The 56,331-nt window shown below is 65.1% G+C and carries 52 protein-coding genes, 1 other RNA gene and 2 pseudogenes (1 of these 55 running past the window's edge); 21 read left to right on the forward strand and 34 right to left on the reverse strand.

All coding sequences use genetic code 11. From position 1 onward, the window contains the following. From ACVWYQ_RS13300 to ACVWYQ_RS13315, 4 genes are all read right to left on the reverse strand, one after another. Positions 1–117 carry the beginning of an NUDIX hydrolase gene (locus tag ACVWYQ_RS13300; RefSeq protein WP_271543706.1) on the reverse strand. Its footprint begins 588 nt before the window's first position, so only the first 117 of its 705 coding nucleotides appear in the window; the start codon lies at positions 115–117; its stop codon lies beyond the left edge, outside the window. Positions 118–145: 28 nt separating this feature from the next. After that, positions 146–1,171: an ABC transporter substrate-binding protein gene (locus tag ACVWYQ_RS13305; protein WP_271543704.1), complete on the reverse strand. Its 1,026-nt coding sequence runs from the start codon at positions 1,169–1,171 to the stop codon at positions 146–148. Between the two features lie 138 nt (positions 1,172–1,309). Next, complete coding sequence (locus tag ACVWYQ_RS13310) at positions 1,310–2,098, reverse strand: ABC transporter permease (RefSeq protein ID WP_157284704.1); 789 nt, start codon at positions 2,096–2,098, stop codon at positions 1,310–1,312. Continuing rightward, a complete protein-coding gene (locus ACVWYQ_RS13315) occupies positions 2,098–2,916 on the reverse strand; it encodes an ABC transporter ATP-binding protein (RefSeq protein ID WP_157284705.1) in 819 nt (272 codons plus the stop codon). Before ACVWYQ_RS13315 ends, ACVWYQ_RS13310 begins: the two co-directional genes overlap by 1 nt. A gap of 279 nt (positions 2,917–3,195) precedes the next feature. Between ACVWYQ_RS13315 and ACVWYQ_RS13320 the strand changes: the two genes are divergently transcribed. Next, complete coding sequence (locus tag ACVWYQ_RS13320; RefSeq protein ID WP_271540695.1) at positions 3,196–3,978, forward strand: ATP-binding cassette domain-containing protein; 783 nt, start codon at positions 3,196–3,198, stop codon at positions 3,976–3,978. Next, complete coding sequence (locus ACVWYQ_RS13325; RefSeq protein ID WP_271540696.1) at positions 3,975–5,534, forward strand: ABC transporter permease/substrate-binding protein; 1,560 nt, start codon at positions 3,975–3,977, stop codon at positions 5,532–5,534. Before ACVWYQ_RS13320 ends, ACVWYQ_RS13325 begins: the two co-directional genes overlap by 4 nt. Before the next feature lie 154 nt (positions 5,535–5,688). On the opposite strand, the gene ACVWYQ_RS13330 is transcribed toward ACVWYQ_RS13325, so the two are convergent. After that, entirely contained in the window at positions 5,689–7,401 is a 1,713-nt protein-coding gene (locus tag ACVWYQ_RS13330) for a sulfatase-like hydrolase/transferase (RefSeq protein WP_157284708.1), read from the reverse strand. Positions 7,402–7,611: 210 nt separating this feature from the next. After that, positions 7,612–8,265: a TetR/AcrR family transcriptional regulator gene (locus ACVWYQ_RS13335; protein ID WP_271540697.1), complete on the reverse strand. Its 654-nt coding sequence runs from the start codon at positions 8,263–8,265 to the stop codon at positions 7,612–7,614. 106 nt (positions 8,266–8,371) lie between these two features. Here ACVWYQ_RS13335 and ACVWYQ_RS13340 point away from each other — a divergent pair, with 106 nt between their 5' ends. After that, complete coding sequence (locus tag ACVWYQ_RS13340; RefSeq protein ID WP_456725697.1) at positions 8,372–8,992, forward strand: hypothetical protein; 621 nt, start codon at positions 8,372–8,374, stop codon at positions 8,990–8,992. Positions 8,993–9,207: 215 nt separating this feature from the next. Here ACVWYQ_RS13340 and ilvC read toward each other — a convergent pair whose 3' ends face one another. The 8 genes from ilvC to miaA form a co-directional block, all read right to left on the reverse strand. Next, entirely contained in the window at positions 9,208–10,227 is a 1,020-nt protein-coding gene (ilvC, locus tag ACVWYQ_RS13345) for a ketol-acid reductoisomerase (protein ID WP_027577255.1), read from the reverse strand. Between the two features lie 133 nt (positions 10,228–10,360). After that, complete coding sequence (locus ACVWYQ_RS13350) at positions 10,361–10,963, reverse strand: LysE family translocator (RefSeq protein ID WP_036006650.1); 603 nt, start codon at positions 10,961–10,963, stop codon at positions 10,361–10,363. Positions 10,964–10,971: 8 nt separating this feature from the next. Further along, positions 10,972–11,847 (reverse strand): EamA family transporter, encoded by an 876-nt coding sequence (locus ACVWYQ_RS13355; protein ID WP_404543321.1) that lies wholly within the window; start codon positions 11,845–11,847, stop codon positions 10,972–10,974. A 49-nt stretch (positions 11,848–11,896) separates the two neighbouring features. Next, entirely contained in the window at positions 11,897–12,592 is a 696-nt protein-coding gene (locus tag ACVWYQ_RS13360) for a class I SAM-dependent methyltransferase (protein ID WP_036006616.1), read from the reverse strand. A 3-nt stretch (positions 12,593–12,595) separates the two neighbouring features. Continuing rightward, positions 12,596–13,138 carry an acetolactate synthase small subunit gene (ilvN, locus tag ACVWYQ_RS13365; protein WP_018640841.1) on the reverse strand — a complete coding sequence of 181 codons (543 nt, stop codon included), beginning with the start codon at positions 13,136–13,138 and terminating at the stop codon, positions 12,596–12,598. A 23-nt stretch (positions 13,139–13,161) separates the two neighbouring features. Beyond that, a complete protein-coding gene (locus tag ACVWYQ_RS13370) occupies positions 13,162–14,133 on the reverse strand; it encodes a threonine dehydratase (RefSeq protein WP_404543322.1) in 972 nt (323 codons plus the stop codon). Positions 14,134–14,137: 4 nt separating this feature from the next. After that, positions 14,138–15,913 (reverse strand): acetolactate synthase 3 large subunit, encoded by a 1,776-nt coding sequence (locus ACVWYQ_RS13375; RefSeq protein ID WP_404543323.1) that lies wholly within the window; start codon positions 15,911–15,913, stop codon positions 14,138–14,140. Between the two features lie 329 nt (positions 15,914–16,242). Further along, complete coding sequence (gene miaA, locus ACVWYQ_RS13380; RefSeq protein WP_404543325.1) at positions 16,243–17,184, reverse strand: tRNA (adenosine(37)-N6)-dimethylallyltransferase MiaA; 942 nt, start codon at positions 17,182–17,184, stop codon at positions 16,243–16,245. An 11-nt stretch (positions 17,185–17,195) separates the two neighbouring features. On the opposite strand from miaA, the gene serB reads away from it, so the two are divergent. Further along, positions 17,196–18,101, forward strand: coding sequence for a phosphoserine phosphatase SerB (serB, locus tag ACVWYQ_RS13385; protein WP_157284713.1), 906 nt, complete (start codon positions 17,196–17,198; stop codon positions 18,099–18,101). Between the two features lie 140 nt (positions 18,102–18,241). Here serB and ACVWYQ_RS13390 read toward each other — a convergent pair whose 3' ends face one another. The 10 genes from ACVWYQ_RS13390 to ACVWYQ_RS13435 all read right to left on the reverse strand — a co-directional run bounded on the left by ACVWYQ_RS13390 (position 18,242) and on the right by ACVWYQ_RS13435 (position 27,739). Beyond that, positions 18,242–19,759 carry a Do family serine endopeptidase gene (locus ACVWYQ_RS13390; RefSeq protein WP_157284714.1) on the reverse strand — a complete coding sequence of 506 codons (1,518 nt, stop codon included), beginning with the start codon at positions 19,757–19,759 and terminating at the stop codon, positions 18,242–18,244. 144 nt (positions 19,760–19,903) lie between these two features. Beyond that, positions 19,904–20,110 (reverse strand): DUF2065 domain-containing protein, encoded by a 207-nt coding sequence (locus ACVWYQ_RS13395; protein ID WP_456725698.1) that lies wholly within the window; start codon positions 20,108–20,110, stop codon positions 19,904–19,906. A 72-nt stretch (positions 20,111–20,182) separates the two neighbouring features. Then, positions 20,183–21,079: a protease modulator HflC gene (gene hflC / locus ACVWYQ_RS13400; protein ID WP_036037453.1), complete on the reverse strand. Its 897-nt coding sequence runs from the start codon at positions 21,077–21,079 to the stop codon at positions 20,183–20,185. Continuing rightward, positions 21,076–22,212, reverse strand: coding sequence for an FtsH protease activity modulator HflK (hflK, locus tag ACVWYQ_RS13405; RefSeq protein ID WP_128263123.1), 1,137 nt, complete (start codon positions 22,210–22,212; stop codon positions 21,076–21,078). Before hflK ends, hflC begins: the two co-directional genes overlap by 4 nt. Before the next feature lie 153 nt (positions 22,213–22,365). Beyond that, positions 22,366–22,875 carry a dihydrofolate reductase gene (locus ACVWYQ_RS13410; RefSeq protein WP_404543328.1) on the reverse strand — a complete coding sequence of 170 codons (510 nt, stop codon included), beginning with the start codon at positions 22,873–22,875 and terminating at the stop codon, positions 22,366–22,368. Further along, positions 22,875–23,360: a GNAT family N-acetyltransferase gene (locus tag ACVWYQ_RS13415; protein ID WP_404543330.1), complete on the reverse strand. Its 486-nt coding sequence runs from the start codon at positions 23,358–23,360 to the stop codon at positions 22,875–22,877. The genes ACVWYQ_RS13410 and ACVWYQ_RS13415 overlap by 1 nt, the downstream gene beginning before the upstream one ends. A 6-nt stretch (positions 23,361–23,366) precedes the next feature. Then, positions 23,367–24,161 carry a thymidylate synthase gene (locus ACVWYQ_RS13420; RefSeq protein ID WP_275508445.1) on the reverse strand — a complete coding sequence of 265 codons (795 nt, stop codon included), beginning with the start codon at positions 24,159–24,161 and terminating at the stop codon, positions 23,367–23,369. A 173-nt stretch (positions 24,162–24,334) separates the two neighbouring features. Beyond that, positions 24,335–25,315, reverse strand: coding sequence for a tripartite tricarboxylate transporter substrate binding protein BugD (locus ACVWYQ_RS13425; protein WP_404543332.1), 981 nt, complete (start codon positions 25,313–25,315; stop codon positions 24,335–24,337). Between the two features lie 140 nt (positions 25,316–25,455). Further along, on the reverse strand, positions 25,456–26,970 hold the full coding sequence (locus ACVWYQ_RS13430; protein ID WP_404543333.1) for a tripartite tricarboxylate transporter permease: 1,515 nt from the start codon (positions 26,968–26,970) through the stop codon (positions 25,456–25,458). Between the two features lie 7 nt (positions 26,971–26,977). Then, positions 26,978–27,739, reverse strand: a complete 762-nt coding sequence (locus ACVWYQ_RS13435; RefSeq protein ID WP_157284718.1) for a tripartite tricarboxylate transporter TctB family protein — start codon at positions 27,737–27,739, stop codon at positions 26,978–26,980. A gap of 585 nt (positions 27,740–28,324) precedes the next feature. Between ACVWYQ_RS13435 and ssrA the strand changes: the two genes are divergently transcribed. The 10 genes from ssrA (at position 28,325) to ACVWYQ_RS13485 (ending at position 37,997) form a co-directional block, all read left to right on the forward strand. Next, positions 28,325–28,691: a transfer-messenger RNA gene (ssrA, locus tag ACVWYQ_RS13440) on the forward strand. A gap of 115 nt (positions 28,692–28,806) precedes the next feature. After that, positions 28,807–29,325 carry an SspB family protein gene (locus ACVWYQ_RS13445; protein WP_157284719.1) on the forward strand — a complete coding sequence of 173 codons (519 nt, stop codon included), beginning with the start codon at positions 28,807–28,809 and terminating at the stop codon, positions 29,323–29,325. An 89-nt stretch (positions 29,326–29,414) separates the two neighbouring features. After that, entirely contained in the window at positions 29,415–30,848 is a 1,434-nt protein-coding gene (gene fumC / locus ACVWYQ_RS13450; RefSeq protein WP_404546320.1) for a class II fumarate hydratase, read from the forward strand. Between the two features lie 276 nt (positions 30,849–31,124). Then, positions 31,125–31,313 (forward strand): DUF4169 family protein, encoded by a 189-nt coding sequence (locus tag ACVWYQ_RS13455; protein WP_109144934.1) that lies wholly within the window; start codon positions 31,125–31,127, stop codon positions 31,311–31,313. Next, complete coding sequence (locus tag ACVWYQ_RS13460; RefSeq protein WP_025038043.1) at positions 31,310–31,561, forward strand: ribbon-helix-helix domain-containing protein; 252 nt, start codon at positions 31,310–31,312, stop codon at positions 31,559–31,561. Before ACVWYQ_RS13455 ends, ACVWYQ_RS13460 begins: the two co-directional genes overlap by 4 nt. A gap of 115 nt (positions 31,562–31,676) precedes the next feature. Next, positions 31,677–31,952 carry a FeoA family protein gene (locus tag ACVWYQ_RS13465; RefSeq protein WP_036006563.1) on the forward strand — a complete coding sequence of 92 codons (276 nt, stop codon included), beginning with the start codon at positions 31,677–31,679 and terminating at the stop codon, positions 31,950–31,952. Between the two features lie 37 nt (positions 31,953–31,989). Then, positions 31,990–33,861, forward strand: coding sequence for a ferrous iron transporter B (feoB, locus tag ACVWYQ_RS13470; RefSeq protein WP_404543335.1), 1,872 nt, complete (start codon positions 31,990–31,992; stop codon positions 33,859–33,861). 187 nt (positions 33,862–34,048) lie between these two features. Continuing rightward, complete coding sequence (locus ACVWYQ_RS13475; RefSeq protein ID WP_404546322.1) at positions 34,049–34,546, forward strand: GNAT family N-acetyltransferase; 498 nt, start codon at positions 34,049–34,051, stop codon at positions 34,544–34,546. Between the two features lie 233 nt (positions 34,547–34,779). Then, positions 34,780–36,294, forward strand: a complete 1,515-nt coding sequence (locus ACVWYQ_RS13480) for an ATPase domain-containing protein (protein WP_271540712.1) — start codon at positions 34,780–34,782, stop codon at positions 36,292–36,294. After that, entirely contained in the window at positions 36,291–37,997 is a 1,707-nt protein-coding gene (locus ACVWYQ_RS13485; protein WP_271540713.1) for an ATP-binding protein, read from the forward strand. Before ACVWYQ_RS13480 ends, ACVWYQ_RS13485 begins: the two co-directional genes overlap by 4 nt. 41 nt (positions 37,998–38,038) lie before the next feature. Here the strand turns inward: ACVWYQ_RS13485 and ACVWYQ_RS13490 are convergent, their stop codons facing one another. From ACVWYQ_RS13490 to ACVWYQ_RS13505, 4 genes are all read right to left on the reverse strand, one after another. Continuing rightward, positions 38,039–38,281, reverse strand: a complete 243-nt coding sequence (locus tag ACVWYQ_RS13490; RefSeq protein ID WP_036024966.1) for a hypothetical protein — start codon at positions 38,279–38,281, stop codon at positions 38,039–38,041. Positions 38,282–38,312: 31 nt separating this feature from the next. Next, complete coding sequence (locus tag ACVWYQ_RS13495; protein ID WP_275508440.1) at positions 38,313–39,431, reverse strand: DUF2336 domain-containing protein; 1,119 nt, start codon at positions 39,429–39,431, stop codon at positions 38,313–38,315. 334 nt (positions 39,432–39,765) lie between these two features. Beyond that, a complete protein-coding gene (locus ACVWYQ_RS13500) occupies positions 39,766–43,425 on the reverse strand; it encodes an AsmA family protein (protein ID WP_456725699.1) in 3,660 nt (1,219 codons plus the stop codon). A 134-nt stretch (positions 43,426–43,559) separates the two neighbouring features. Then, positions 43,560–44,789: a cytochrome P450 gene (locus ACVWYQ_RS13505; protein WP_404543337.1), complete on the reverse strand. Its 1,230-nt coding sequence runs from the start codon at positions 44,787–44,789 to the stop codon at positions 43,560–43,562. Between the two features lie 131 nt (positions 44,790–44,920). On the opposite strand from ACVWYQ_RS13505, the pseudogene ACVWYQ_RS13510 reads away from it, so the two are divergent. After that, positions 44,921–45,533, forward strand: a pseudogene (locus tag ACVWYQ_RS13510) (TetR/AcrR family transcriptional regulator). Between the two features lie 26 nt (positions 45,534–45,559). On the opposite strand, the gene ACVWYQ_RS13515 reads toward ACVWYQ_RS13510, so the two are convergent. Continuing rightward, the gene (locus ACVWYQ_RS13515; protein WP_271540718.1) at positions 45,560–45,886 is read right to left on the reverse strand and encodes a hypothetical protein; all 327 of its coding nucleotides are present in this window, start codon (positions 45,884–45,886) and stop codon (positions 45,560–45,562) included. A gap of 371 nt (positions 45,887–46,257) precedes the next feature. On the opposite strand from ACVWYQ_RS13515, the gene ACVWYQ_RS13520 reads away from it, so the two are divergent. From ACVWYQ_RS13520 to ACVWYQ_RS13530, 3 genes are all read left to right on the forward strand, one after another. Next, positions 46,258–46,524: a hypothetical protein gene (locus ACVWYQ_RS13520; protein WP_271540719.1), complete on the forward strand. Its 267-nt coding sequence runs from the start codon at positions 46,258–46,260 to the stop codon at positions 46,522–46,524. Continuing rightward, the gene (locus ACVWYQ_RS13525; protein WP_157284730.1) at positions 46,517–46,813 is read left to right on the forward strand and encodes a hypothetical protein; all 297 of its coding nucleotides are present in this window, start codon (positions 46,517–46,519) and stop codon (positions 46,811–46,813) included. Before ACVWYQ_RS13520 ends, ACVWYQ_RS13525 begins: the two co-directional genes overlap by 8 nt. Before the next feature lie 124 nt (positions 46,814–46,937). Then, a complete protein-coding gene (locus ACVWYQ_RS13530; protein WP_036037411.1) occupies positions 46,938–47,216 on the forward strand; it encodes a DUF1488 family protein in 279 nt (92 codons plus the stop codon). A 99-nt stretch (positions 47,217–47,315) separates the two neighbouring features. On the opposite strand, the gene rpsU is transcribed toward ACVWYQ_RS13530, so the two are convergent. Beyond that, positions 47,316–47,591: a 30S ribosomal protein S21 gene (gene rpsU / locus ACVWYQ_RS13535; RefSeq protein ID WP_128263103.1), complete on the reverse strand. Its 276-nt coding sequence runs from the start codon at positions 47,589–47,591 to the stop codon at positions 47,316–47,318. Positions 47,592–48,029: 438 nt separating this feature from the next. Between rpsU and ACVWYQ_RS13540 the strand changes: the two genes are divergently transcribed. The 3 genes from ACVWYQ_RS13540 to ACVWYQ_RS13550 all read left to right on the forward strand — a co-directional run bounded on the left by ACVWYQ_RS13540 (position 48,030) and on the right by ACVWYQ_RS13550 (position 48,843). Beyond that, positions 48,030–48,239, forward strand: a complete 210-nt coding sequence (locus ACVWYQ_RS13540; RefSeq protein WP_197961561.1) for a cold-shock protein — start codon at positions 48,030–48,032, stop codon at positions 48,237–48,239. A 90-nt stretch (positions 48,240–48,329) separates the two neighbouring features. Continuing rightward, positions 48,330–48,572: a transcriptional regulator gene (locus ACVWYQ_RS13545; protein WP_157284815.1), complete on the forward strand. Its 243-nt coding sequence runs from the start codon at positions 48,330–48,332 to the stop codon at positions 48,570–48,572. Between the two features lie 49 nt (positions 48,573–48,621). Then, a complete protein-coding gene (locus ACVWYQ_RS13550) occupies positions 48,622–48,843 on the forward strand; it encodes a hypothetical protein (RefSeq protein ID WP_027572524.1) in 222 nt (73 codons plus the stop codon). Between the two features lie 348 nt (positions 48,844–49,191). Here ACVWYQ_RS13550 and ACVWYQ_RS13555 read toward each other — a convergent pair whose 3' ends face one another. The 4 genes and pseudogenes from ACVWYQ_RS13555 to ACVWYQ_RS13570 all read right to left on the reverse strand — a co-directional run bounded on the left by ACVWYQ_RS13555 (position 49,192) and on the right by ACVWYQ_RS13570 (position 56,241). Next, positions 49,192–49,383 carry a hypothetical protein gene (locus ACVWYQ_RS13555; protein WP_271540721.1) on the reverse strand — a complete coding sequence of 64 codons (192 nt, stop codon included), beginning with the start codon at positions 49,381–49,383 and terminating at the stop codon, positions 49,192–49,194. Between the two features lie 129 nt (positions 49,384–49,512). Beyond that, a pseudogene (locus ACVWYQ_RS13560) lies at positions 49,513–52,097 on the reverse strand (EAL domain-containing protein). A 156-nt stretch (positions 52,098–52,253) separates the two neighbouring features. After that, positions 52,254–53,549: an MFS transporter gene (locus ACVWYQ_RS13565; RefSeq protein ID WP_271540743.1), complete on the reverse strand. Its 1,296-nt coding sequence runs from the start codon at positions 53,547–53,549 to the stop codon at positions 52,254–52,256. 262 nt (positions 53,550–53,811) lie between these two features. Then, positions 53,812–56,241 (reverse strand): bifunctional diguanylate cyclase/phosphodiesterase, encoded by a 2,430-nt coding sequence (locus ACVWYQ_RS13570; protein ID WP_456725700.1) that lies wholly within the window; start codon positions 56,239–56,241, stop codon positions 53,812–53,814. Positions 56,242–56,331: the final 90 nt, after the last annotated feature.

Genomic DNA, 56,331 nt, shown 5'->3' on the forward strand with positions numbered 1-56,331 from the left:
CTGCTTCTCGGCGAAATGCGCCGCGATCTCGGCGCGCCGTTCCTCGGCGAACGGCCACACGATCGGCCGCACCGCAAGATCGAGCGTCGCGACGCGATGTATGACCGGTGACGTCATGACGCCTGATACCACGCCATGGCGTCGGCTATTTGGCGCTCCCCGTTGTCTTCTTGGCCTGCTCGACGAATTTGTTGGTGAAGGTCTTGCTGACGTCGATCTTGGCGTTCGCCACCTCGGGCGAGCCGACGCTGAACACTGCAAGCACGGCGTCGGCGCCCTTCGGGTCCATCTTGCCGGTCTCGGAATACATCGGGATCGTATTCCTCAGCGCGGCGAGATAGAGTTCCTTGTTCTTGCCGACGGTCTGCTCGGGCATCTTCGCCATGATCTCCTCAGGGCTGTGCGAATGGATCCAGGCGAGCGTGGCGAGGATCGCATTGGTGAGCGCCTGCGCCTCCTTCTCATGGCCGTTGATCCAGGCCACGGTCGAATACAGCGCGCCGCCCGGATATTCGCCGCCGAACGTCTCCAGCGTATCCTTCTGGGTACGGGTGTCCGAGAGGATACGCAGATCCTTGTGGCTGCCCTGCAGCACGGTCACGGACGGATCGAGCATCACCGCAGCGTCGATCTGGCCCTGCTCCATTGCGGCCACCGCAGTGGCGCCGAGGCCCACCCCGATCACGGCGACGCTGGTGGGATCGAGCCCGTTCTTCTTGAGCATGTATTTCAGGAAGAAGTCGGTGGAGGAGCCGGGCGCACTGACGCCGACCTTCTTGCCGGCGAGATCCTTGACCGACTTGATGTCGTTGGTCCGCGATGGCGCGACCACCAGGACGAGGCCGGGATAGCGGTCATAGACCACGAAGGATTGCAGCTCCTGCTTCTTGGCGGCGAGATTGACGCAATGGTCGAAATAGCCGGAGACCACGTCGGCGCTGCCGCCGAGCACGGCTTTGAGCGCATCCGAGCCGCCCTTGAGGTCGACGAGCTCGACACTGACGCCGGCCTTCTCGTATTCGCCGAGCTGCTTGGCCAGTACGGTCGGCAGATAGCACAGGCAGGAGCCGCCGCCGACCGCGATGGTGACCTTGCTTTGCGCCGCGGCAAGCGAGGTGGTGAGCGTCAGCGCGAGCAGCGCGCCGGCGAGCCTGGCAATCGTTTTCTTCATTGGTTTCCTCCGTTCGGCCGGCGGCACCATAGAGCAGCGGGACTGGCTTGAGAAGCACTGCCTGATCGGCCCTTCGGCGCAGCTAGTACACCCAACACACGACCGGATCGCATCCACGCGATCAAATGGACCTGCTTCCTATCCCCGCCCGTCCGACGCGGCCGGCCGCCACACCAGGAGGCGCCGCTCCACCAAGGTGACGCCGAAATCGATCAGGATGACGAAGGCCGACAGCACGAACATGCCGGCGAACACGCCGGCGACATCGAAGATGCCCTCGGCCTGCTGGATCAGATAGCCGAGCCCGGCCGCCGATCCCAGATATTCGCCGACCACCGCGCCGACCACGGCAAAGCCGACGGAGGTATGAAGCGACGAGAACATCCACGACAGCGCCGACGGCCAATAGACATGCTGCATCAGCTGCCGCTCGCTCATGCCGAGCATGCGGCCGTTGTCGAGCACGGTCCGGCTGACCTCCTTGACGCCCTGATAGACGTTGAAGAAGACGATGAAGAACACCAGGGTGACGCCGAGCGCGACCTTGGACCAGATGCCGAGCCCGAGCCACAGCGCGAAGATCGGCGCCAGCACGACACGCGGCAGGGCGTTGACCATCTTCACATAGGGGTCGAACACCGCGGCGACCAGCGGCTGGCGCGCGAACCAGAAGCCGACCAGGACGCCGCCGAGCGATCCGATCACGAAGGCGAGGATCGATTCCGCGAGCGTGATGCCGAGGTGCTTCCAGATCACGCCGGAGGCGAACCATTTCACGATCTGGCTGAACACGTCGAGCGGGTTGGAAAAGAAGAACGGCGGCAGCAGGATCTTGCCGAACACGGGAATGGTCGACAGCACCTGCCACAGCACCAGGCCGACGACAGCGACCAGGACCTGCAGCGCAAACAGCGTCGTGCGCGACATCAGACCACCTCCGCCGCCTGGGTGGACTGTGCGTACCCCTTCATCACCTCGTCCTTGAGCACGCTCCAGATCTCGCGATGGAGCGCATGGAATTCCTTGTCGAGGCGCACCTCGAAGATGTCGCGCGGGCGGGCCAGGCCGACGCGCCAGTCACCGATGATGCGCGAGGACGGTCCCGCCGACATGATCACGACGCGGTCGGCGAGCGCGATGGCCTCTTCGAGATCGTGGGTGACGAACAGCACGGCCTTGCGGTCGGCACTCCACAAGTCGAGCAGCAGATTGCCCATGACCTGGCGCGTCTGCGCATCGAGCGGCCCGAACGGCTCGTCCATCAACAGGATCTTCGGATCGCGGATCAGCACCTGCGCCAGCGCCACGCGCTTGCGCTGGCCGCCGGAAAGCATGTGCGGATAGCGGTTCGCGAAGGCGCCGAGGCCGACGGCGGTCAGCCATTTCTGCGCCTGCGACAAGGCCTCCGCGCGCGGCGTGCCCTTGACCTCGAGTCCGATCGCGACATTGTCGAGCGCGGTCTTCCAGGGGAACAACGCGTCGGCCTGGAACAAATAGCCGGCATCCCGATTCAGCCCCGCCAATGGCTGGTCGAAAATCCTGACGCTGCCCGCGGCGGGCTTGAGCAGGCCCGCCGCGACGTTGAGCAGCGTCGATTTCCCGCAGCCGGTCGGGCCGACGATGGCCACGAACTCGCCCTGCGCGACCGCAAGATGCGCGTTCTCCACCGCCGTATAGACCCGGCCGTCCCCCAGCCGGAATGCCACCCTGGTATCTTCCAGCGCCACTGCCGTGGGCGTCGTCATGTGCTTCCTCCGAACTCAGGCCGATGCCTTAGCCGCTTGTGCGGCCAAGTTCAATCGAGGCGCCCGGCGTGCTACGCATGGCGTGCTGCCGCGCTCTTACCCTCCCCTGGAGGGGGAGGGTCGGCTCACATGAGCGCAGCGAAATGTGAGACGGGGTGGGGTGACAGTCTCTCCACGGAGGCAGTGCCCGCGTGGACAGAGCACCCCACCCCGCTCGCGCTGCGCGCGATCGACCCTCCCCCTCCAGGGGAGGGTAAGAGAAGAGAGAGCTCACCTGCGATGTCTTCCAAGCTGGCGATCAGCTACCAGCACGTCACCAAGCGCTTCGGCTCCCTTGCAGCCGTCGATAACGTGTCGTTCGACATCGCCGCGGGTGAGTTTGTGGCCGTCGTCGGCGGCTCGGGCTCGGGCAAGACCACGCTGCTGCGGCTCGCCAACCGACTGATCGAGGCCGATAGCGGCACCATCACCGTTGAAGGCGAGGACGTGCGGAATGTCGATCCGGTCGCGCTTCGGCGCCGGGTCGGCTACGTCTTCCAGAGCGGCGGGCTGTTTCCGCATCTGAGCGTCGCCGACAATATCGGCATCACGCCGAAGCTGCTCGGCGAGCCGGAAGCGGCCGTTGCAGGCCGCGTCGACGAGCTGCTGGAGCTGGTGCAGCTCGACCGCGCATCGCATCGCGACCGGCTGCCCGAGGCGCTCTCCGGCGGCGAGCGTCAGCGCGTCGGTGTGGCGCGGGCGCTCGCGGCAAGGCCCCGCATCGTGCTGATGGACGAACCGTTCGGCGCGCTCGATCCCCTCACCCGCGATGCGCTCGGTGACGATTATCGCGCGCTGCACCGCAAGCTCGGCCTGACCACCGTGATGATCACCCATGACATGACCGAGGCGATCCTGCTCGCCGATCGCATCGCAGTGATGCGCGGGGGACGATTGCTCGCACAGGGTACGGCTGCGGAGCTCTCGAGCAGCAGCGACGATTACGTGCTCGAGCTGTTGCGTACCCCGCGCCGCCAGGTCGAGCGGCTGAACGCGTTACTGCCGATGGGCGGTGCGGCATGAGCCTCTTCACCGATCCGCGCTGGGGCGAGGCGCTGTCGCATCTGCCTGATTACCTCGGCAACCATGTGCGGGTGAGCCTCGCCGCCCTCGCGCTTGGCCTCGCCGTGAGCTTGCCGCTGGCGATCCTGACGCGCAATCGTCCGGCGCCACGCGGCATCCTGCTCGCGTTGGCCAGCATCGTGCAGACTGTACCCGGGCTGGCGCTGCTCGCGCTGTTCTATCCGCTGCTGCTGCTGGCTGCTTCCGTCACGCTGGCCTGGTTCGGAATATCCTTTTCGGCGTTCGGCTTCCTGCCGGCGATGCTGGCACTGGCGCTCTATTCGATGCTGCCGGTGCTGCGCAACGGCATCACCGGCCTCAACGGCATCGATCCCGCGCTGATCGAGGCTGCCGAGGGCGTCGGCATGACCGCGCGGCAATCGCTGCTGATCGTCGAGCTGCCGCTCGCGCTGCCGGTGATGATGGCCGGCATCCGCACCGCGGCGGTGTGGGTGATCGGCACCGCGACGCTGTCGACGCCGATCGGGCAGACCAGTCTCGGCAATTACATCTTCGCCGGCCTCCAGACCCAGAACTGGGTATTCGTGCTGTTCGGCTGCGTGGCTTCCGCCCTGCTCGCGCTCGCAGTCGACCAGTTGCTCGGCCTGATCGAGAGCGGCCTGCGCCGCCGCAGCCGCGCACGCAGCGGCCTCGGGGCGCTCGGAATCGCGGCGCTGGTTGCAGCAACGCTAGTGCCGACCATGGGGCGCTCGTCGTCAGGCTACGTGGTCGGCGCCAAAACCTTCGCGGAGCAATATGTGCTGTCGGCGTTGATGAGGGATCGCCTCCAGGCCGCCGGTCTGTCCGCGACGGCGCGCTCCGGCCTCGGCTCCAGCGTGATCTTCGGGGCGCTGAAGGCCGGCGACATCGATCTCTATGTCGATTATTCCGGTACGCTCTGGGCCAACCAGCTGCATCGCACCGACATCAAGCCCCGCGCAGAACTGGTCGCGGAATTGAAGACGGCGCTCGCCAAGGACAACATCACCCTGCTCGGCGAGCTCGGCTTCGAGAACGCCTATGCGCTGGTGATGCCAAGACGACGCGCCGATGCGCTCGGCATCCGAACCGTCGCCGATCTCGCCGCACATGCGGCTACGCTGTCGATTGCCGGCGACTACGAGTTCTTCTCGCGCCCCGAATGGGCTGCGCTGCAAAAGGCCTATGGGCTACAGTTCCGCGCCCAGCGCCAGATGCAGCCGGACTTCATGTATGCGGCCGTGGCCAGCGGCGAGGTCGACGTCATCGCTGGCTACACCAGCGACGGCTTGATCGCCAAATACGAGCTCACGGCGCTCGACGATCCCAAACGCGCGATCCCGCCCTACGACGCCATCCTGCTGCTTGCGCCCAAGCGCGCCGGTGACGCGCGACTGCAGGCGGCGCTCAAGCCATTGCTCGGCAAGATCGACATCGCCACCATGCGCGAGGCGAACCTGCGCGCCAGCGGCAATGATGCGAATTCATCACCGGATGCGGTGGCGAAGTGGCTGTGGGAGAAGGTGGGCGGGCGATAAGGTGAGATTTCGTAGGGTGGGCAAAGGCGCGTAAGCGCCGTGCCGACGGTCTTTGCGTGTGAGAGGTGGTGGGCACGCTTCAGCCTTCGCTCTCCGAGCTACGGCGGACAAGTCGCTTTGCCCACCCTACGGGTTCTCAGGTTGACGGTAAGGGCTACAGCCCCCGGATCATCCCCGCGTCGATCAGCAGCCGATTCAGCCGCCGCGCCTCGGCGCCATCCTTGCACCCGTAGAAGATGCCTTTGCAGCGGAGCATGATCTCCTTCTGCTCGGCAAAGGACGGATCGAGCGGGATGCCGGCGGCTTCCTGAACCACCAGCGGCAGATAGGGACCGTCAATCGTGTCCATCACGGCCTGGCTTCCGACCGGTTCGAAATTGATGGCGTCGATGGCGTAATAGGTCGCGTAGAGGCGCGGATCGTAGGCGTCGAGCTTCTTGCCGATGGCGCCCTCGTCGAGCCCGGGCTCGAGGATAGCAGCCGCAAACTCCGGCTGATGATCGCCGTAGCGAACGATCAGGAATGGCTCGCCGGGAAAGGTCTTCTTCAAACCGGCAACGAACGCCTTGTACTGCTCTGCGCTCATGGTCTGGCGGCGCAGATATTCATCGATGGACGGCATATTGCCCGGCGCGCGCCAATTCGGCAGCAGATCGGGACGGAAGCGGGTCTCCCAGGGGAAGTGGTTGGCACCGAGATAGATGAAGGCGAACAGCGGCTTGTTCGGCGGCTGCTGGCCGATCAGCTGAAGCGCCTTGTCGTAGAAGAAGCTGTCGGGCTCGACATCCTTGGCGCCGAGATCCTTGGAATCGAGGAAGCGCTCGATTCCCGTCGTCATCTGGAAGCTGCGCGCGCCCATGAAGCCGCCATGGGCGGGATAAAGTGACAGCGTGTCATAGCCGCAGCGGCGCAGCGCCAGCGGCAGGCCGCGCTCGACCCGGTTCGAGGCGATGCGCGTGACGAAATAGGCGAAGCGGCCGAATGAACGCGAGGAAAGCCCTGCGAGCACGTTATACTCGGTGAACCAGCTCGGCCCGCCATTGCTCTCGGCGAGGAACGTGCGCTGCTTGCCGTCCCACGATTTGAAATAGTCGCCATAGCGCGGCGGCACCTTGATGCCCTGGGCGGCGCGGATGTCGAAGCTCGATTCATCATGGATCATGATAATGTTGGGGCGGCGGCCCGCCGGATGGCAGGCATCGACCAGCGGCATGTTGAGCCGCTCGCCGGTCGAAGCAGACGCCTCCATGAAGCCGTATTGCGCAAAGTCGGAGACGGCCGTGACGCCCGAGCGGAAGAATTTCGAGAGATAGCCGTCGTCGTAATAGCCGCGCCAGGCCTCGTCCGGGTGATAGAGCGAATAGCTGACCAGGGCGGCAAGGCAGGCGAGCTTGCAGGCGAGCGCCGGCAGGCGGCGGATGCGGAACGGATCGAGCCACCACAGCGCATACATCAGCGGCAGCGTGACGAGACCGGCCAGGATCACCGACCAGCGCAAATTCGGGAAGATCGTGAAAAGGAACGCGACGGTGTCGCGGTCGATCATCATCAGGTCGATGAAATTGACCGTCATCTGCACGACGTCGTGCTTGAGCCGCGACAGCAGCACCAGCACGACGACCATCGTCAGCGACAGCGCGCCCGACAGCGCGGGGCGACGCAGCAGCGTGATCCAGAAGAAATTAAGGATTCCCCAGGCCAGTGCGAAGGTCAGACGCGAGCCGAAATCGGTCTCGGTCTCGTACATCAGCGCGAGAGCCGCCAGATGCGGCGCTGCAACCGCGAGCAGCCGCCAGATGCCGAGCGCGGCGACGCTCGCCAGCACGGCCGTCGTGGCAGAAGGACCTGGATTGGGCGCGGACGCCATCGACGACACGCAACTTCTGGTCCGGCGCGGTGATGCCAAGCCTGGCTGGCCGACTTAAAAACAGCCAGGGCGTCCGGAGCAGCCGGAAGCCTGCACCGTGTCATAAAACTGTAACGGAATGGTCAAGGAGAGGCAACGCGCGGCGCGGTCCGACCTTCGCTTAATGTTAGCGGGCTGCGCCGTACGGCATCGACCAGAGCCGTTGGCCCGCTAGGGCTTTGCGATACCTGCGATGAACAGGTCGATCACCCCCTCCGCCATCCGCTCGATCTCGCCCTCCCCGACGCCCCAGCGCGGGAAATGGCCGTCGAGATTCATCCGGGCGAAACCGTAGACGAGGGCGCGCCCGGCGATCTGGATACGCTTGAGGTCGGCCGACCGCAGCAGGCCTTGCTCTGCCGCGTCGACCAGCATCTGCTCCGTTAGCGCGATCAGCTCGGCGTTGTCTCGTGTCAGGTCCGGCGAGCTGCCATGGGCAAAGTAGCGCCCGGTCGAGATGATCTCGAAATGCGCGGGATTGCGCATGGCCCAACGCAAATAGGCGAGACCGAAGGCGCGGAAGCGGGCGAGCGGGTCGGCGGCCGGAGCCTCGCGCAGCGCCGCATCGATCTCGGCGCGAAAGCGCCGCTGCGCCTCCTCGGCCGCGGCTGCCATGAGCGCATCGCGGTTGGGAAAGTGTCGGAACGGCGCCCCCGGCGACACCGCGGCCCGGCGCGCAGCCTCCCGCACCGAGACTTCGGCGCCTTCCGCTGCGAGTTGCAGTGCAGCATCGATCAACACGCGGCGGAGGTCGCCGTGATGGTACGGCCGGGCTTCGGTGGCAGGGCGGCGCGCGCGCGGCTTGGACGGCTGACGGACAGGCATGGATCCTTCTAGCCTCACCCGAACGTGAATGTAAGCGATGATTACACCATTGACGGTCCCGCAACGTCCAAATGTAATCAGTGATTACATAGAGAGGGAGATCGCCATGTCCGAACGTCGAAGCTGGCTCGAAGGGTGGCGCCTGCTGGCCGTCCTTTGCTGGAGCCTCGTCACCCTCAGCCTATGGATCGCCTCGATGCGGCAGTTCGAGGTCGAGGGCGTTCGCATGGTGATCCGCTTCACGGCGCGAAGCTCGCTCCTGTTGTTCTGCCTCGCCTTCAGCGCCGCGGCGCTGGCGCGGCTGTGGCCTAATGCCTGGACGCGCTGGCAGAAGCGCAACCGCCGCTATCTGGGCCTCAGCTTCGCGGCCTCCCACGCCATCCACGCGGCGGCGATCATGACGTTTGCCGGGATGGATCCGGCCGGATTTGCCGAGGCCACCTCGGCGGCCTCCTACATCTTCGGCGGCATCGGCTACGGCTTCATCATCGCCATGAGCGCGACGTCGTTCGACCGCACCGCTGCACTGATCGGCCCGCGCGCCTGGCGGGCCCTGCACCTTGTGGGCGGCTATTACCTCTGGCTCCAGTTCATGGTCTCGTTCGGCAAGCGCGTGCCGACGATGCCGCTCTATGCCGCCTTCCTACTTCCGCTGCTCATCGTGCTGGCGCTGCGCATGATTGCGATGGCCCACCATCCGCGTGGGCAGACCGTCCCGGCCGGCTGATGCGACGGCGTGCTTGGCAGGAGCCGAGCCGCTTCAGGCCGCGGAAAGAATGAGAGAGCAATGTCTCGCCGAGACGAAAGAGCGAGACCGCTGTTTGCGATCTCGCTCTACCATAGCCGCCAAGGTCCAAGATTTGGCTTGGCGAGCGAAGCTTGAATTTCGCTCGTCATTCCGCGGCGCGCGCTGAGCGCGAGCCCGGAATGACGGCGCAGACGTCAGTTCTTGCTCTTGTCGACCAGCGCGCCCTTCTTGATCCAAGGCATCATGTCGCGCAGCTTGGCGCCGACTTCCTCGATCGGGTGTGCGGCGAGCTTGGCGCGGGTCGCCTTGAACGAGGTCTGGTTGACCTTGTTCTCGAGCATCCAGTCGCGGGCGAACTTGCCGCCCTGGATGTCGGCCAGAACCTTGCGCATCTCCTTCTTGGTTTCGTCGGTGATGATGCGCGGGCCGGTGACGTACTCGCCGTACTCGGCGGTGTTGGAGATCGAGTAGTTCATGTTGGCGATGCCGCCTTCATAGATCAGGTCGACGATCAGCTTCACTTCGTGCAGGCACTCGAAATAGGCCATCTCCGGCGCGTAGCCGGCTTCGACCAGGGTCTCGTAGCCGCCCTTGATCAGCTCGACCAGGCCGCCGCACAGCACCACCTGCTCGCCGAACAGGTCGGTCTCGCACTCTTCCTTGAACGTGGTCTCGATGATGCCGGCGCGGCCGCCGCCGATGGCGGAGGCGTAGGACAGGCCGAGGTCATGGGCATTGCCCGAGACGTCCTTCGCAATTGCGATCAGGCAGGGCACGCCGCCGCCGCGCTGATATTCCGAGCGCACGGTGTGGCCGGGGCCCTTCGGCGCGATCATCAGCACATCGAGGTCGGCACGCGGATCGAGCAGGTTGAAGTGAACGTTGAGGCCGTGCGCGAACACCAGGGCAGCGCCCTTCTTCATGTTGTCGTGCAGGTGCTCGCGGTAGATGTCGCCCTGGAGCTCGTCCGGGGTCAGCATCATGACGAGGTCGGCCCATTTGGCAGCTTCCGCAACTTCCAGCACCTTGAAGCCGGCGGCTTCCGCCTTCTTCGCCGAAGCCGAACCCTTGCGCAGCGCAATGGCGACTTCCTTGACGCCGGAATCCTTCAGGTTGAGCGCATGGGCGTGACCCTGGCTGCCGTAGCCGACGATGGCGACCTTCTTGCCCTTGATCAGGTTCAGGTCGGCGTCGCGATCGTAATAAACACGCATAGGTCGTTTCCTCGTTCAGGGCCGAAATCGGCCAATGGTCAGTGTCCGAAGGGTGAAATTTGCGGATTTCGGGGGCTGTCTAGAGCATTTTCAGCCCTGAGGGAAACCCGTTTCTGCATGGAAATCCGCGACATCATGCATCCATGAAAACGGGGTAGAGGGAGGCCAGCAGCAGGATCGCCATCAGGATGTTGAAGGCGCGGACCAGCCGCTCGGAAGTCAGAACCGGCCGCAATGCGGTGCCGAACAGCGCCCAGACCACGGTCGAGACCGTGCCGACGACGAGGCTGATCACGGTCTGAATGGCGATGTTGAGCGGGAATTGGGCGATCGCCGCATAGGCAGTGATGGTGCCGATCACGATCACCCAACCCTTGGCATTGATCCATTGGAACATGGCCGCGCCCCAGAAGGTCATGGGGCCGCGGCCATTCTCCTCGCCCGGCTTGGCCGGACCGGCCATGGCGATCACAGCGGCGAGGTAAATCAGATAGGCAGCACCGGCATATTTCAGGATGGTCTGGAGGATCGGATAGGCCAGGAACACGGAGCCGAGCCCGAGGCCGACCGCGGCGACCATGAAGGCGAAACCGAGCACGATGCCGACGATGTGCGGGATGGTGCGCCGGAAGCCGTAGGTCAGGCCGGAGGACAGCAGCATGATGTTGTTCGGCCCGGGCGTGAAATACATCACGACCATGAAGACGAGGAAGGCGTAGAGCAGCGAGTAGGTCATCATCACCCTCACGCAGTCTTCGGTAGAACTTGCGGGCGCTTCGCCAGCACCATCACGGCGATCCCAAAGATCACGGTCAGCATGCCGGCGAGGCGCAGCGGCCCGAACCGTTCGCCGAACACGATGCTGGAGGCCGCCGAGCCCACGAACGGCACCAGCAGTGCGAACGGCACCACTTGTGCAGCCGGATAGTCGCGCAAGAGGCGGCCCCATAGCCAATAGGCGATGCTGGTGGAAATGCCGCCGAGCATCAGCATGCAGAGCGCCGATGCCAGCGACATGTGCGTCAGCGACGTCCAGGTCGGCGCCGGACCGTTGGCGATCAGCGCCAGCACGAACAGCGGCACGGCCGAGGCGAGGCAGAGCCAGGCGAACAGATCGAACATCGGCACGCCGCGGGCGCCGCGCAGCAACAGATTGCCGATGGCGAAGCTGAGCGGCGAGACCATCAGAACCGCGAAGGCGCCGACGCTGAAATCATAGCCGACGGTGCCGCAGATCATCAAAAGGCCGGCCGCGGCAATGACGATCCCCAGAGTCTGCATCGGCGTCGGCCGCTCGCCGAACGCGAGCGCGGCAAAGCCGATCGTGAAGAGTGCCTGGCTCTGCACGACGACGCTTGTCAGGCCCACGGGCACCCCATGAGCGATGCCGTAGGCCTGCGACAGGAACTGACCGAGGAACAGCGTGAAGCTGATCGCGATCAGCAGTGACCAAGCGACCTTCGGCCTGGGAATGAACAGGCACGGCACCGCGGCGATGGTGAAGCGCAACGCCGTCATCAGCTCCGGCGACAGCTCGTCGAGCGCGATCCGGCTCGCCACGAAGGCAAGCCCCCAGATGATCGCCACCATGACGGCGATGAGGATGTCGGCCGGCTTCATTGTTGTTTCCGGTTCTGCTTTGTCTCGCAGCCCTGCTTGTTGTTTTGGTCTAGCCTTGCTCGCCGGCTTTCGGTTTCCGCAGCAGATACGTGCCGTGCATCGGCGCGTGGTAGTCGGCCGCGACCAGGGTGAAGCCGACGTCGGTCAGCATCCGCTCCATCACCCAGCCGAAGGTGGAATATTCGTCGCGCATGTGGGTCACCACGCCCTCGCGGGAGAAATCGTGGTTCTTGATCTGGAAGTCGGCCCATTGCTCGACGTCACGCTCGATCGCGTCGGGCATCGATGAGTAAACAATGTCGCGGAGATAAAATGTCGCTCCGGGCTTGAGCGCGCGAAAAATCCGCGACATCGCCACCGCTTTCCAGAAATCCGGCAGGTGGTGCAGCGTGAACTCGCTGACGATGAGATCGTAGGACTCGGGCCGGTAGGCGAAGCTGAGCAGACCGGCGGATTGGGTGCGCACGGGCGCCTTGCGGTCGCGGGCGTAGATCTCGGCGAGCGCCAGCATGGCCGGGGAAATGTCGATGGCGTCGACGTCGGCCCCCATCAACGCCGCTTCGGTGGCGAGCACGCCGTTGCCGCAGCCGATATCGGCGATGCGCCAGCCGCGCTGGACCCCGAGCATCTTCAGAGCGGCGCGCGCCCGTAGATCGGCATCGTCATGGTTGTCGTAGATCGAGGCCACAGCGGGCTCGATCCCCATCCGGTTCCGCTCGTTGTAGTACCAGTCGCGCGCCAACATGGCTCACATCCCTTCAGGCCCGCGACCGATCGCGGCAACACCCGTGCGCGACACCTCGACGAGGCCGAGCGGGCGCATCAGATCGATATATTGATTGATCTTGTCCGTATTGCCTGTGATCTCGAACACAAAGCTCTCGGTGGTGGCGTCGATCACACGGGCGCGGAACGCGTCCGCCAACCTGAGCGCCTCGACCCGATGCTCGCCCTGCCCGCGCACCTTGACCATCGCCAACTCGCGCTCGATCGAGCGCTTGGTCTGGGTCATGTCGACGACCTGGTACACCGGGATCATGCGGTCGAGCTGGTTCTTGATCTGCGCGATCACCATCGGCGTGCCCGTGGTGACGATGGTGATCCGCGACAGATGCTTCTGGGCCTCGGTCTCCGAGACCGTGAGGCTCTCGATGTTGTAGCCGCGCCCCGAGAACAGGCCGATGACGCGCGCGAGCACGCCCGGCTCGTTCTGCACGAGCACCGCAAGCGTATGCGTCTCGTTCGGATCGTGACGGTCCTCGATGAAATAGGCGGATGCGGGCTGGTTCATTGTCGTCCCCTCTTGTCTCTCCTTCACGCCATCGCTGGCGCGTCCGTTCCGACCCAACGGCGGAACAGATCGAAATCGATATTGCCGCCGGACAGCACGAGACCGACGCGCTTGCCCTTTAGCTTGCTCTTTTCCTGCAGCGCCGCGGCCAGCGCGGCTGCGCCGGCGCCTTCGGTGAGATTATGCGTATCGGTCCAGTAGGCGCGGATCGCGGCGGCGACCTCGTCGTCGGTGACCTCTACGATGCGCGAGGCACCCTTGCGGATCAGCGCGAATGCATCCTCGTCGGGGATGCGCGTCGCCATGCCGTCGGCTCGCGTGTTGCTGGTTTCGGTCGTCACGATTTTTCCGGCCGCGAACGACAGCGCATAGGACGGCGCTTCCGTCGACTGCACGCCGACGATCTCGGTCTTCAAGCCGAGCAAGTCGCGCGCCATGATGCAGCCGCAGATGCCGGAGCCCTGCCCGATCGGCACATAGAGGATATCGAGGTCGGGCACTGCACGGAACAGTTCGAGAGCGTAGGTCGCAACGCCAAGAACGAGATCCGGGTGGAACGAGGGCACCATGTGGAGCCCGGCGAACTGCGCGCGGCGCTCGGCTTCCTCGCGTGCCGCCTGAAAGTCCTCGCCGTGTTCGACGAGCTCGGCACCAAAGGCCTTCATCGCGCGGTTCTTCTCGACCGAGTTGCCGCGCGGCACATAGATCACCGCGGGCACGCCGTGGCGGCTCGCGGCAAAGGCGAGGCTCTGACCGTGATTGCCGCGGGTTGCCGAGATGATGCCCGGTGTCTTCGGCCGCTCGCGCTTCAGCCGTTCGAGATAGACGAGGCCGCCGCGCACCTTGAAGGCGCCGATCGGCGTGTGGTTCTCGTGCTTGACCACAACCTCGGTGCCGAGCCGACCTGCGAGCAACGGCCAGGCATGCGCCGGCGTTGCCGGCACCGCCTGCCCCACGATCGCATGTGCGCGCTCGAGCTCTTTCAGGTCGAACATGGCATCACACCAGCGCCTTGCCGCCGGCGAATGCCTTCGCGGTCGCCTCGTCGTTGGCCTGCTCCGGCAGCAGCATCTCGTTGTGGGCCTTGCCGGAGGGGATCATCGGGAAGCAGTTTTCGAGCGCCGCGACGCGGCAGTCGAACAGCACGGGGCGCTTGACCGAGATCATCTCCTTGATGGCGCCATCGAGATCGGCCGGCTTGTGCACCTGAAGCCCGACGGCGCCGTAGGCCTCCGCGAGCTTGACGAAATCGGGCAGCGCCTCCGAATAGGAATGCGACAACCGGTTGCCGTGCAACAGCTGCTGCCACTGGCGCACCATGCCCATGTACTGGTTGTTCAGGATGAAGATCTTGATTGGCAGCTCGTACTGAACTGCCGTCGACATCTCCTGCATTGTCATCTGCACCGAGGCATCGCCCGCAATGTCGATGACGAGGCTGTCGGGATGGGCCACCTGAACGCCGACCGCGGCCGGGAGGCCGTAGCCCATGGTGCCGAGTCCACCCGAGGTCATCCAGCGATGCGGCTCCTCGAAGCCGTAGAACTGCGCCGCCCACATCTGATGCTGGCCGACCTCGGTCGTGATGTAGGTATCCTTGCCGCGCGTCTGCTCGAACAAGGCCTGGATCGCGTGCTGCGGCAGGATGACGTCGTTGCTCTTCTTGTAATAGAGCGAGTTGCGGGCGCGCCATTGCGCGATCTGCTGCCACCACGACTTGATGTCGGGCTTCTTCGCCTCCGCCTTGAACACCTGGAGGATGTCGCCGAGGACGTTGCCGCAATCGCCGATGATCGGCACGTCGACGCGGATGTTCTTGTTGATCGAGGACGGATCGATGTCGATGTGGATCTTCATCGAGCCGGGCGAAAACGCATCGACGCGGCCGGTGATGCGGTCGTCGAAGCGCGCGCCGACGCACAGCATGACGTCGCAATCATGCATGGTCATGTTGGCTTCGTAGGTGCCGTGCATGCCGAGCATGCCGAGCCAGTTCTTGCCCGACGCCGGATAGGCGCCGAGGCCCATCAGCGTCGAGGTGATCGGGAAGCCGGTGACCTCAACCAGCTCGCGCAACAGCTTGGTCGCCTCGCGGCCGGAATTGATGACGCCGCCGCCGCTGTAGATCACGGGACGCTTGGCGTTCGCGAGCAGCGAGACCGCCTTGCGGATCTGCGTCGCATCGCCCTTCACGCGCGGCGCGTAGGAGCGGTGCACGTCGGACTTGCGCGGGGGATGGTAGGTGCCGGTGGCGAACTGCACGTCCTTGGGAACGTCGACCAGCACCGGGCCCGGACGGCCCGAGGTGGCGACGTAGAAGGCCTCATGCAGCACCTTGGCGAGATCGTTGACGTCGCGCACCAGCCAATTGTGCTTGGTGCAGGGACGCGTGATGCCGACGGTGTCGCATTCCTGGAACGCGTCGTTGCCGATCAGATGCGTCGGCACCTGGCCGGAGATGCAGACCAGCGGGATCGAGTCCATCAGGGCATCCGTCAGCGGCGTCACCATGTTGGTGGCGCCGGGGCCGGAGGTCACCAGCGCAACGCCCGGCTTGCCGGTGGAACGCGCATAGCCCTCTGCGGCATGGCCGGCGCCCTGTTCGTGGCGGACCAGGATGTGCTGGACCTCGCTCTGCTGGAAGATCTCGTCATAGATCGGAAGCACCGCGCCGCCGGGATAGCCGAAAATGTCGGTCACGCCGTGATCGATGAGTGCGCGGACGATCATCGCGGCGCCGGTCATCTGGTTCGGATCGTGGCTCTTGTCGCTCATTGGCTTGCTCCGGATGCGCTGTCGTCAGCGGCTTCATTCGTGTCGGGTTCGGGAAATAAAAAAGGCCCCGAAGAGGGCCCCATGCACACCGCCTGTCATGTGGATGGCAGCTAGCCACCCCCGGCGGTGTGCCTGGGTACGACGGCGATAAGGAGTTTGGTAATAATGTTACGCATGGCAGGCGCTCGGCTTCCCAAAGGTTGCGCGAAACATAGCGGCCAAACCTTGGATGTCAAGGCAATGCGGCCGTTCTCGCGCGATTTTGGCAGTGTAGCGGTGTTCCCCGGGTTCGGCGAGAGGTAAATTCGGGAACTCGGCACAAAAGCGCGTCAGTCGGTGTGCCGTTCCGCCGGCACGGCCGCGGCGAGCCATCCCCTCGCCTCCTCCGGCCTCACCCATTCGAAGTCCGGCAGCTGGTGCCGGAACCAGGTGAATTGCCGCTTGGCGTAATGGCGGGTATCGGCGCGGCCAATGCTGGCGGCCTCCTCCAGGCTGAGCTCGCCGCGCAGGTGCCGGATCAAGGATGGCACGCCATGAGCCTTCATGGCCGGCAGCAGCGGATCGAGATGCCTGGCGGCCAGCCGCTCGACCTCCTCGAGCGCGCCGGCGCCCAGCATGGCATCGAAACGGGCATCGATGCGGGCATACAGCTCGTCACGTTCGGGCGCGAGGAAGACCGCGCGAAATCTGTCCTTGGGCAGCAGCGGTGGCTGTCCCTCCCGCTGCCAATCGAGCAGCGAACGGCCGGTTGCCTCGATCACCTCGAGCGCGCGGGCGATGCGGGTGCGGTCGCGCAGGTTCAATCGCTCGGCCGCGCGCGGATCGCAGGCTGCGAGTTCCGCGTGCAGCGCTTCGACGCCGTTCCGTTCCAGCCGCGCGCGCACATCCTCGCGCAGCTCGGCAGGGATTGGCGGCACCACGGAGAGACCTGTGGTCAGCGCCTTGAAATAGAGCCCGGTGCCGCCGATGAAGATCGGCAGCCGTCGCTGGGCCCTCGCCTCATCGAGCGCCTTCGCCGCATCGCTTACCCAGGCACCGGCCGAGAAATTCACGGCGGCATCGACGTGGCCATAAAGACGATGCGGCACGAGCGCCTCGTCCGCCGCGGTCGGGCGCGCCGTGATGATGCGGAGGTCACGATAGACCTGCATGGAATCGGCATTGATGACGACGCCGCCGGCGGCGCGCGCAAGATCGAGCGCAAGCGCCGACTTGCCGCTGGCGGTCGGGCCTGCGATAAGCACGGCCTTGCTCGAATACCCCTCGCTCACGAAAACCTCAAATGTCCCTCGTCGCCACGCTGATCTGCAACCCTGACAATCCCGCGCTCGACTCGACCATCGTCGATGGCGCCCGCGCCGTGCTGCCGCAGGCGGCGCCCGCGCACTGGCTGTTCGACGGGGTTGCGGTCGACATCCCCTTCGGCGCGGACAGTAACCTCGAAGGCGACCGCAACGCCATCGAGCAGCGGCTCCGCGAGCTCCGCGGCGATTTGCCGATCGACATCGTCGTGCAGCCTGTTGGCTTCCGGCGCAAGAAGCTTTTTCTCGCCGACATGGATTCCACCATGATCGGCCAGGAATGCATCGACGAGCTCGCCGATTTCGTCGGGGTCAAGGCGCATGTCGCAGACATCACCGAGCGTGCGATGCGCGGCGAGATCGAGTTCGAGCCAGCGCTGCGCGAGCGCGTCGCGCTGCTCAAGGACCTGCCCGCCAGCGCGGTCGACGAGGTGCTGGCCAAGCGCATCACGCTGACGCCGGGCGGCCGCGAGCTGGTCGCCACCATGCGCGCGAACGGCGCCTATACCTGCCTCGTCTCCGGCGGCTTTACATTGTTCACGCGCGCGGTCGCCGCCAAGATCGGTTTCCAGGAGAACCGTGCCAACGAGCTCGTCGTGCGCGACGGCAAGTTCACCGGCGAAGTGAAGGAGCCGATCCTGGGCCGCGCGGCGAAGCTCGCGACCTTGGTGGACCTGATGGAATCGTTCGATCTCGACGACATCGACTCGGTCGTGGTCGGCGACGGCGCCAACGATCTCGCGATGATCCAGGCGGCGGGTCTGGGTGTCGCCTATCACGCCAAGCCGGCGGTGGCTGCGGCCGCGGCGGCGCGGATCGATCACGGCGATCTCACCGCGCTGCTGTATGCGCAGGGGTATCGGCGGGACGAGTTCGTGGAGGGGTAACCGCTCTCGCAGCTCGCTCAGCAGCCGTAGGATGGTCAAAGGCGCACTTGCGCCGTGCCCACCACTTCACGCCGTGATGGCGGACAGAATGATGGTGGGCACGCTTCGCTTTGCCCACCCTACGGCTCTACGCGTTATCCCTACTGCACGCTCAGCGCGACGAATCGCAGCTCGCCCTCGCCGTTCGAGACCAGCAGCAGCACCGATTTCTTGCCGTCCTTCTTGAGCTGATCGACCCGCTTCTGGATGTCGGCGCCGCTCGACACCGCCTCCTGCGCCACCTCGACGATGACGTCGCCGGCGGACAGGCGCTTCTCGGCGGCATCCGAACTGGCGTCGACATTGGTGACGACCACGCCCTTGACGCTGTCCTTGATCTTGTAGCGCGTGCGCAGATCCTTGCTCAGCGTTGCGAGATCGAGGCCGAGCGCCTTCTGCGTCACCGGCTTCTCCGGCGCCGGCTCGTCGGTCTTCACCGCCGCCTGCACCTTGTCGGGATCCTGGAGGCGGCCGAGCGTGACCTTCTTGATCTCCTCCTGGCCCTTGCGGATGACGACGACGTCGACCTCCTTGCCGACCGCGGTGTCGGCGACGACGCGGGACAGGTCCTTCGGGTCCTTGACGTCCTTGCCATCGAACTTGACGACAACGTCTCCGGGCTCGATGCCCGCAGGCTTGGCCGGGCCCTTGTCATCAACGCCGGCAACCAGCGCACCGCGCGCAGGCTTGATGTTGAGGCTCTCGGCGATCTCGTCGGTGACGCTCTGGATGCGTACACCGAGCCAGCCGCGGCGCAGCTCGCCGAACTGACGGAGCTGGTCGACGACGCCCACCACCGTCTTCGACGGCACGGCGAAGCCGATGCCGATGGAGCCGCCGGACGGCGAGATGATCAGCGTGTTGACGCCGATGACGTCGCCGTCGAGATTGAACAGCGGGCCGCCGGAATTGCCGCGGTTGATGGATGCGTCGGTCTGGATGTAGCTGTCGTACGGCCCGGAGGAGATGTCACGGTTCTTGGCCGAGACGATGCCGGCAGTCACCGTGCCTCCCAGGCTGAAGGGATTGCCGATTGCGACCACCCAGTCGCCGAGGCGCAGCTTGTCGCTATCGCCGAACTTGACCGCGACCAACGGCTTCGTCGGCTTGATCCTGAGCACGGCGAGATCGGTCTTCTTGTCGACGCCGACCAGCTCGGCCTTGATCTTGGTGCCGTCGTTGAGGATGACGTGGATCTCGTCGGCGTCCGCAATGACGTGGTTGTTGGTGACGACGACGCCCGCGGTGTCGATGATGAAACCGCTTCCGAGCGAATTGGTCTTGCGCGGCGCGCTGTTCTCGCCGCCCTTGCTGCCGCCGCCGGGCCCTCGGCGGTTCTTGAAGAAATCGTCGAAGAACTCCTCGAACGGCGAGCCGGGCGGCAGTTGCGGCATGGTGTTGCCGCCGCCCCCCTTGGCTTCGACCGTCTGCGAGGTCGAGATGTTGACCACCGCGTCGATCACCTTCTCGGCGACGTCGGCGATGCCATCCGGTCCACGCGCATGTGCCGGCGCGCCGAACGCGCTGCAAGCACCGATGGCGAGCGCAACCAGCCCAAGTCGAACACCAAATCGCGCGCGGCGGCGCGAGCGGGACGGGGCAATGGTGGCAGCGGTCATTGTGATCTCCAGGCAAAAGGGATTCGGCGCCAGACTGCGCTCGAACGGGGGCGCGGCGCAAGCGCGGAGCTTAACGGGCCTCAAGAGCCCGATAATACGGCGAAAACCAGTCTGGCGCCTTCACTTTGGCGTTGGGCCGAAGGCTTAAATCGGGTGCCGCATAACCCAGATCAGGACCAAGCCGGCCACGGCCGAGCCGATCCCGACCGCCCGCAGGATGTTGTCCGGCGTGGCGATGGCGCTTTTCATGGCTTTGCGCATCCAGTTTGGACTGGCCGCGAACATCAAGCCTTCGAGGACGAACAGGATGCCTAGGCCGATGAGGAAGTCGGCGAACGCAATGGACCTCATCGGAATGGAACCTCCCGCTATGCTGTTCTTGTCTGGACGAAGGGCGGCGAAATCCGCCGCCCTTTGTCTGGCTTACGGCTTCGCCTGCGTCTCGGTTGGCGTCCTGCCGGACGGGCTACCGAAGTACCGGAAGAAATCCGACTCCGGCCGGAGCAGGAAGCGAGTATCGTTCGCACGCAACCCGTTCTCATAGGCCGTCATCGACCGGTAGAAGGCGAAGAAGTCGGCGTCCTTGCCGTAGGCTTCTGCAAACAGGCGGTTGCGTTCGGCATCGCCCGCACCACGGGTCTGCTCAGCCTGTGAATTGGCCTCAGCGATGATGACGGTCGCCTCGCGGTCGGCCCTGGACCTGATCTCCTGGGCCTTCTGTCCACCCTGTGCCCGGAACTCGGCGGCCTCGCGCTCACGCTCGGTCTTCATGCGCAGGTAGACCGCCTGGCTGTTCTGCTCCGGCAGGTCGGCGCGGCGGATCCGGACGTCGACGACCTGAATGCCGTAGCCATCGGCCTCACGGTCGAGCTGGTCGCGAATGCGCAGCATCAGCTTCTCGCGGTCGTCGCGCACCACGTTGATGAAGGTGACCTCGCCGAGCACGCGGCGCAGCGCCGCGTTCAGGAGTGTGGTGAGCTGGATGTTGGCGGCCTGGATCGAGCCGACGCTCTGATAGAAGCGCAGTGCGTCCTTGATGCGGTAGCGCGCGAAGGCGTCGACCACGAGCCGCTTCTGGTCGGAGGCGATCGCCTCCTGCGACGGGTTCTCCAGGTCGAGAATCCGCTTGTCGATGTTGATCACCGAGTTCCAGGGCGCCTTGAAGTGCAGGCCGGGCGCGGTGACGACGTCGACCGGCCTGCCGAACTGGAGCACGATCGTCTGCTCGGTCTGCTGCACCGTGAACAACGACATATAGCCGACGATCACGACGAACAGGAGGGCAAGCAGCGTGACAAAACCTGTGACCGGAGACTTCATCGGGTGCCTCCGCTGGACTGCGGACCGGTCGTAGGTGTCCGCTTTGGCGCCAGTTCGGGAAGCGGCAGATAGGGTACGACGCCCTGGCCCGAGGGGCCACCGTCATAGACGAGCTTGTCGGCCCCGCCGAGCACGCGCTCCATCGTTTCCAGGTAGATCCGTTCACGCGTCACGTCGGGCGCCTTCTTGTATTCCTCGTAAACCTTCAGGAAGCGTGCACTCTGGCCCTTGGCCTCGGCGACAGCCTGTTCCCTGTAACCTTCGGCATCCTGCTGGATCTTGGCCGCGCGTCCACGCGCCTGGGGGACAACCTGGTTGGCATAGGTCTGCGCTTCGTTCTGCAGCTGCTCCTGATTGGCGCGGGCCGCCTGGACGTCGCGGAAGGCGTCGATCACCTGCGCGGGCGGATCGACCTTCTGCATCTGCACCTGGGTGATCTGAATGCCGGCACCATAGCTGTCCAAAGTCCTCTGGATCAGCTCGTGCACGTTCTGCTCTGTGACGTTGCGCGCTCCGGTCAGGATCGGCTGGATCTGAGACCGGCCGATCACCTCGCGCATCGCACTCTCGGCGACCGCCTTCACGGTACCCTCGGGGTTCTGGATGTTGAAGAGGAAATCACCGACACCGTCGGGCTTGATGCGCCAGAGCAAGGTGAAGTCGACATCGACGATGTTCTCGTCGCCGGTCAGCATCAGGCTCTCTTCCGGAACGTCCCGAATGGAGCGGCCGCGCCGCGCCGGATCCTCGATCACCGTCATGCCAATGGAGGTGGTGTTGACGCGCAGCGCCTTGGGCAGCAGCACGGTCTCGATCGGATAAGGCAGATGATAGTTCAGACCCGGCTGCACGGTGCGGACGTGCTTGCCGAAGCGCATCACCACGCCGAGCTCTTCGGACTGCACGCGGAAGAAGCCCGACAGCAGCCAGAATGCGACGATCAGCAGGATGATCAGCGTGATGCCGACGCCGGAGAAATAACCGCCCGGCATGATCTGCTGGAGCCGGTCCTGGCCGCGCCGCAGAAGGTCTTCCAGATCCGGCGGCCTCGGCCCGACCGGTTGCGGGCCTGAGCCCCACGGTCCCTTTGGACCCGAGCCCCACGGGCCACCGCCCTGATTCTTCCACGGCATTCGACGTTCTCCTCGGCAGGGTGGAATTGCCACCGCCCGCTTTGTCCGGTCCGGCTTTATAGGGGACAGGCAAGTCCCTTACAACGCAGCCCTGACCGTCTTCCGAGCTATGCTCGGGCACGAAAAAGTCAATGTAAACATTGGCAAAAGCGGTTAATGGCCGCGCCGCCGACGATATGTCACATAGGACAGGTCGGCGCTGTCGTCGGGGCCGGCCGGATGGCGGATGCGTTCGACCTCGTCCCATTCCGCCTTGTCGATGTCGAAACGCGTGTCCCCTTCGGGGCGCGCGTGCACTTCGGTGATCTCGAGACGATCGGCACGACCAAGCCATTGCCGGTAGATCTCGGCGCCGCCGATCACCGCGATCTCAGTGACCGAACGCCGCAGAGCGTCGCCGCGCGCGACTGCCTCCGCATCCGCTGGCGATGTCGTGACGATGGCGCCATTGGCGCGATAGGCCGGATCGCGCGTGACCACGATGTTGGTGCGAGCCGGCAGCGGCCGGCGCAGGGTCTCGAAGGTCTTGCGGCCCATGATCACCGGCTTGCCGATCGTCAGCGCCTTGAAGCGCGCCATATCGGACTTCAATCGCCACGGCATCGCATTGCCCGCGCCGATGACGCCATTCTCTGCGATGGCGACGACGAAGACGATCTCCATCAGGCAGAGCTCCCGGCAAGCTGGGTCAGCGCAGGCCCGGTGACCCGGCACAGCGTCCAGTCGTCCATCATGACCGCGCCGATCGATTTGTAGAACTCGATCGAGGGTGCGTTCCAGTCGAGGACCGCCCATTGCAGGCGCGACCAGCCGCTGTCGACGCATTCCCTGGCGAGATAGGCCAGCAGCGCCTTGCCGAGGCCCTTGCCCCGATGCGACGGCCGCACATAGAGATCTTCGAGATAGATGCCGTGACGGCCGCTGAAGGTGGAGAAATTGAGAAACCACACCGCGAAGCCGACCGGCTCACGGTTCCACTCCGCGATCACGCAATAGAGCTGCGGCCTCTCGCCGAACAGCGCGTCGGCGATGTCAGCCTCGGTCGCTTCCACCTCGTGCGACAGCTTTTCGTACTCGGCGAGCTCGCGGATGAAGGAGAGAACGAGCCCGGCTTCCTCGGGCCGTGCACGGCGGATGGTGAGCGACATAGGGCGCTAGACCGCCACTTCCGCCTTGATGTGCGGATGCGGATCGTAGCCGACAAGCTCGAAGTCTTCGTAGCGGAAGGAGAAGATATCCTTCACGTCAGGATTGATCCGCATCACCGGCAGCGCGCGCGGCGCGCGGCTGAGCTGCAGCCTCGCCTGCTCCAGATGGTTGGAGTAGAGATGAGTGTCGCCGAGCGAGTGCACGAAGTCGCCGGGCTTCAGGCCTGTGACCTGCGCGACCATCATGGTGAGCAGCGCGTAAGAGGCGATGTTGAAGGGCACGCCGAGAAACACGTCGGCCGACCGCTGATAGAGCTGGCAGGACAGCTTGCCGTTCGCGACATAGAACTGGAACAGCAGGTGGCAGGGCGGCAGCGCCATCTTCTCGACGTCGGCCGGATTCCAGGCGGTGACGATCAGGCGGCGGGAATCAGGCGTGCGCTTGATCATGTCGATGACATTGGCGATCTGGTCGATGCTGCGTCCGTCGGCCGTGGGCCAGGAGCGCCATTGATGGCCGTAGACCGGGCCGAGATCGCCATTGGCGTCCGCCCACTCGTCCCAGATCGTGACGCCGTTGTCGCGCAGATATTTGATGTTGGTGTCGCCCTTCAGGAACCAGAGCAGCTCATGCACGATCGCCTTCAGCGGCAGCCGCTTGGTCGTCAGCATCGGGAAGCCGGCCGACAAATTGAAGCGCATCTGATGGCCGAACACCGACAGCGTGCCGGTGCCGGTCCGGTCGGTCTTCTCGGCGCCGTCGGAAAGAATCCGCTCGAGCAGGTCCTGATATTGGAGCATGTTGCGACTGAGCCTTTGGGGAGGCGGCGAACTTAGCGACACCCCCAGCGCTGCGACAGCGGCGATTCGCTGTCGCAGTCGATTATACCCGGAAAAGTGAGTGTTCCCGGCACAAACGGCAAGGGGCGGAACTCAGCGTTCCGCCCCTCGCCTAGTGGCTTGATCGCCTTCGCTTAATTCGCCGGCTTGAGCACCGGACTCCACTTCGCAATCTCGCTCTTGACGAGGGTCGCCAGCGCCTCCGGGGTTCGGTCCTTCGGCGCGGGGATGACGCTACCGAGCTCGAGCAGGCGCTTCTTCACCGTCTCGTCGTCGAGTGCCTTGATGGCGGCGGCGTTCACACTTGCCACGATCGCGGGCGAGGTTCCCTTGGGCGCGAACATCGCGTTCCAGGCCTGAGCCTGGAATGCCGGCAGGCCGGCTTCCGCCGTGGTCGGCACGTTCGGCAGCGACGGGTTTCGTTCGGCCGTGGCGATCGCATAGGCCTTGATGGTGCCGGCATTGATCTGCGGGACGGCGTTGACGATCTGGTCGCACATATAGTCGACCTGACCCGCCACCAGCGCGTTCATCGCAGGTCCCGTGCCGTTAAAGGGCACGCCGACGGGCTTGATGTCGAGGATGGAGTGGAGGAGCTCGCACGAGACGTGCGAAACCGAGCCGACACCAGCATGCGCGGCGTTCACCTTCTCGGCATTCGCCTTCACATAGGTGACGAACTCCTTGAGGTCCTTTGGCGGAAAGTCCTTGCGGGCCAGGATCAGGATCGGCGTGCCGGCCAGCAGTGCGATCGGCACGAAGTCGTTCTCGGGGTGATAGGCCAGCTTCGGATAGAGGGGCACGGAGGCGGCATGCGTGCCCATATGCCCGGTGATCAGCGTATAGCCATCGTTGGCCGCACGCGCGGCACGCGTCGTGGCGGTGGTGCCGCCGGCGCCGACCACGTTCTCGATGATGATGCTCTGCCCCAGCGTCTGCGCCATGTGCCCGGTGACGATGCGTGAGATCACATCAGTCGGCCCGCCGGCCGCGAAGGGCACGATCACGGTAATGTTGCGCGTCGGATAGGTCTGCGCCTCAGCCGTTGCGATGAAGGCGCCCAGCGATGCTATCGCAGCTGCACATGCGCCTGTGAGCGCGCGAATGAACGTCATGGCGATCCTCCCTTTGGACACACTAAAATGCCGGCCCAAAGGCCGGCATTTCCATTTCACAAAGCCGTAACACAAGTCGATTCGACTTCCGAATGCGGCGCGCCGACGCAGGACCGAAGCCGACGCAGGCGCACACAACATCAATTCTCGGACTCGGTGAACACCTCGTCGCGCTTGGCGCGCAACGCCGGTAGCACCGTAAGGACAAGCAGGCCCGCCGCGACCGCGAGCAGCACCGCGGACAACGGACGCGTCAGGAACACGCTCCAGTCGCCGCGCGAGATCAGCAGCGCCCGGCGCAGGTTCTCCTCCATCAGCGGTCCCAGCACCATGCCGAGCAGCAACGGCGCCGGCTCGAAATCGTGCTTGATCAGCCAATAGCCGACGAGACCGAAGACGCCCGCGAGGATGACGTCGACCGGCGCGTTGTTCACCGAATAGATTCCGATCGCGCAGAAGATCACGATCGAAGGGAACATCAGCCGGTAGGGCACGCGCAACAGCCGCACCCAGATTCCGACCAGCGGCAGGTTGATGATGATCAGCATCAGATTGCCGATCCACATCGAGGCGATCATGCCCCAGACCAGATCCGGCTGCTTCTGCATCACCTGCGGGCCCGGCACGATGCCATGGATGGTCATGGCGCCCACCATCAGGGCCATCACCGCGTTCGGCGGGATGCCGAGGGTGAGCAGCGGAATGAACGAGGTCTGTGCCGCGGCGTTGTTGGCACTCTCCGGCCCCGCCACGCCCTCGATCGCGCCGCGCCCGAACCGGGACGGGTTCTTTGAGAGCTTCTTCTCGAGCGTGTAGGCCGCGAAGGACGCGATCACCGCGCCGCCGCCGGGCAGGATGCCGAGGATCGAGCCGAGCACGGTACCGCGCAGGATCGGCGGCGTCGCATCGGCCAGGTCCTTCCTGGTGGGCATCAGTCCGGTGATCTTCTGCTGCACGAGATCGCGGTTCATCCCGGCGCCGTGGTCTAGATTGCGAATGATCTCGGCAAAGCCGAACACCCCCATCGCCACCGTCGCAAAGCCGAGGCCGTCAGCAAGCTCCGGAATATTGAAGGCCATGCGCGAGGCACCGGTTTCGATGTCCGAACCGACCATCGAGAGCAGCAGGCCGAACACGATCATCGCGATCGCCTTCAGCACCGAGCCCTTGGCCAGCACGACCGCGAAGATCAGGCCGAGCACCATCAGCGAGAAATATTCGGCCGGGCCGAACGCCAGCGCGAGTTTCGTCAGCGGCGCACCGAGCAGGGCAATGAGCACCGTCGCGACGCAGCCAGCGAAGAACGAGCCGATCGCCGCGATCGCCAGCGCCGGGCCGGCGCGGCCCTGCTTGGCCATCTGGTGACCGTCGATGGCGGTCACGACCGACGTCGCCTCACCGGGTATGTTGACCAGGATCGACGTGGTCGAGCCGCCATATTGCGCGCCGTAATAGATGCCGGCGAGCATGATCAGCGCGCCAACCGGCGGCAATCCGAAGGTAATCGGCAAGAGCATCGCGACGGTGGCGATGGTGCCGATTCCGGGGAGAACGCCGACCAGCGTTCCGACCAGGGCGCCGATCAAGCACATCAGCAGGTTGATCGGAGTAAACGCGACGGCAAAACCGTGAGCGAGGTTGGCAAAGATATCCATCACGCCCTCACTGGATCAGAAAACGCGGATACATCGGCATCGGCAGCCCGAGTATGTAAGGAAACAGAATGGCGCAACCGAGCGTCAGGCAGGCGCCGACGATCGCTGCTTCGAGCCAGCGTGTCTCGTGCGAACCGGCCGCCGAAATCATGAAGCTGGTAAAAGCCGTGACTACGAGGCCGAGGGAGCGGATCGACAGGGCGAAGAAGACGATCGCAGCCACCACGAACAGCGGTCCCCGCCAGGAATAATGGGCCATCGCCGGCCCGTTCGTCAGAAGACCCGTCAAGGCAATGCCGGCTGACAAGGCGACCAGCAACCCGCCGAACATGCGCGGCGCGGTCCCTGCGCCGAAGGAGAAGCCCCGCATGCCCTGCAGATCGCTCCCTGCCCACAGCGCGAACAGGGCGACGGCCATCAGAACGACGCCGCCGACATAATCCTGTGCCGATCGGATCGTCATGAACAACGTGAGGATCGCCACCGCAAACAGCGGATAGGAATAGATCAGCGCCAGCAGCACCTCGGACGACATCTTCTTGGCGCCGCCGCCGAACGATCCGAACAAGGCGCTGGGCGCGCCGGCGAGCAGCGCCGTCGCGTGGCCGGTGACGACCGCCGCCGGACCGCGGCCGGCCCCCCAGCCAAAGATCGTCCCGATCGACCAGATCAATTCGAAAATCTGCGGCGCAATCGCCAGCAGACAAAAGCCGAGCGCCAGCCTGGTATTTCGGGTGGCCGTCGCTGAGTGGCCCATCGTGTCGGCCATGCCTGTCTCCTCCGCGACCCGTAAGTCACGAGCACTGTTGTTTTAAATCGACTGGAACTGGATCCCCCGCCCCGGATCACTGCCTAGCGATTTTCGTTACACAATGCCAGCAAAACCCAACGCGCCGCCGGCAAGCAGAAGCCGGACTGGATAGTTGCGCGAGATGGACGCGGCCGCCGCAACCATTGCGTCAGACGCAGTGCAGCAATTGCTGGACCAGGCCGATTTAACATCACGATAAGCACGTTCGGACCTGGCGAGACCTGTGAAGTCGCGTGGGCGTTTTAGTCGGTGCTTTGCCCTGACCGCGATGCTGTGCGTCTTCGGGCACTGCCGCCGCAGCCCCGGCGAGAGAGCGAGATCCGGCCGAAGCTGGAGATCAGCTTGCGGCTCCTCGTGCTGCTACTTTCCGCCGCAGGAAATTAACCGACGCCGAGACTGACAATGTCGTTCGCTGGAGCAGCAGCGTCATCATGCGCAAGGATTCAGCACATCGGGCCGGCGACCTCTGCCAAAGGCCAGAGCCGCGATAGGCCCGGCAGTCCGAAGCCTATCCAAAGGGAACCGCGGGATCGCGCCCCCAACCCTCTGTTTTTCGAAAGCTTTGCCCCCTATATTGGGGGTGCCGGTTCGCCGGCTATGGAAATAAACGGTCGTCGCAATAAACCATTCGGACCCGGGGGCGGTACCCGGCGCCTCCACCAAAGCCCATCATCGGGCGTGCCCGAAGCTGGGCTTTGGCGGGGGCGAAATAGGATCGACGAGGGCGTAAAGGGCGTACTTTTTCCCGGTATTGTTCCGCCGTTATCGGGCTACTGCAATAGTTGCCAACGACAACTTTGCTCCGGTTGCTCAGGCTGCGTAACGCAGTTTGAAAGACCACTCTAAAGTCCTAGTGGGTTAAGCTCCGCTAGGCGGGGTTCGGAGGCACCTGGCAACAGAAGCCTCCACTTTACTCTTTGATTCTTCCCCGGCGGGGACTCCTGCTCGCCCGTCAGGCGCGGTACTATTGCGGCTTGGCGAGTCGGATCGGCAGGGTCCGGCTGCTTGGATGCAACAGGACCACCATGGCGACCGATCATATCCGATACGATGTGCTGGCCCGCGACGCGCTGCGCGGCGTGCTGCGGAAGGTGCTGACCGATGCCGCGGCGCATGGCCTGCCGGGCGAGCATCATTTCTTCATCACCTTCGTGTCCAAGGCCGAAGGCGTGAAGCTGTCGCCGCGGCTGCTCGCACAATATCCGGAAGAAATGACGATCATCCTCCAGCACCAGTTCTGGGACCTGACCGTGCTCGAGGATCGTTTCGAGGTCGGCCTGTCCTTTGGCGGCATTCCGGAGCGGCTCGTGGTGCCGTTCAGTGCCATCAAGAGCTTCCTCGATCCGTCCGTGAAGTTCGGCCTCCAGTTCGACACCTCCGACGTCGCCGAGGTCGCGCCGGACAATCTGCCGGCAGCGCCCGCGCCATCGGCCGTATCGGTCCCGGCACCTGCCGCGGAGAAGCCGGAAGCTGCCGACGAGCCGCCGCCGCCGAGCCAGGGCGGCGCCGAGGTCGTGCGGCTCGATCGTTTTCGCAAGAAATGATCTAGGTTGGCCGCGAAGCCGTCGCGCCCGCCCAAACTGCCTATATAGAGAAGCACATGAACAGGCCGCGCGGCGTTTCGCGCGGCAGAATGGATGTGCTCATGGCCAAAGCGTCCCGCTCGAAGACTGCCCGCCCCGCAACCCGCACCGAGACCGACAGCTTCGGTCCCATCGAGGTCGCCGCCGACCGCTATTGGGGGGCGCAGACCGAGCGCTCGCGTCAGAATTTCCGCATCGGCACCGACCGCATGCCGATCTCGCTCGTGCATGCACTCGGCATGGTCAAGCTCGCCGCCGCACAATCCAACCTCGAGCTCGGCCTGCTCGACCAGCGCCGCGCCAATGCCATCGTCCGCGCCGCGCGCGAGGTGATCGAAGGCAAGCTCGACGACCATTTTCCGCTTGTCGTGTGGCAGACCGGCTCGGGCACCCAGAGCAACATGAACCTCAACGAGGTGATCGCCAATCGCGCCAACGAGCTGCTCGGCGGCGAGCTCGGCGCCAAGAAGCCGGTGCATCCCAACGATCACGTCAACATGAGCCAGTCGTCGAACGACTCCTTCCCGACCGCGATGCACATTGCGGCAGCAAGCCGCATCAATGCCGATCTTGTCCCTGCGCTCGGCGAGCTACTGCGCGCGCTGCGCAAGAAGGAGAGGGAGTTTTCGAAGATCGTGAAGATCGGCCGCACCCATACCCAGGATGCGACGCCGCTGACGCTCGGTCAGGAATTTTCCGGCTATGCCGCGCAGGTCGAAAGTGGCATCGCCCGGCTCAAGATCGCGGTGAAGGACCTCTATCCGCTGGCGCAGGGCGGCACAGCCGTCGGCACCGGCCTCAACTCGAAGCCGCGCTTTGCAAAGCTGTTCGCCAAGCACGTTGCCGGGATCACCAAGCTGCCCTTCACCAGCGCCGCCAACAAATTCGAGGCGCTGGCCTCGAACGACGCCTATGTGCTGGCGCACGGCGCCATCAATTCCGTCGCGACCGGCCTGTTCAAGATCGCCAATGACATTCGCCTGCTCGGCTCCGGCCCGCGCTCGGGCCTCGGCGAATTGATCCTGCCGGAGAACGAGCCCGGCTCCTCGATCATGCCGGGCAAGGTCAACCCGACCCAGTGCGAGGCGATGACCATGGTGTGCTGCCAGGTGTTCGGCAATCACACCGCGATCACGATCGCCGGCAGCCAGGGCCATTTCGAGCTCAACGTCTACAAGCCGGTGCTGGCCTACAACATGCTGCACTCGATCCGCCTGATGGCGGATGCCGCGCGCTCTTTCACCGAACATTGCGTCAGCGGCATCCGCGCCGACGAGAAGCGCATCGAGGAGCTGATGCAGCGCTCGCTGATGCTGGTGACGGCGCTGGCCCCGAAGATCGGCTACGACAACGCCGCCAAGGTAGCCAAGACGGCGCATGCCAACGGCACCACGTTGAAGGAGGAGGCGCTGCGGCTCGGCTTCGTCGCGGCCGACGAGTTCGACCGCCTGGTGCGCCCCGAGAAGATGACCAGCCCGGGATGATTCCGAATTCCGATAGCCATCCGTAATGATACGGACGCTCGGCGCCCAAAAATATGCGGCTTTGGGGGCGGGATTTGATTACCGTCAATGTTGCGGCCGGGGCGGCGTGTTACGCGGCTCTACTGCCCTAGACGGGGCGAAATTCATCGTTTGATGGCCCAAGGGCCGATTGACGAGGACGAGCGAATGGCGATCAAGTCTTCTGGGGCGCAATGCGGCGTCCTGTTTCTGAGTGTTTCATCCGGCAAGAAGAGGATCGGGTGATGGAGACGCGGCATGGGGAACGTCATCAACCTGAATCGTTTCAGGAAGCGCGTCGAGCGGGAAGCCTCGGCGAAGCAGGCGGACGCCAACCGGGCGAAGTTCGGGCGCACGAAGGCGGAACGGTCGTCCGAGGCGAAGCGGGCGGACCAGGCCAAGGAGCATCTGGACCAGCACCGGATCGATCGCGAGGAGCAGCCATGAAGTCGCCGGTCGTGAAACGGTCGATCGTCGTCGCCGGCCACAAGACCAGCGTCAGCCTGGAAGAGGCGTTCTGGAACGGCATGAAAGAGATTTCCGGCCTGCGCAACATGACGTTGTCCGAGCTGGTCGGTGAGATCGACAACAACCGCCAGCAGGGCAATCTGTCGTCGGCGATCCGCCTCTTCGTCCTGGACTACTTCAAGAGCCGCGCCATGGCCGCCCAGCCGGACAAGGTCCCGGCCCAGTAGCCGTCGGGGGCGCCCGCGACGGCGCCCCGGCCTCTGCACTTTAAAATCGCTCTAAGGTGCAGCTTCGGCGCGCGGGCACGCTTGACCTCAATGCCCGGCGTTGAAAATACAGGGCATGACCGACACCACTGATACGCGTTCGCACATGCCGCTGGGTCTGGCCCAGCGCGGCTATACCGGCGTCATCCAGCACCTTGCCGCCAAAGAGGCTGGCTCGGCGCTTTCGGACGTCGAGCTCGAGAGCCGCCTGATCGAACTCGGCTTCGTCGAGGGCGCCCGGGTCGAGATCCTGCATGAGGGGCTGGTCGGGCGCGATCCGATCGCGGTACGGGTCGACAGCACCACGATCGCGGTCCGCCGTCGCGAAGCCATGGCCATCATCGTCGCCTGACGCGCGACCGGAATCTTGCCCCCAGGCCCTTGATCCCATGGAAGCACCGCTGCTGCATCTCGCTTTGGTCGGCACGCCCAACAGCGGCAAGACCTCGCTGTTCAACGCGCTGACCGGCAGCCGTCAGAAGGTCGCGAACTATCCCGGCGTCACGGTCGAGCGCAAGGAAGGCTTCTTCGTCACCCCGCTCGGCCGCCAGGTCTCCGTGGTCGACCTGCCCGGCACCTATTCGCTGCGCGGCCGCAGCCCGGACGAGGAGATCACCCGCGACTTCGTGCTCGGCAAGGCCTCCGGCGAGACCCTGCCCGATCTCGTGCTGTGCGTCGCCGATTCCACCAATCTGCGCCTGACCATCCGCCTGCTGCTGGAGCTGAAGCGCACCGGGCGGCCGATGATCCTCGTGCTCAACATGTTCGACATCGCAAGCCGCCGCGGCATCACTGTCGACGTCGAGCGGCTCGCCAAGGAGCTCGGCGTGCCCGTGGTCACCTCGATCGCGGTGCGCAAGGGCGGCACCGCCGACCTGCTCAAGCTGACCGACGAGATTTCCGCAGCGCTCGCCGCCGAGCCGGTGGAGAACAGCTGGCGCGCGCTCGGCGTCTCCGAGCTGCGCGCCACCCAACGCGAGGCCGACCGCATCATCGCCGACTGCGTCAGCCTGCCTGCTCGCCCCGACACCTGGACCGCGCGGATCGACGCGATCGTGCTGCATCCCGTCGGCGGGCTGATCGTGCTCGCGCTGATCCTGTTCGTGATGTTCCAGGCAGTGTTCGCCTGGGCGCAGCCGGCGATGGAGATGCTGAAGTCCGGCTTCGACTCGCTCGGCGAGCTGGTGCAGGCCACCCTGCCCGACGGCTTGCTGCAAAGCTTCCTGCAGAACGGCGTGATCTCCGGCGTCGGCAGCGTCATCGTGTTCCTGCCGCAGATCATCCTCATCTTCCTGTTCATCCTGCTGCTGGAAGATTTCGGCTACATGGCGCGCGCGGCGTTCCTGATGGACCGCATCATGGGCGGCGCCGGGCTGCACGGGCGCGCCTTCATTCCGCTGCTGTCGAGCTTTGCCTGCGCCATTCCCGGCATCATGGCGACACGTGTCATCGACAACAAGCGCGACCGGCTGACCACGATCCTGATCGCGCCGCTGATGACCTGCTCGGCGCGCATTCCGGTCTATACGCTGATCATCTCCGCCTTCATCCCGGCCAGGGACGTCTGGGGCTTCATCAACCTGCAGGGCCTCGTGATGTTCGGCCTCTATGCCGCCGGCATCGTCAGTGCGCTCGTCGTCTCGTTCCTGATCAAGTTCTTCATGCTGCGCGACTTTGTGCCGGCGCCGTTCATGTTGGAGCTGCCGGACTACAAGATGCCGCGGCTGAAATCCATCGTGATCGGCATCTACACCCGCGCCAAGATGTTCTTGCAACGCGCCGGCACCACGATCTTCTCGATGATGGTGCTGATCTGGTTCCTGGCCTCGTTCCCGCAGCCGCCCGCGGGCGCGTCCGGGCCGGCCATCGAGTTCAGTCTCGCTGCGATGATCGGCAAGGCGCTCGAGCCTCTGCTCGCCCCCGTCGGCTTCAATTGGCAGATCGCGGTGGCGCTGATCCCGGGCATGGCGGCGCGCGAGGTCGCGGTCGCGGCGCTCGGCACCGTCTATGCGATCGAGGGCGGCAGCGAAGCGGTCGAGCAGATCGGCCAGGTGCTGGCGACGAAGTGGTCGCTCGCGACCGCGCTGTCGATGTTGGCCTGGTACATCTTCGCCCCGCAATGCGCCTCCACGCTCGCCGTGATCCGGCGCGAGACCGGCAGCTGGGCCTGGATGGGCGTCACCTTCGCCTACATGCTGGTGCTGGCCTATGCGGCGAGCCTCGTGACGTACAACGTCGCGGTCGCGCTGGGGGCGGGGTAGCCCCCTTCCAAAACAAAACTGCGAAAACAACCCCATGCACAGTAGACCGGGGCTCGTGAAATCAATGGGTTGCGGATTATCCTAAGTCGCTGCTTGCTCCGTCGGGCAAAACAGTGGCATGATGTCAAAATTCAGCCCCAGCGATAGCACCATGAACGACACGCCACCGACCCGGCGATCTGTCCCCCTGGACCATTTCACCACCGACCGCCTGACCGCCGAGCGATTGCGCGAGGATCACCTCGGCGACCTTGTCGCGCTGCATCGCGACGCCGAGGTCTCCCGTTTTCTCGGCGGGGTACGGACGCCCGAGGTCACGAAGGCCTATCTCGCGACCAACATGGCCCATTGGGACCAGCACGGCTTCGGGCTCTGGACGCTGCGAACGAAGGACGGGGCCTTCGCCGGACGTGCCGGCATTCGGCACATTGTCGTGGACGATGTCGACGAGATCGAGATCGCCTACGCATTCAAGCGCGAATTCTGGGGCCAGGGATTTGCAAGCGAGATCGCGGCCAAGCTGACGGACATCGGCCTGTTGCAGCTTGCGCTGCCGTCCCTCATCGGCATCGTCCATGTCGGCAACACTGCATCCCGCCGCGCGCTGGAGAAGTCGAACTATCTCCTCGAGCGCAGCACGAACCGTCACGGCGAAGATGTCGTGATTTACCGCATCAGGCGGTGAATGCCGCGGCGGGGCCGACGGCGGCTGATCGCTTGTGTTCATTTTTGAACCGACACCCCCCAGGGGGTCGGCTCAGTCTGAGCGGCGAAGCGGTCGCCTGACAGCCCGAGGCATTCGAGCGGGAACTCAAGCCCGGCCTCGGAGTTCCTTAGACGGACCTTTCAGTCATCCGGCTCCCGGCAAGCGCTTGGAGCGCATGGAGAGCTTTGGGAAGATACGCGTAAGGGGGGTTCATGACCGGTCAATCCGCGGCTGCCCCAGGCAGCGACCTCAAGGATTCGCCGAGAGTTTCGACCGGCAGCGAAGGACTGGACGATATCCTCGGCGGTGGCTTGGACCCGAACCGGATGTACCTCTATGAGGGACGACCCGGCACCGGCAAGACCACGATTGCGCTCCAGTTTCTGCTCCGCGGGGTGCGGGACGGCGAACGCGTACTCTACATCTCGCTTTCCGAGACGAAGCGCGAGCTCACCTTGGTCGCGCAACGACACGGCTGGTCGCTGGACGGAGTCGACATCTTCGAGCTTGTCCCGCCCGAGACGACGCTCGATCCCGAGCGGGAGCTGACGGTTTTTCATCCTGCCGAGATGGAGCTGAGCGAGACCACGGGTCTGATCTTCAAGGAGGTCGAACGGATCAATCCCACCCGCGTGGTGCTCGACAGTCTCTCCGAATTGCGGCTGCTGGCGCAGAACCCGCTCCGCTACAGGCGCCAGGTTCTGGCCCTGAAGCACTTCTTCACCAACCGCAATTGCACCGTGGTTCTGCTCGACGATCTGTCCTCTTCCCAGGACGACCTGCAACTGCATTCGATCGCACACGGCGTCGTGATGCTCGAGCAACTGGCCATCGACTACGGTGCCGAACGGCGACGGCTTCGCGTGATCAAGATGCGCGGCATCCGTTTTCGCGGCGGCTTCCACGATTTTACGATCGCGCAAGGCGGCCTGCGCATCTATCCCCGGCTCGTCGCAGCCGAACATCACAGATCATTCGAAGGCGACATGGTGTCCAGCGGCAACCCCGAGCTCGACCAGCTCCTCGGAGGCGGGCTCGAGCGCGGCACCAACGCGCTCCTGCTCGGCTCGGCCGGCGTCGGCAAGTCGTCACTTGCGCTGACCTACGCCATCGCGGCGGCGCAACGCGGCGAGCACGCCGTGTTGTTCGCATTCGATGAAGGACGCGGAACGGTTGAGGCACGTGCCAGGACGCTCGGACTGCCGCTGGACGAGCACCTCGCCTCCGGACGGATCCGCTTTCAGCAGATCGATCCCGCCGAATTGTCGCCGGGCGAGTTCGCGGCAACGCTTCGCCGCAGCGTCGAGGCCGACAATGCCCGCATCATCGTCATCGACAGCTTGAACGGCTATCTGAACGCGATGCCGGACGAACGCTTCCTCATTCTGCAGATGCATGAACTGCTCAGCTATCTGGCCCAGCAGGGCGTGCTCACCATCCTGATCCTCGCCCAGCATGGGCTCGTTGGCCCGATGGATACGCCGCTCGACATCAGCTATTTGAGCGATGCGGTGCTGATGCTGCGCTATTTCGAGTTCGGCGGGACGGTGCGGCGCGCGCTCTCGGTCGTCAAGAAGCGCAGCGGCAATCACGAACACAGCATCCGCGAGTTCCGGCTCGGCGGCGCGGGGATCAAGCTCGGTCCACCTCTCCAGGAGTTCAGCGGCATTTTCTCCGGCAATCCTCGTTACACCGGCACGGTGTTACCGGACGGACCGGCCGAATGAGTGCCGACCGGGACGACCGCATTCTGATATTCGCCCCGATCGGTCGCGACGGACCGGCATCGGCGGAGCTTTTTCGCGGCGCAAGCCTGGAAGCGGTCAATTGCCGGAGCTTGCCAGAACTCGTTGCCGAGATGGCGGCTGGCGTTGGAGCGGTTTTTTTGGCCGAGGAAGGACTATTCGGCAAAGACACGGCGCCGCTGGCACATTGGATTGCGAACCAGCCGCCATGGTCCGACCTTCCCTTTGTCGTTCTTACCAGCCATCGGGAGCAGCCGGCAGTTGTCGCATGGAGACGCAGTATCGTCGAGCTCCTGCGAAACGTTTCGCTGCTCGAACGTCCGGTCCAGCCGATCACGCTGACCAGCGCGATTCAATCGGCGATGCGCGCCCGACGGCGTCAATATGAAATCCGGGCTCTGCTCGAAGCACGCGAGCAGACCGCGCAGGAGCTCGAGAAACTGGTGGTCGAGCGGACGCGAGAGCTGGAAGAAGCCAACGAGCAGCTTCGCCTCGAAATGAACGAACGCACGCGCGTGGAGGAGACGCTGCGCCAGGCCCAGAAGATCGAGGCCATCGGCCAGCTCACCGGTGGTGTCGCCCATGACTTCAACAATCTCCTGATGGTGATTTCCGGCGGCCTCGACATGCTCGAACGCCAGACTGATCCGGCCCGCCGTCGCCGTCTGATGGACGGGATGATCCAGGCGGCGCAGCGCGGGGCAAGCCTGACCAAGCAGCTTCTGGCGTTCTCACGGCGGCAGAAGCTCCGGCCGGAGCCCGTCGACGTGGCCGCGCAGATCGGCGGGATGCGAGAACTGCTCGATCGCAGTTTGCGAGGCGATGTTCACGTCGAGTTCGACTTTCCGGACACTCTATGGCCGGTGGAGGTCGACCCCGGAGAGCTCGAGCTGGTCATTCTCAACCTGGCCGTCAATGCCCGCGATGCCATGCCCAATGGCGGGACGATCGTTGTGAGGGGCGAAAACCTACCTGGTTTCAACCACGGGCAGATCGCGGGCGACTACGTCCGCCTGTCCGTCATCGATACCGGCGTCGGCATGTCTCCCGAGATTTTGGCGCGCGTGTTCGAGCCGTTCTTCACGACCAAGGACGTGGGAAAGGGATCGGGGCTCGGGCTGGCGCAGGTCCACGGATTTGCCACCCAGTCCCGGGGCACCGTGCGAATTCAATCGGAAGTCGGGCGAGGCACGAGCATCGAGCTGTACCTGCCGCGATCGTACGAGCTTCCTTCCAGCGAACGACATCTGATCGACCTCACCAGGGTCCGGCCGAAAAAGAGCAATCAGGGCGAAATCCTGCTGGTGGAGGACGATGACGAAGTTGCCGCGCTGGTCAGCGAAATGCTCGGCCAGCTCGGTTACAACGTCACGCGGGCCGCGAGCGCTGCCGCGGCGCTCGGGGCTTTGGCCGATGGCCGCTCGGTCGATGTCGTTTTTTCGGATATCATGATGCCGGGCGGCATGAACGGGGTCGAGCTTGCGCGAGAGATCCGAAATCGGCGAAGCGACATCCCGGTGTTACTGACCAGCGGATATTCGGAAGCGTCCGCTCACGAGGCCGACGCAGCGGGCATTCAGATCCTGGCGAAGCCCTATCACATCGACGAGCTGGCGGCAGCGCTGAGCGCGGCGAGATCAAGTCTAAGGCTCGATGCGGAATCCAAGCGCTCCCATTCCTGCTGAGAGCGATCCCCGATTCGCTGCGTCTCGCAGGCTACGAAGTCTTACCGGAAATATCCCAGCACGAGATCGACGTCCGCGCTGCGGGCCGCCGTGCCGTTCAGCTCGGCGTCGATGACGCGGCGGCAGGCGTCCACCGCGGCGTGGTCGCCGAGGTCGTTGGCGGCTTCCAGCACGAGCCAGGCGGCGTCCACCGAGGCCTTGTCCGGAGCTGCGCCGCCGAGATCGGTGGCGCCGGCATTGGCGAGATTCTTCTTGCGAACGGCGGTGCCGAATTGAGGCAACATTGCAGGTACTCCCCTCTCCTCAGTGGACCTGTCAGTGGACTTGAAGTTCGGGCTGACGGCCCGCATCGGCACCCGCGCCGGTCTTGCGCGACTGGTAGAACTTCAGAATGCTGCGCGACGTCTCGATCTTGAGCCGGCCGTACTCGCGCTCGTTGTCCTGGAGCTCGCGCGCCGTGATCAGATGATCCTTGGCGCCGAGGAACAACAGCGACATCGTCGTGTCCCAGGAGAAGTCGAGCGCCTTGCACAGCACCAGGATCATCTCGCGGTTGCGGTCCATCAGCGCGCGCTCGATCACGTCGACCGGCAGCGCCGACAGCAGCGACAGGCCGATCTGCACCTCGTCGAAGCGATGCTGGCGGGCATAGTTCGAGATCGAGTCCTGGTTGAGATTGCCCTGGCGATACTGCGTCGTGACCACGCGCTTGGCGACGAAATAGCTGCGCGAGGACGGGCCGAACTTGGACTGGAGATCGCCGGTGACCTCGGTGACCGAGCTCTGGATCTGCGACATCATCTCGGGCCGCTCGGTCTCGAGGCGGCGGCGGACGTCTTCGGAGGCCTTCGCGATCAGCTGCTGGAAGATGTGGCGCGGCACGTCTTTGCGCAGGCCGAGCTGCTCGGCAAGGATCGAATCGCCCTCGGCGCGGCGGACCATGTGCAAGAGACCCGAGCCGGAGAAGCGCGCGCCCTCGTTCTTGGCGACCGAAGTCACGACCTCCTGGTTGCCGCGCTTGACCAGCACGTCGGTCACGGCTTCGCCGATCGACTGGCGCTGCGAGATCGCCAGCAGATGCGCCTGGCCCTTGGTCATGGCGCTCTGGACCAGCATCTTCTCGTCGATGCGGTTGGAATCGCGCAGCACGGGACCGGCAACCGCGATCTCGTCGTCGAGGGCGAGCCTTTCGATGACGTTGAGCGGAGCATGATCGCAGGCCGACATCACTTCGGAGAGCTGCGCGCGCGCTGCCACCTCGATCTCGTCGGCGAGCCGGCCGATCACCTCGCCGAACATGCTGATCTCGTCGTCGCTGTAGCGGCCGGTGATCAGGATGTCGGTCGCATGCCACAATGCACGCGTCCGGCTTTCGTCGGTGCCGCGCGCGATCGCGTCGTCCAGATCCTGCAGAAGCGATTTCGCCCCGTTCATCTCGATCACCCCAGTTCTTGGCAGCCCGTTGGCGAGCCGTCCCGCCGCTCGCGTCGCGACGCCGAATTCCTCTGGGAACCCACGCTAGAGATGAAACGCGAGAATTCAGTAAAGTCGGCAAATCAGTTTTGCCGACGAAAATTCGTTCAAATGCGAGGGAATGGATTTACTGTTGTGCAAGAGCCGAGAAGCTTTGGGCACTGAAACCTCTCCGCGTCATGGCCGGGCGTGTCCTGGCCATCCACGCCTTGCCGCATGGCACAAAGAACGTGGATGCCCGGGACAAGCCCGGGCATGACGAGCATCGGCACCGGAGCGCTTTAGATAGCGCCGTCTACGGATTCTGCGGCGTCAGCACCAGCGGCGGCTTCGGCCTGGGCTTGGCGGGCGGCGGGCCCGGGGCGGGCTTCACGTCGATGGCCGGAGGGAGCGGCGCGAGCTGCTGGCTCGCGAGCGGCGGGCTCGTCAGTGAAGGGCTGGGCGCGGCGGGCGCGGCCTGCGGAGCTTTCGGGGTCGGCGCCACCCTGGGCTTTGCCGGCGCGCGGCGCGGGTCCTGGCCCGGCAGCGGCACGTTGGGTGGCGCCTGCTCGGTCGCTATCTCCGGTGACACCAGCGTCGGCAGCGCAGCGGTGGCCGGCGGCGGCTCGCCGCGCTCGATGGCGTCGAGCCGCCGCGTCTCGCGATCGATCGTGCGCACCGCGAGCCATGACGACAGCGGTGCGAGGTCGATGGTACGGGTCAGCCTGTCGGGCGGGCCTGCCGCAAACAGCTGGATCTCGGGCGGGGCGCCGGAAAGCCCGGTCATGATTGGCGTCAGGCTGGCGCGGATGTCGGCCTGGTCCGCCGGAATGTCGTAGCCGCCGGAGACGATGGCGCGGGCGTTCTTCGCTTCCAGCGGCGTTGCGCCGATGCGCAGGCGGCCGTCGCGGATCGTGAACGGAATCTGCGCCGAGGGCACCGCGATGCGCCCCGCCGACAGCGCGGGCTCGACAAGCTGCCGCAGCCGGTTGTCGTCATTGACCTGGCCGCCGTCGCTGGCTCGGATGGCGATCTCGAACGCACGCGGATTGAGGCCGGCGATCTCGGCGGATTCGAGCGTCACCGTGCCGTTGCCGGCGAGCGCGCCGGTCAAGGCCGCGACGCTGCGGCCCTGGCTGGTCAGCGCCATCTGCACCGAGGCGCGCCCCTTGGGCAGGGCGAGGTCGCGATAGCGCAGCGCCGCCGCATCGACGTTGCTGAGCTCGATGCGCGCGTTCAGCGCAAGACCACCCGCGCCATTGCGCGCGTCCAGGCTTGCGGACATGTCGCCGCCGCCGACGCCGCCCTTGAGCGCATCGAATGCGAGCGACTGGCCGTCGCTCCGGATCGTGCCGCCGAAGGGGCGGAGCTCTATGCCGCCGGGCAACGTTCCGCGTAAGGCCTGGAAGGCGATGCGGCCGCGCCAGCCGCTGACCAATCCTGCGCTGAGCGGCTCGCCGGACTCACGACCGGCTGCGCCGACGGCGATTGCGAGCGCCGGCGCCAGATCGAGCGAGTCGAGACCGACCTCGCCGTCGATGCTCTTGTCCTGATCGAGCGTCACCGAAACATGGCCGCGCAGATGCGAGCCCGCGGCATTGCCTTCGAGATCGCCGAAGGTCAGGCGATTGCCGGAGAGCGTGAGGCGGGAGGACAGGCTGACATTCTGCGCCGACTTGCCGGCCAGGCTGGTCCCGAGCAGCGGCGCCAGATTGGCGTTGCGCACGCGCAGGTTCACGCTCGCCTTCGGTTCGAACGATTTGGGTTCGGACGATTTGGGCTCCGACCATTCGACGCTGCCTTGCGCGTCGGCATCGAGCCCGCCGCCGCTGAGCTTTGCGTTCAATTGCGAGGGACGGCGCCAGGCTCCGCTCAACCGTCCTTCGAATTGCGAGGCGCCCTCGCCCGCGGCCACGATGCGATCGAGCCCGAGCAGCGCCAACAGCGCGCCGGCCTGCGGCGCCGCGACTTTCGCGTCCAGCGTGAAGTCGCTGTTGCGCAGGCGTTCGAGGTCGATACCGCCGATGGCGGCCGCCGGCGTCTGCGCGGCCAGGGTCGCCGTGGTCTTGAGCTGCGGTGCGTCGAGGTCGAGCACGAAGCGGGCATTGCTGCGATCGGCATGCTCGGCGTTCTTGTCGAGGCTGAGATCGAGCTTGAGACGGGTCGCGCCTGGCAAGGACGGGAGCGCATCGAGGCGCGCGCGCAGCGCGGGCGCGAACGGCTCGACCAGCGCGGTGAGCTCGCGCAGCGAATTGGCCGAGGATTTCAGCGCGAGCTTGCCGGTCGTCTTGGTGCGGTCGAAGCTGCCGCTCGCCTCCGAGGTCACGCCGCCGCCCTGGCCGAAGCGCAGCTGCTCCAGCGACAGCGACGCCGGGCTGTAGGCGAGCCTGGCTGCGAACGGCCGCAGCTCCTGGCCGGCGGAGATCGCGCGGCCGATATCGAGCGAGAGCTTTGCCTCTTCCGGCCATTCGCCTTGCGGCCCCGCCAGCGCGCGCACGAAGCTCGCGGCGGCATCGAGGTCGAGACGGTCGGCCCTGAGGTCCGCATCGATCCGCGAGCCCTTGCTCGCGCCTGTCTGCACGAAGACGATGCGGCCTTCGACCGCGCCGCCGTCGATGTCGGCCTTCAGCCTCTCGATGGCCAGATGATTGGCGGCGATGGTGACGTCGCCGGAAAGGCGCAGCGGCCGCGTGCTGCGGCGATTGATCTCGCTGCGGCCCTGCAGCCAGGCCACCAGCGTGTCTGGATCGGAGGATTCGACGCTGAGCCGGCCGCTGAAACTGTCGGCGCCGGGAGCTGCGCCATTGAGCGAGACCTGCGTCATGCCGGGCGCGCGCAGCTCCAGCCGCCGGAACGTCCAGGACCGGCCGTCGGTCGCAAGCTCGGTCGCGATATTCTGGAGCGGACGGCCGCCGAGCATGATCTGATCGGCATTGAACTCGATCTGGGCAGGGATCGGCACCTGCGGGATCGCCGCCAGCCCTGCGCGCAGCGCCGGCAGGACGCGCTGCGGATCGGCATCGTCCTTGGCGGTCAACCTGTCGGCATCGACCTGCCGCGCCGACAGCACCGCGCGCAGCAAGGGCGATGCGCCAAACCTGAGGTCGCCCACGCCGCCGAGCTTCAGCGCGGTGTCCTCCGGGCCGAAGCTCGCGTCGATCTGCTCGAATTTCGCGCCGGCCGGATCGGCCTTGAGCCTGGTCGCCAGCTTCCAGGGCGTCGGTCCCGCCTCGCCCGCCTTCCTGGCCGCGGGCACGGCGAGGGTCAGCGCGCCCTCGAATTTCGGCTGGCGGTTGTCGAAGGCGAGCACGCCCTCGAGATCGGCGAGGATGGCGCGCTCGCCGGGATCGATGTTGAGGTGGAGACGGGTGGCGCTGCCGTCGGCGCTGGGGCCGGAGGAGACACGGAACGGGTAGCGCACGCCGCGCGCGGCGAAGCTGCCCTCGCCCCGCACCGAGCCTGCGAGCGAGCGCACGTCGCCGGAGAAGGCGATGTCGTTCAATTCCAGCGTCGAGCGGCTGGCGGCATCGTGCAAGGCGATGCGGCCGGCGAGGTTCAGCCGCTCGATGGCGAGGGAGGCCAGGTTGAAGGTGCCGCTCGCGGTGGAGGGCAAATCGACCCGTCCGCGCGCGTCCAGGCCAAGATCGACCACCATGCCGCCGACCGAAAGCTCGGTGGCGCGCCATTCGCCGCGCATCAGGGAGCCGAGGCTGAACTCGACGTCGAGCTTGTCGGCGCGCAGGCGGCCGAGATCGTTGTTGCCACCGAAGGTGACGCCGCGCAGCCGCAATGTCGGCGCCGGCAACAGCCGCGCATCGAGCTCGCCCGCCACCCGCACCGGCACGCCGATGATCTTGCCGGCCTCCGCCTCGAACTGGGGCCTGAACTGGTTCCAGTCGATGTAGTAAGGCCCGATCAGCGCGGCCAGCAGCGCAATGATGAAGGCAATCGCCAATCCGAGCAGCGTCGTCTGCACGGGTCTCCCCTCGGCCAAACCGGCCTGGGCCGAAGCTGAGAGCCTCAGGCGCGCCGGAACAGCCCCTTATATAGGGGGAAGTGTGGCGAAGTCACAGCGACTGTTGCGCGCGGAGGTTAACGCGCAAGCCCCCTTCACCAGCTCGCCGGCAGCCGCTTCAGCCCGCGCAGCACGAAGGTCGGCCGCCATTCCGGGGTCTCGATGTCGTCGATGCGCAGATCCGGCAGCCGCCGCAGCAGGGTCGCGATGGCGATCTCGGCCTCGATCCGCGCCAATTGGGCCCCCAGGCAGAAATGGATGCCGCCGCCGAACGACAGCGGCTTGACGTTCGCCCGGGTGACGTCCAGCCGGTCGGGCCTGTCGGGGTAGACCGCGCCATCGCGGTTGGCCGAGCCGAGCAGGCACAGCACGGTCTCGCCCTTGGGGATCTTCACGCCGCCGAGGTCGTCGATATCCTCCAGCGTAACGCGCCCGGTCATCTGCACCGAGGAATCATAGCGCAGGAACTCCTCGACCGCGTTCGTGATCAGCTCCGGTTTCGCCTTCAGCAGCGCAAGCTGATCCGGGTTGCGGTGGAGCGCGAGCAGCCCGTTGCCGATCAGGTTGACCGTGGTCTCGTGCCCTGCGCCGAACAGCAGGATGATGTTGGCGGTCAGCTCCTCGTTGGTGAGCTTGTTGCCGTCCTCCTCGGCCTGCACCAGCTGGGTGATGAGGTCGTCGCCGGGATTCTTGCGGCGCAGCTCGAACAGCTGCTGGAAATACATCTGCGCCATCAGGTTGGCGGCGTTGCCCTGTTTGATCTCCTCCGGCGAGAGCGGCACGGGATCGAGCAGCCGCCCGCCGTCCCGCGAGCTCTTGTAGAACACCTCGCGATGCTCCTCGGGGATGCCGAGCATGTCGCAGATGATGGTGACGGGCAGGCGGAAGGCGAAATCCTCGATCAGGTCCATGTGCCCGCGCGCGATCACGGCATCGATCGCCTGGTCGACGATCTCCTGGATCCGCGGCCGCATGTCCTCGACGCGGCGGGCGGTGAAGGCCTTCACGACCAGGCCACGCAGGCGCGTGTGGTCCGGCGGATCGGCTTGCAGCATCCATTGGCTCATGCTGCGAAACACCGGCTCCTTCATGATCTCCGGGCCGTAGCGGCGCGTGGTGCGTTCGACGAAATCCTTGCCGAAGCGCTTGTCACGCAGCACGAGGCTGACCTCGGCGTGACGGCTGGCGACGTACTGGCCGAACGGCGTCACATGGATCGGATCGACCGTGCGCAGCCGTTCATAGTGCGGATAGGGATCGCGGATGAAATCCGGCGAGAGCGGGTTGAACAGCGGTCCGCCAAATGGTTGCACTTGCTCGTTCATGGTGACCTCGGATCGGTTGCCGCATGACACGCATACGCAAGGCTGCCCCATCGCCCGGCGTAACCATCCCTCGAAGATTATCAACTCGATACATTGTTGTATCGAGTTGCATTCTGCCCTAAGCTGCGCCGATGTCAAGGGTGAGAACCAGGCCGACCAGGGACGACACGCGCGAGGCGCTGTTCGAGGCGGCCGCGCGCGTGTTCGAGGCGGACGGCATCGGCGGCGCCCAGCATCGAGGCGATCGCGGCGGCGGCGGGCTTCACCCGCGGCGCGTTCTATTCGAACTTCAGGAGCAAGGACGAATTGATCTTCGCCATGCTCGAGGATCATGTCGCGCAGTCGATCCGGCGCAACATGGACATCCTGGCGCAGCACGACAATCTCGACGATTTCATCGCGGCGCTGAAGGCGATGGATCGCAGCCGCCAGGATCCGCTCGGCCGCTCGCCCCTGCTCCACATGGAGATGATCCTGTTCGTCGCGCGCGCCGAGAAGCGCCGCCCGGAGCTCGCCAAACGCCTGCGGGCGCGGCGCAGGCTGGTCGCCGACATCGTCGAGGCGACATCGAAGAGCAACGGGCGCAACGTCAATCTGAACCCGCCCTGGATCGCCTCCGTCGTGCTCGCGCTGGAAGACGGCTTTCGCCTGCACCGGCTGATCGACCCCGAGACGACGCCGGCCGACAGTTTCCTGCGCGCGATCACGGATCTCCGGCGCAGGACTGGATTGGCCCCGGCCTAGCGGGTGCCTTCCGCGACCGGCGCTCCTTACTTCTTCTTTGCGGGTCCGAAATCCGGTTGCCAGGCGACTTCCTTGCGGGACGGAGCCGCGGCGATGACCTTGGCCTTTTCCTTCTTCGGCTTCTTGGCTTCGCGGTTGCCGCGTTGCTGGCCCTTTGCCATGTCGCTCTCCGTTGCTGGTTTGAGTTCGTCGAATTCATTCGGCTGCAGGACACGGCCGCGCGGGGTGCAGACCCTGACGTCCATGTAGCCCTCGCGCAGCAGCTTTTCCGCGAGACGTAGCGCGACCGTCGCAGTTCCGCGGCCGAGATTGGAGCTGCCGTATTCGTTGGTGCCGCTGACCAGATACGGCACGCGTGTTGTCCTAGCCATTGATGACCGCAGCGGCGCACACGAGAATCAGAAGAAACAGCGGAACGATCACCGGCGGCACGATCCATTCCAAGATGCGGACACGCGACATCGAACGCTCCTGCGAAGCCTTCGGCGGGAGCACACGTGACCCTCAGTCACCGGTCGATGCCGTTGAGAAGCGCGGTGATGACAACGACCCTACGCCCGGGCCGAACCAATAGCGAGCGCTAAATGCGTCGCGGGCCAGCGCCGCACCGTGACAAACCGTTCGCCGCTAACGCAGACGATAGTGCTGGCTATTGCCGCGCCAAAGGCGCATGCTCGTCGCAGCCAGCACCGGTTGGGGCTTCACTTGCGAAAGGCAGGCGTGCATGACCATCCGCTCGCGGCGAGAGACCGTCATCTTCAGGCGTCCGTTCCAAATCCGCGGCATCGCGCGCACCTTGCCGGCGGGCACTTACGAGGTCGTCACGGATGAGGAGACGATCGACGGCTTGACATTCGCCGCCTATCGCCGGGTTGCCACGATGATCACTGTCCCTGCGGAAGGCCTGCGCGGTACCACGGAGGTACTGTCGATCGGTTCTGTCGATCTTGCTGATGCGCAAGCAGCGGACGCGAGCATAGCCAATGACTGACCGGCCGGTCGATCTCGACAAGCACCGTGGCATGGCCGCGCAGAAGGCCACCGACCTGCGCCGCGCGCTGGCCGAGGTCGAGGCCCATGTCAGGGAGTTGCGCGAGCGCGAGGCCGATCTCGAGCACCGCATGATGACGGTGCCCGCTGCGTCCTGGCAGGAAGCCGCGGTGAAGGCGCGCCATCTGCTCAACCTCTATGCTGCGAGTCTTCCGGCAGAGGACACGCGCCACCGCGCGCTCGTGTCGGCGCTGTTCGACGATTTCGCACGGCTGTCCGGGGACGGCTGAGCCGAGCGACGGCCGCCCGCATTCTACGCGCATGCCGGTGCGAGCCAGGAAACCGGCGCGCGGTCCCGGTCAATGACCGGATGGCGCGACCGCGCCAGGACACCGACGTGCAATGGAGTAGGCCATGACCCTGACGAGCGGCCGCTTTATCGGCCATGAATACGAGCGGATGATCGTACGGTTCTCGATGCATGACGGCGCCAGGGAGATTCCTTGCGCAATTTCGACCTCCGCGATGGACGATCTCGAGCAGGGCCCGCAAGTCAGGCCCGAGCAGCGGGAAGCCCAATTCGCGCGTCTACGGGATCGCATCGAAGCGTGTGCTGCGAGCAAGTATCGCGCCACAGAGTTCGAAGGTACCCCGCCGGGCATCGTTCTGCGCGGCATCGATTTCAGGCGATAGGATCTCAGCCCATCGAAGACAGCCCGCGAAGCCTGGTCGGGCTTTTCTGCAGCGTCACGCTGACGCGGCATGGTATGAGATCCGGAAAGTCGATCGTTGCTACTCGGGCCTTGCCTTGATCTCCGGCAATGGCGGCTTGCGCTCGAAAGGTTTCTTTTTCGGCGGCGCGGGCAGCAATCCTTCCCTGATCGCCTGCTTGCGAGCCAGCTTGCGGGCGCGGCGAACGGCCTCGGACTTCTCGCGGGTCTTCCTCTCCGACGGCTTTTCGTAGGACCGTCGCTGCTTCATTTCCCGGAAGACGCCCTCACGCTGCATCTTCTTCTTGAGAACGCGCAGTGCCTGCTCAACGTTGTTGTCTCTGACGAGTACGTGCAATTGATCCTCCTGGCTCGGGCTGCGAATGCGACACGTCCTGCAGGGCAGCCAATTGCGCAGGAGCTTCATTGCGATGTGTGATGATGGTGGGCCGCGACATTGGTCGCGGCTTCGGACGAGCCGATCTGCTTGTCACAGCGAGCAGCTTGGTGGCGCCACGTGACCATTGTCGTGCTGCGCTGTCAATCGATAACGCCTTGCTCGCTGATTGACCGACACTCGCAAAGCGCCACGATCGGAACAGAAGAACCGCCTTGCAGCAAACAAACTGGCTTCGCTCCTTGCAAATGCGCGAAAGTCGTATATATTGAAGTTGTTCGATTAGCCGCTGTGCCTTGTTGAATGCGCCCGCGGGCTCCTTTTCCAAAGACATCGACGAAGTTGAAGGTAACCGCGCGATTGTCGCGCGGGATGCGCTCGCGCGCTTTGGAGAAGACAATGACGACAGGTACGGTCAAGTGGTTTAACGGCCAAAAGGGCTTCGGTTTCATCCAGCCAAACGACGGTGGCAACGATGTGTTCGTTCACATCAGCGCCGTTGAACGGGCTGGGCTCGCTGGTCTGGGCGAGGGCCAGCAGGTCAATTTCGAGATCAAGACCGACAAGATGCGGGGCAAGTCCAGCGCCGAGAACCTCTCGCTGGCTTGATATCTTGGCGCCGTTTCACGGATGTACTGAAACGGTCGCTTTGCCCGCTCAATCCCTGGATTGAGCGGGTTTAGTCTTTGCGGGTGAATGATGAGCAGCAAGAAGCCGGCAGAGCCGTCACCCGAAAGCATTGCGCGTTCCGATCGCAAGCGCCTGGCCGCTGAAGAGGGCGCGCGGGCATTGGCGGACGTGGAAAGGCAAGCCATCGAGGTTCGCAAGAACATGGCGCGGCTCCGAGAGGCGCGCCAGGCAAGGGAAGCGGCCGATGAAGCTCTTCGGTCGACTTTGCCGGTGCCTAAGCTCAAGAAGCGGACAAGGAAGCTGGCGCGATAGCCGTCCAACATCGCCGGCGAAATCTGAAGTGCCGATCCCATGCCGGAGAGTGCAGATCGTGCCTCGCATAAAGCCAGATCACGGAACCATCACTTTCTTTCTCGCGTCCGGCGCAAATCGGCAGATGTGCCGGCTTGCAACGACATTCAACACGCAGAAGCAGGCCTTCAGCTATCTACAGAAGCATCGCACGGAATTCGAGCGTATGGCGCGGGCGCGCCTGGCTTCAGGAGAGCTCGAAGACGGGATTGTCGTCCTGTCGATGCTCTGAATCGCGATTATCTCCGAGATGAGCGTCATCCTGGTTGACCGGTCCAGCTCTCGTCATAGAAGGACGCTCTGAAGGCGCTCCCGCCTGCGTGCCTATGCGACACTAACTCGTCTTCTCGGAGGGGCTTTGTCGCTCGGCCTCCCTCGCCAGACGTTCGGCCTTTAGCCGCTCGCGATTTGCGTGGAAGGCTTGGTCTGCTTTCTCGTAATCAGTCGCTGGTTTCGTCGCGGTCTGCTTGAACAGGTTGTTCGCCTCGGTTACCGCACGCGCTTGGGAATTCCGTCTCATGGCTTGTCCTCCGTCGTGAATTCGACGTCCGCCGGCGTGGCGGCTTGGTTGCTGCTCGGCCTATTCTCGGGTCGGCTTGCGGCGCTTGGACCGAACAATTCGCACCCCGCGGAACTCGTTGGGCCCATCGAGCAGATGCTGCTTGCGGGTTGCCCTATCCTCCGCCGTCGTTGCCGCATCGCCCATGCGGTCGATCTTGTCAGCGGCCATTTTGCGAGCGCGCACCTTCTGATTATCCTGATCGGCGTGCAACGCAAGCCTCAAGTCCACCAGACGGCTTATTGCCCCGGACCATGGCGCGGTACCTCTCCGGTGGATGCCGTACACCAAACCGTCTGTCGCAGATGCGTTCCTATGGGCCGGGAATATCGCCCAAGGCGGCTACGCCGTCCGCTTCGCCGCCTCGTGTCCGACTGCCGCAACATCGAGCCGCCCCAGCATCGCCCTCGCCTGCTCGGCGCAATGCTCGATCAGCCAGCGCTCGAAGGCGGCCGGCGGCAGCGGGGGAGCGTAGAGGAAGCCCTGGACGATGTCGCAGCCGAGCTCGGCCAGCGTGCTGCGCTGCCCCTCGGTCTCGACCCCCTCGGCGACCACGCTCATGCCGAGGCCCTGACCGACGCGGACCACGGCGGTGGCGATCGCGAGCGCGCCCGCGTCCTGCTCGATGTCACGCATGAAGCTGCGGTCGATCTTGAGCTCGCGGATCGGCAGATGCGCGAGCCGGCTGAGGCTGGAATAGCCGGTGCCGAAATCGTCCACCGAGAGGCCGACGCCGAGCTCGCGGATCGCGTTCATCGTCTCCAGCGCCGCGGCGCCGTCCTGCATGAACGCGCCTTCGGTAATCTCCAGCATCAGCGCGTCCGGCCGCAGATCGTGCTCGGCCAGATGTCCTTGAGCCGCGCGGCCAGCGTGACGTTGCGGAAATTGATCGGCGACAGGTTGACCGAGACGCAGGGGATGTTGAGCCCGGCGCGGCGCCAGCTCGCCATCTGGCGGCAGGCCTCGCGCACGGACCACAGGCCGATCTGCTCGATCAGCCCGCATTCCTCGGCGAGCGGGATGAACTTTGCCGGAGAGACGTCGCCGAGCTCAGCATCGCGCCAGCGCGCGAGCGCCTCGACGCCGTGGATCGCGCCGTCGCAGCTGCGGATCTGCGGTTGGTAGTTGAGGCTCAGCGCACCTTCCGCGACGGCGCGGCGCAGCGCCGCGATCAGCGCCAGCCGCTGCTCCGCGAGCACGTTCATCTCGGCACTGAAGAGGCGATGCGTCGAGCGTCCGGCCTGCTTGGCCATGTACATGGCGGCATCGGCCTGCTGCATCAATGTGTCGATGTCGGTGGCGTGATCGGGATAGAGGCTGATTCCGATGCTGGCGGACATCGGCATCAGCTTCGATCCGAGCCGCAACGGTGCGGACAGGGCCTCGGTGATCCCGGCCGCGATGCGCTCGGCGGCCTCGGCATTGCGTTGCGGCAGCAGGATGACGAACTCGTCGCCGCCGAGCCGTCCCAGCATGTCGTCGGGACCGATCTGCTCGCGCAGGCGCTGCGCGAGCAGGATCAAGAGATCGTCGCCGGCGGCGTGGCCGAGCGTGTCGTTGACGTCCTTGAAATGATCGACGTCGAGGAAGGCGAGCGCGACATGGCCTCCGGTCGGACAGGCATTAATCGCGGTCGTGATCAGGTGGCGCAGCTGCGCGCGGTTCGGCAGGCCGGTGAGCATGTCGTGATAGGCGAGCCGCGCGATTTCGGCGCGCGCCTCCTTGCGCTCGATCGCGAATGCGCCGAGGTTGACGCAGGCATCGACGATCTCGTGGTGCCATCTGCTCGGCGCCCGCGGTTCGCGATAATAGAAACCGAAGGTGCCGATGACCCGGCCGTCCTTGGCCTTGATCGGCGTCGACCAGCAGGCGCGCAAGCCCACTTCGAGCGGCCGCGCCTTGTAGGGCTGCCAGCGCGGATCGGCATCGATGTCGGCGACCAGAACCGGAATGCCGTAAAAGGCTCCGGTTCCGCACGTGCCGACCTCGGGACCGATCGCGATGCCGTCGAGCGAACGGGAATAGTCCTCGGGCAAGCTCGGGCCGCCCAACGGATGGAGCAGGCCGGCGGCGTCGACGTGCAGCAGCGAGCAGACGACGCCGGGCGCGATCTGCTCGACGCGGCGGCACAGCCGATCGGCAATCTCGGTGATCGGCGCCTCGTCGGCGAGCGCCGCCATGATCAGTTGCTGCAGCGAGCGCAGCTGCCGGGATTCGGTGATGTCCTCGAGCAGCGCGAAGATGTGCTTGACCCGGCCTTTCTTGTCGCGGAAGGCGTCGATCCGGGCAGAGACCCAGATCTCCTCACCATCGCTGTCGTAGACGAGCACCTCGGCCTCGTCGCGCTGGCCGCTCTGCATCAGCCGCTTGACGAGCTTCGCAACCGCCTTGCGATCGGTGTGGCGGCCGGCGATGAGCTCGCCGGCGCGGCGGCCTTCGGCCTCCTCGCTGGTATAGCCGAACAGCGCCGTGAACGCGGAATTGACGTAGACGATGTTCTGCTCGACGTCGGTGATGATCACCACGCGGTTGGTCTGGTCGGAGACTGCGTGGAGAAGTGCGATCCTGGCGCGGCGTTCGGCATCGAGGGTGACGTCGCGCGCGAACACGATGTGATGGGTCGCGCCGTCGACCGTCGCCGACGACATCGCGATCTGCGCCTTGATACGGCTGCCGTCGCGCCGCGCGAGGCTGATCTCCTCGCGGAAATCCGCGGTCGCACCGGCCTCAAGACATTTGAGGGTGAGGACGGCGGCATCGCGGCCGAGCACCTCGGCGGCAGCGAGCTTCCAGATCCGCTCCGCGGCGGGGTTGAAATGGGTGATGCGATGCGCCTCATCGACGATGACGATGCCGTCGTCGGCGCGTTCGAGCGCGGCGCGCAGCACGTCAGGAGTTTCTGTCGCAAGGTGATCGGAGGCGGGCATCGTCTGGACCAGCGGCATCGGGAAATGCGGCAATCGGCGAGAGGTTAACGCTCCGATGGTGTCCAAGACGTTTTTGCAATCCGGTCGCGCTGCGCCAAGAGGCGGCATGATTAACGCTTCGCGAAAACGCCGAAGGTATCTTGAAGCGTACTGGACCTATTCGGATCCCATTTTGAGCTTGGGCAGCCGGCCGGCCACGGCCCTCACCTTGCCCGGCGCCGCCCGCCAGATCGCGAGCGCCGACACGCCGCTCACCACCATGGCGAGGGCAAAAGCCAGCGTATAGTCCCCGACGCGATCATAGAGAACGCCGGTCAGCCATGGTCCGGCCGCACCGCCCGCCAGTGCCGCGAGCATGATCGTGCCGAAGATGCTGCCCTGGTGCCTGCCTTGGAATATCTCGAACACCACCGCGCCCATGATCGAGGTGAGGCCGTAGCCGAACGCGCCTTGCGTGAACACCATGAGATAGACCAGCCCGAGCGAAGCCTGGTACTTCAGCGCGATCAACGCGGCGTAGCAGACGACGAAACCCGCACAGCTGATCGCCCACACCCACTCCCTGCCGATGCGGTCGGAGACATGCCCCAGCATGATCTGGCCGGGGATACCGAGCAGGCTGACCATGCCGAGTGCCCACACCGCAACGCCGGGGCTGAAGCCGACATCGAGCAGGAATTTGGTCTGGTGCACCTGCACCGCGTACCAGACGTACAGGCCGCAAAAATAGCCGAGGGCGATCCACCAGAACCGCGCGGTCGCGACGGCTCGCCGCAGCGTCCAGTCGGTGTTGACCCAGGCGTGATCGACCACGTTGGAGACCGGCCCTGCCGCGCCTGCGGCCGGAGCGGCATCGCCGTCCGGCTGGAGGCCGATGTCCTCGGGACGCTTGTGCAGCAGCAAGTTGATCGGCGCCAGCGCGATCAGGACGAGCAGGCCCATCGCGGTGCAGGCGGTGCGCCAGCCGGTCTGCTCGATCATGTGCTGCACCCAGGGCAGCAGCGTCACCGAGCCGATACCGACGCCGGCAAAAGCGATGCCGATGGCGAAGCCGCGCTTGCGGATGAACCAGTTCGGCAGGAACAGTGACTGGCCGGAATAGCCGAGACAGACGCTGCCGGCGCCGACCATGACGCCGATGGTGACATAGAGGTGCCAGGGCGCGCTCGTCAGCGGCGCCAGCAGCAGGCCGCCGCCCATCAGCACGACCCCGAGCTCCATCACCGCGCGCGGACCGGCGCGGTCCATCAGGCGACCGATTAGCGGGCTGACCACGCCCGACACCACGAAGCCGAAAGAGAAGGCGCCCGCCGTGACGCCGCGCTCCCAGCCGAATTCGGAGATGATGGGCGGAAAGAACAGCGAAAAGGCGGTGCGCGCGTTGACGCCGATCGCCATGGTGACGAAGGTCACGGCGACCACGACCCAGCCGTAGAAGAACGGAAGCCGCATATTGTGTGCTTGTTTCATCCCTAGACGGTTCTTCGGACCATCCGGGCCTGTCCGGGTCAAGCGCTTTTCGCGCATGCCCGCTGGGCAGCAACGCCGTTGGAAATGAGAGCGGCCTCGCGGCCATCCTTCGAGACGCCCGCTTTAGGCGGGCTCCTCAGGATGAGGACCGAATGCGCGGCAGCCGTTTCAACGGGCACGGATGCCGCTCAGCCTCATCCTGAGGAGACCGCGAAGCGGTCGTCTCGAAGGACGAGGCGTGCGCTCAGGCGGCGTCGAGCCGTGAGGATTTGGCCGGCGCGTCGAACAGGATCCGCTCGATCGGATGCGGTCGGCCGAACAGATAGCCTTGCGCAAAATTGACGCCGAGCGCCTTCAGCCGGTCGAACTCCTCGCGCGTCTCGACGCCTTCGGCGGTGACCGACATGTCCAGTCCGCGCGCCAGCGTCACGATCGAGGAGATGATGGCGGAAGAGCGCGGCTGCTGGGTCAGGTTGCGAATGAACGACTTGTCGACCTTGATCTTGTCGAACGGGAACGCGGTCAGGTAGCTGAGCGAGGAATAACCGGTGCCGAAATCGTCGAGCGCGAGCTCGACCCCGAGCTGCTTCAGCCGCTCCATGAAGGCATGGTTCTCGCTGCCGCGCTCCAGCAGCACGGATTCCGTGATCTCGATCTCGAGCCGCTGCGGCGGCAGGCCGGAATCGGCGAGCGCCGCACAGATCATGTCGAACAGCTCGGCTTCCTTGAACTGGATCGGCGACAGATTGACGGCGATCATGAGATCGGCGGGCCAGCCGGCTGCGTCCGCGCAGGCGCGCCGCAGCACGAATTCGCCGAGCGGCACGATCAGCCCGGTCTCCTCCGCAAGCGCAATGAACTGGTCCGGAGGGATCAGGCCGCGCGTCGGATGCCGCCAGCGCACCAGCGCCTCGAAGCCGCGTCGTTCGCCACTGAGGGCATCGACGAACGGCTGGTAGTGCACCTCCAGCTGGCAGCGCGCGATGGCGTCGCGCAGATCTCCTTCCAGCGTGTTGCGGGCCTCCAGCTCGGCCGACATCGCCTCATCGTAAATCGTGAAGCAGTTGCGGCCGGCCGATTTCGAACGGTAGAGCGCGAGATCCGCTTTCTTCAGGAGCTGCTCCTGATCGCTGCCATGATCCGGCGCGATCGCGATGCCGATGCTGGTGCCGATCTCGACGCGGTGTCCGGGCAGCAGGAACGGCTCGCTCACGAGCTTGGCGATCCGCGCCGCCAGCTCGGTCGAGCAGGCGCGCTGGTCTTCGCCGGCTTGCTGGATGATGGCGAATTCGTCGCCGCCAAGCCGCGCCAGCACGTCGTCGGCGCGCAGTGCCGATTTCAGCCGCTGCGCCACCTGGCGCAGCAGCGCATCGCCGGCCGCGTGGCCGAGGGAATCGTTGACGTTCTTGAAGCGGTCGAGGTCGAGCATCAGGATCGCGAAGGGCTGGCCCCTCGCGCTCAACTTGCCGTTCATCTCGTCGAGACGGGTGAGGAAGAAGGCGCGGTTCGGCAGTCCGGTGAGGATGTCGGTCTGGGCAAGCTCGAGCACCCGCCGGTTCGCCAGCGACAGCCGCCGCGAATTGCGGCTGGCGAGCATCAGATAGGTCGACAGCGACAGCGTCAGCAGCATGCCGACGACGAGGACCGCAACCGCGCGGTCGTAAGTCGTCGCCAGCGGACCGCCGGCGGTCGGAACCGCCCGCACCTGCCAATCGATGTCGCCGATCTTGAGACTGCCCGACCAGTGCAAGGTCCGCGCGATGTCCCGCATCGACCGCAGCGCCGAGGCGGCCGACGCATAATCCGGCAGCATCTGCTCCAGGCTGACGATCTGCGCCGTGAACGGCGGGAAGACCGTCATGCTGACGGCGGGGCTGGCTCCGGTGGTCACGCGGATGGACTGGATCAGCAGCGGCAGGTCGAAGACGCCGACCACGACGCCGGCGACATTGCGGCGCCGGTCCGCGATCTCCTCGCGCGAGGTTCCCTTGGCGTAGACGGGAACGACGACGAGGACATAGGACGGCCGGTCGCTGTCCTTCGGCCCGAACAGGCGCGTGCGCATGGCTGCGACGCGATCGTTGTCGCGCGCGCGCTCCAGCACCGCCCGTCGCTCCGGAACGGTCGTGTAGTCCATGCCGTAGACCGACGAGGTCTTCGGCTGCGTCGAGTAGAACACCGGAAAATATTCGTCGCTCTGGGGCGCGGTGACGAAGCTCTCGCCCTGCAGCGCCTTGATGTGATAGCTCGACAAACCATCCCGGACCGCCGCGGCCTCGTATTCCGCGCGCTCCTTGCGGTTGACGCGCGGCAACCAGGAAATGCGCAGCATTCCGGGGTGACGCTCGAACAAGCGGGCGCTGAAGGTCTCGAATTCGCTGCGGGTGACTTCTTCGTTGGTCGATTCGAACAGCGTGCGCAGCGCGAGAAGCCTCGATATGTACTCGTTCATGCCGTTCTGCAGGACGATCGCCTGGGTCTCGGCCGCGTTCTCGAACTCGATCTTGTTGACGCGATCTTCCCACCGCGCGACGGCGGCAGCGCCTACGATCGAGAACAGCAGGCCGACGCCGACCGCGACGAGCGCAGGACGATAGAGCCCGAGCAGCGGCGCGGCACGCCACCATCCGCCTCTACGTCTCCGATCCTGATCGTTCTGATCGCGACCGCCCATCTTGAAGCCGCCGTCCCCTATCCGCGACGAACCGAACCTCTGGTTGAGGTGCCGGTGCCGCTATCGGAACAAGACGGCGGTTAAGAAGTG

This window comes from Bradyrhizobium sp. USDA 3397 (assembly GCF_054060965.1).

Bases quoted from the DNA above. Each gene is read 5' to 3' on its own strand.
- ACVWYQ_RS13305 (WP_271543704.1), bottom strand. From the start codon at position 1,171: ATGAAGAAAACGATTGCCAGGCTCGCCGGCGCGCTGCTCGCGCTGACG.
- ACVWYQ_RS13310 (WP_157284704.1), bottom strand. From the start codon at position 2,098: ATGTCGCGCACGACGCTGTTTGCGCTGCAGGTCCTGGTCGCTGTCGTC.
- ACVWYQ_RS13315 (WP_157284705.1), bottom strand. From the start codon at position 2,916: ATGACGACGCCCACGGCAGTGGCGCTGGAAGATACCAGGGTGGCATTC.
- ACVWYQ_RS13320 (WP_271540695.1), top strand. From the start codon at position 3,196: ATGTCTTCCAAGCTGGCGATCAGCTACCAGCACGTCACCAAGCGCTTC.
- ACVWYQ_RS13325 (WP_271540696.1), top strand. From the start codon at position 3,975: ATGAGCCTCTTCACCGATCCGCGCTGGGGCGAGGCGCTGTCGCATCTG.
- ACVWYQ_RS13330 (WP_157284708.1), bottom strand. From the start codon at position 7,401: ATGGCGTCCGCGCCCAATCCAGGTCCTTCTGCCACGACGGCCGTGCTG.
- ACVWYQ_RS13335 (WP_271540697.1), bottom strand. From the start codon at position 8,265: ATGCCTGTCCGTCAGCCGTCCAAGCCGCGCGCGCGCCGCCCTGCCACC.
- ACVWYQ_RS13340 (WP_456725697.1), top strand. From the start codon at position 8,372: ATGTCCGAACGTCGAAGCTGGCTCGAAGGGTGGCGCCTGCTGGCCGTC.
- ilvC (WP_027577255.1), bottom strand. From the start codon at position 10,227: ATGCGTGTTTATTACGATCGCGACGCCGACCTGAACCTGATCAAGGGC.
- ACVWYQ_RS13350 (WP_036006650.1), bottom strand. From the start codon at position 10,963: ATGACCTACTCGCTGCTCTACGCCTTCCTCGTCTTCATGGTCGTGATG.
- ACVWYQ_RS13355 (WP_404543321.1), bottom strand. From the start codon at position 11,847: ATGAAGCCGGCCGACATCCTCATCGCCGTCATGGTGGCGATCATCTGG.
- ACVWYQ_RS13360 (WP_036006616.1), bottom strand. From the start codon at position 12,592: ATGTTGGCGCGCGACTGGTACTACAACGAGCGGAACCGGATGGGGATC.
- ilvN (WP_018640841.1), bottom strand. From the start codon at position 13,138: ATGAACCAGCCCGCATCCGCCTATTTCATCGAGGACCGTCACGATCCG.
- ACVWYQ_RS13370 (WP_404543322.1), bottom strand. From the start codon at position 14,133: ATGTTCGACCTGAAAGAGCTCGAGCGCGCACATGCGATCGTGGGGCAG.
- ACVWYQ_RS13375 (WP_404543323.1), bottom strand. From the start codon at position 15,913: ATGAGCGACAAGAGCCACGATCCGAACCAGATGACCGGCGCCGCGATG.
- serB (WP_157284713.1), top strand. From the start codon at position 17,196: ATGTCCCTCGTCGCCACGCTGATCTGCAACCCTGACAATCCCGCGCTC.
- ACVWYQ_RS13390 (WP_157284714.1), bottom strand. From the start codon at position 19,759: ATGACCGCTGCCACCATTGCCCCGTCCCGCTCGCGCCGCCGCGCGCGA.
- ACVWYQ_RS13395 (WP_456725698.1), bottom strand. From the start codon at position 20,110: ATGAGGTCCATTGCGTTCGCCGACTTCCTCATCGGCCTAGGCATCCTG.
- hflC (WP_036037453.1), bottom strand. From the start codon at position 21,079: ATGAAGTCTCCGGTCACAGGTTTTGTCACGCTGCTTGCCCTCCTGTTC.
- hflK (WP_128263123.1), bottom strand. From the start codon at position 22,212: ATGCCGTGGAAGAATCAGGGCGGTGGCCCGTGGGGCTCGGGTCCAAAG.
- ACVWYQ_RS13410 (WP_404543328.1), bottom strand. From the start codon at position 22,875: ATGGAGATCGTCTTCGTCGTCGCCATCGCAGAGAATGGCGTCATCGGC.
- ACVWYQ_RS13415 (WP_404543330.1), bottom strand. From the start codon at position 23,360: ATGTCGCTCACCATCCGCCGTGCACGGCCCGAGGAAGCCGGGCTCGTT.
- ACVWYQ_RS13420 (WP_275508445.1), bottom strand. From the start codon at position 24,161: ATGCTCCAATATCAGGACCTGCTCGAGCGGATTCTTTCCGACGGCGCC.
- ACVWYQ_RS13425 (WP_404543332.1), bottom strand. From the start codon at position 25,315: ATGACGTTCATTCGCGCGCTCACAGGCGCATGTGCAGCTGCGATAGCA.
- ACVWYQ_RS13430 (WP_404543333.1), bottom strand. From the start codon at position 26,970: ATGGATATCTTTGCCAACCTCGCTCACGGTTTTGCCGTCGCGTTTACT.
- ACVWYQ_RS13435 (WP_157284718.1), bottom strand. From the start codon at position 27,739: ATGGCCGACACGATGGGCCACTCAGCGACGGCCACCCGAAATACCAGG.
- ACVWYQ_RS13445 (WP_157284719.1), top strand. From the start codon at position 28,807: ATGGCGACCGATCATATCCGATACGATGTGCTGGCCCGCGACGCGCTG.
- fumC (WP_404546320.1), top strand. From the start codon at position 29,415: ATGGATGTGCTCATGGCCAAAGCGTCCCGCTCGAAGACTGCCCGCCCC.
- ACVWYQ_RS13455 (WP_109144934.1), top strand. From the start codon at position 31,125: ATGGGGAACGTCATCAACCTGAATCGTTTCAGGAAGCGCGTCGAGCGG.
- ACVWYQ_RS13460 (WP_025038043.1), top strand. From the start codon at position 31,310: ATGAAGTCGCCGGTCGTGAAACGGTCGATCGTCGTCGCCGGCCACAAG.
- ACVWYQ_RS13465 (WP_036006563.1), top strand. From the start codon at position 31,677: ATGACCGACACCACTGATACGCGTTCGCACATGCCGCTGGGTCTGGCC.
- feoB (WP_404543335.1), top strand. From the start codon at position 31,990: ATGGAAGCACCGCTGCTGCATCTCGCTTTGGTCGGCACGCCCAACAGC.
- ACVWYQ_RS13480 (WP_271540712.1), top strand. From the start codon at position 34,780: ATGACCGGTCAATCCGCGGCTGCCCCAGGCAGCGACCTCAAGGATTCG.
- ACVWYQ_RS13485 (WP_271540713.1), top strand. From the start codon at position 36,291: ATGAGTGCCGACCGGGACGACCGCATTCTGATATTCGCCCCGATCGGT.
- ACVWYQ_RS13490 (WP_036024966.1), bottom strand. From the start codon at position 38,281: ATGTTGCCTCAATTCGGCACCGCCGTTCGCAAGAAGAATCTCGCCAAT.
- ACVWYQ_RS13495 (WP_275508440.1), bottom strand. From the start codon at position 39,431: ATGAACGGGGCGAAATCGCTTCTGCAGGATCTGGACGACGCGATCGCG.
- ACVWYQ_RS13505 (WP_404543337.1), bottom strand. From the start codon at position 44,789: ATGAACGAGCAAGTGCAACCATTTGGCGGACCGCTGTTCAACCCGCTC.
- ACVWYQ_RS13520 (WP_271540719.1), top strand. From the start codon at position 46,258: ATGACCATCCGCTCGCGGCGAGAGACCGTCATCTTCAGGCGTCCGTTC.
- ACVWYQ_RS13525 (WP_157284730.1), top strand. From the start codon at position 46,517: ATGACTGACCGGCCGGTCGATCTCGACAAGCACCGTGGCATGGCCGCG.
- ACVWYQ_RS13530 (WP_036037411.1), top strand. From the start codon at position 46,938: ATGACCCTGACGAGCGGCCGCTTTATCGGCCATGAATACGAGCGGATG.
- ACVWYQ_RS13540 (WP_197961561.1), top strand. From the start codon at position 48,030: ATGACGACAGGTACGGTCAAGTGGTTTAACGGCCAAAAGGGCTTCGGT.
- ACVWYQ_RS13545 (WP_157284815.1), top strand. From the start codon at position 48,330: ATGAGCAGCAAGAAGCCGGCAGAGCCGTCACCCGAAAGCATTGCGCGT.
- ACVWYQ_RS13565 (WP_271540743.1), bottom strand. From the start codon at position 53,549: ATGCGGCTTCCGTTCTTCTACGGCTGGGTCGTGGTCGCCGTGACCTTC.
- ACVWYQ_RS13570 (WP_456725700.1), bottom strand. From the start codon at position 56,241: ATGGGCGGTCGCGATCAGAACGATCAGGATCGGAGACGTAGAGGCGGA.